At 70.7% G+C, this 57,671-nt stretch carries 46 protein-coding genes and 2 riboswitches; of the genes, 21 read left to right on the top strand and 25 right to left on the bottom strand.

Translation table 11 applies throughout. From position 1 onward, the window contains the following. Positions 1 to 125: 125 nt before the first annotated feature. Positions 126 to 677, bottom strand: a complete 552-nt coding sequence (locus ABH941_RS30630) for a YceI family protein (RefSeq protein WP_370132828.1) — start codon at positions 675 to 677, stop codon at positions 126 to 128. Between the two features lie 110 nt (positions 678 to 787). On the opposite strand from ABH941_RS30630, the gene ABH941_RS30635 reads away from it, so the two are divergent. Beyond that, complete coding sequence (locus tag ABH941_RS30635) at positions 788 to 1,282, top strand: MarR family winged helix-turn-helix transcriptional regulator (protein WP_370132829.1); 495 nt, start codon at positions 788 to 790, stop codon at positions 1,280 to 1,282. A 75-nt stretch (positions 1,283 to 1,357) separates the two neighbouring features. Here ABH941_RS30635 and ABH941_RS30640 read toward each other — a convergent pair whose 3' ends face one another. Continuing rightward, on the bottom strand, positions 1,358 to 3,577 hold the full coding sequence (locus ABH941_RS30640; protein ID WP_370132830.1) for an NADP-dependent isocitrate dehydrogenase: 2,220 nt from the start codon (positions 3,575 to 3,577) through the stop codon (positions 1,358 to 1,360). 138 nt (positions 3,578 to 3,715) lie between these two features. Here ABH941_RS30640 and ABH941_RS30645 point away from each other — a divergent pair, with 138 nt between their 5' ends. From ABH941_RS30645 to ABH941_RS30660, 4 genes are all read left to right on the top strand, one after another. Then, positions 3,716 to 4,498 (top strand): IclR family transcriptional regulator, encoded by a 783-nt coding sequence (locus ABH941_RS30645; protein WP_370132831.1) that lies wholly within the window; start codon positions 3,716 to 3,718, stop codon positions 4,496 to 4,498. 163 nt (positions 4,499 to 4,661) lie between these two features. After that, entirely contained in the window at positions 4,662 to 6,710 is a 2,049-nt protein-coding gene (locus ABH941_RS30650; RefSeq protein ID WP_370132832.1) for an FAD-dependent oxidoreductase, read from the top strand. A gap of 37 nt (positions 6,711 to 6,747) precedes the next feature. Further along, the gene (locus tag ABH941_RS30655; protein ID WP_370132833.1) at positions 6,748 to 8,001 is read left to right on the top strand and encodes an SRPBCC family protein; all 1,254 of its coding nucleotides are present in this window, start codon (positions 6,748 to 6,750) and stop codon (positions 7,999 to 8,001) included. Then, positions 7,998 to 9,029 carry a 2Fe-2S iron-sulfur cluster-binding protein gene (locus tag ABH941_RS30660; RefSeq protein ID WP_370132834.1) on the top strand — a complete coding sequence of 344 codons (1,032 nt, stop codon included), beginning with the start codon at positions 7,998 to 8,000 and terminating at the stop codon, positions 9,027 to 9,029. Before ABH941_RS30655 ends, ABH941_RS30660 begins: the two co-directional genes overlap by 4 nt. An 8-nt stretch (positions 9,030 to 9,037) precedes the next feature. Here the strand turns inward: ABH941_RS30660 and ABH941_RS30665 are convergent, their stop codons facing one another. The 6 genes from ABH941_RS30665 to ABH941_RS30690 form a co-directional block, all read right to left on the bottom strand. Further along, positions 9,038 to 9,721 (bottom strand): TetR/AcrR family transcriptional regulator, encoded by a 684-nt coding sequence (locus ABH941_RS30665; RefSeq protein WP_370132835.1) that lies wholly within the window; start codon positions 9,719 to 9,721, stop codon positions 9,038 to 9,040. A gap of 69 nt (positions 9,722 to 9,790) precedes the next feature. After that, positions 9,791 to 11,851, bottom strand: coding sequence for a CocE/NonD family hydrolase (locus ABH941_RS30670; RefSeq protein WP_370132836.1), 2,061 nt, complete (start codon positions 11,849 to 11,851; stop codon positions 9,791 to 9,793). Then, positions 11,851 to 14,016 (bottom strand): dipeptide ABC transporter ATP-binding protein, encoded by a 2,166-nt coding sequence (locus ABH941_RS30675; protein ID WP_370132837.1) that lies wholly within the window; start codon positions 14,014 to 14,016, stop codon positions 11,851 to 11,853. Before ABH941_RS30675 ends, ABH941_RS30670 begins: the two co-directional genes overlap by 1 nt. After that, complete coding sequence (locus ABH941_RS30680; RefSeq protein ID WP_370132838.1) at positions 14,013 to 14,933, bottom strand: ABC transporter permease; 921 nt, start codon at positions 14,931 to 14,933, stop codon at positions 14,013 to 14,015. Before ABH941_RS30680 ends, ABH941_RS30675 begins: the two co-directional genes overlap by 4 nt. Further along, on the bottom strand, positions 14,930 to 15,874 hold the full coding sequence (locus ABH941_RS30685; RefSeq protein ID WP_370132839.1) for an ABC transporter permease: 945 nt from the start codon (positions 15,872 to 15,874) through the stop codon (positions 14,930 to 14,932). Before ABH941_RS30685 ends, ABH941_RS30680 begins: the two co-directional genes overlap by 4 nt. 13 nt (positions 15,875 to 15,887) lie before the next feature. Next, the gene (locus tag ABH941_RS30690; protein WP_370132840.1) at positions 15,888 to 17,447 is read right to left on the bottom strand and encodes an ABC transporter substrate-binding protein; all 1,560 of its coding nucleotides are present in this window, start codon (positions 17,445 to 17,447) and stop codon (positions 15,888 to 15,890) included. Positions 17,448 to 18,480: 1,033 nt separating this feature from the next. Between ABH941_RS30690 and ABH941_RS30695 the strand changes: the two genes are divergently transcribed. The 3 genes from ABH941_RS30695 (at position 18,481) to ABH941_RS30705 (ending at position 19,595) form a co-directional block, all read left to right on the top strand. Further along, positions 18,481 to 18,930, top strand: coding sequence for an N-acetyltransferase family protein (locus ABH941_RS30695; RefSeq protein WP_370132985.1), 450 nt, complete (start codon positions 18,481 to 18,483; stop codon positions 18,928 to 18,930). Between the two features lie 166 nt (positions 18,931 to 19,096). Next, on the top strand, positions 19,097 to 19,333 hold the full coding sequence (locus tag ABH941_RS30700) for a hypothetical protein (protein ID WP_370132841.1): 237 nt from the start codon (positions 19,097 to 19,099) through the stop codon (positions 19,331 to 19,333). A gap of 76 nt (positions 19,334 to 19,409) precedes the next feature. Beyond that, complete coding sequence (locus tag ABH941_RS30705; RefSeq protein ID WP_370132842.1) at positions 19,410 to 19,595, top strand: hypothetical protein; 186 nt, start codon at positions 19,410 to 19,412, stop codon at positions 19,593 to 19,595. A 64-nt stretch (positions 19,596 to 19,659) separates the two neighbouring features. On the opposite strand, the gene ABH941_RS30710 is transcribed toward ABH941_RS30705, so the two are convergent. The 5 genes from ABH941_RS30710 to ABH941_RS30730 form a co-directional block, all read right to left on the bottom strand. Further along, the gene (locus ABH941_RS30710; protein ID WP_370132843.1) at positions 19,660 to 22,209 is read right to left on the bottom strand and encodes a CBM35 domain-containing protein; all 2,550 of its coding nucleotides are present in this window, start codon (positions 22,207 to 22,209) and stop codon (positions 19,660 to 19,662) included. 230 nt (positions 22,210 to 22,439) lie between these two features. After that, entirely contained in the window at positions 22,440 to 23,495 is a 1,056-nt protein-coding gene (locus ABH941_RS30715) for a LacI family DNA-binding transcriptional regulator (protein ID WP_370132844.1), read from the bottom strand. A gap of 93 nt (positions 23,496 to 23,588) precedes the next feature. Continuing rightward, positions 23,589 to 24,944, bottom strand: a complete 1,356-nt coding sequence (locus ABH941_RS30720; protein WP_370132845.1) for a sugar ABC transporter substrate-binding protein — start codon at positions 24,942 to 24,944, stop codon at positions 23,589 to 23,591. Between the two features lie 97 nt (positions 24,945 to 25,041). After that, positions 25,042 to 25,866, bottom strand: a complete 825-nt coding sequence (locus ABH941_RS30725; RefSeq protein ID WP_370132846.1) for a carbohydrate ABC transporter permease — start codon at positions 25,864 to 25,866, stop codon at positions 25,042 to 25,044. Between the two features lie 12 nt (positions 25,867 to 25,878). Further along, the gene (locus ABH941_RS30730; protein WP_243875993.1) at positions 25,879 to 26,850 is read right to left on the bottom strand and encodes a carbohydrate ABC transporter permease; all 972 of its coding nucleotides are present in this window, start codon (positions 26,848 to 26,850) and stop codon (positions 25,879 to 25,881) included. Positions 26,851 to 27,230: 380 nt separating this feature from the next. Here ABH941_RS30730 and ABH941_RS30735 point away from each other — a divergent pair, with 380 nt between their 5' ends. Both ABH941_RS30735 and ABH941_RS30740 read left to right on the top strand, forming a co-directional pair. Beyond that, positions 27,231 to 29,399: an alpha-galactosidase gene (locus ABH941_RS30735; protein WP_370132847.1), complete on the top strand. Its 2,169-nt coding sequence runs from the start codon at positions 27,231 to 27,233 to the stop codon at positions 29,397 to 29,399. Between the two features lie 112 nt (positions 29,400 to 29,511). Next, complete coding sequence (locus ABH941_RS30740; RefSeq protein WP_370132848.1) at positions 29,512 to 31,425, top strand: protein kinase; 1,914 nt, start codon at positions 29,512 to 29,514, stop codon at positions 31,423 to 31,425. A gap of 14 nt (positions 31,426 to 31,439) precedes the next feature. Here the strand turns inward: ABH941_RS30740 and ABH941_RS30745 are convergent, their stop codons facing one another. The 3 genes from ABH941_RS30745 to nirB form a co-directional block, all read right to left on the bottom strand. Then, entirely contained in the window at positions 31,440 to 32,789 is a 1,350-nt protein-coding gene (locus ABH941_RS30745; RefSeq protein ID WP_370132849.1) for a nitrate/nitrite transporter, read from the bottom strand. A 94-nt stretch (positions 32,790 to 32,883) separates the two neighbouring features. Next, on the bottom strand, positions 32,884 to 33,324 hold the full coding sequence (nirD, locus tag ABH941_RS30750) for a nitrite reductase small subunit NirD (RefSeq protein ID WP_370132850.1): 441 nt from the start codon (positions 33,322 to 33,324) through the stop codon (positions 32,884 to 32,886). After that, on the bottom strand, positions 33,321 to 35,834 hold the full coding sequence (gene nirB, locus ABH941_RS30755; RefSeq protein ID WP_370132986.1) for a nitrite reductase large subunit NirB: 2,514 nt from the start codon (positions 35,832 to 35,834) through the stop codon (positions 33,321 to 33,323). Before nirB ends, nirD begins: the two co-directional genes overlap by 4 nt. Positions 35,835 to 36,088: 254 nt before the next feature. Here nirB and ABH941_RS30760 point away from each other — a divergent pair, with 254 nt between their 5' ends. After that, positions 36,089 to 37,318 carry a uroporphyrinogen-III synthase gene (locus ABH941_RS30760; RefSeq protein WP_370132851.1) on the top strand — a complete coding sequence of 410 codons (1,230 nt, stop codon included), beginning with the start codon at positions 36,089 to 36,091 and terminating at the stop codon, positions 37,316 to 37,318. A gap of 18 nt (positions 37,319 to 37,336) precedes the next feature. Here the strand turns inward: ABH941_RS30760 and ABH941_RS30765 are convergent, their stop codons facing one another. Then, complete coding sequence (locus ABH941_RS30765) at positions 37,337 to 41,440, bottom strand: molybdopterin-dependent oxidoreductase (protein WP_370132852.1); 4,104 nt, start codon at positions 41,438 to 41,440, stop codon at positions 37,337 to 37,339. Between the two features lie 245 nt (positions 41,441 to 41,685). On the opposite strand from ABH941_RS30765, the gene ABH941_RS30770 reads away from it, so the two are divergent. Further along, complete coding sequence (locus ABH941_RS30770) at positions 41,686 to 41,901, top strand: type II toxin-antitoxin system VapB family antitoxin (protein WP_133997192.1); 216 nt, start codon at positions 41,686 to 41,688, stop codon at positions 41,899 to 41,901. After that, positions 41,898 to 42,326 carry a PIN domain nuclease gene (locus tag ABH941_RS30775; RefSeq protein ID WP_370132853.1) on the top strand — a complete coding sequence of 143 codons (429 nt, stop codon included), beginning with the start codon at positions 41,898 to 41,900 and terminating at the stop codon, positions 42,324 to 42,326. The genes ABH941_RS30770 and ABH941_RS30775 overlap by 4 nt, the downstream gene beginning before the upstream one ends. A 39-nt stretch (positions 42,327 to 42,365) precedes the next feature. Here ABH941_RS30775 and ABH941_RS30780 read toward each other — a convergent pair whose 3' ends face one another. Together ABH941_RS30780 and ABH941_RS30785 are read right to left on the bottom strand one after the other, a co-directional pair. Next, a complete protein-coding gene (locus ABH941_RS30780; RefSeq protein WP_370132854.1) occupies positions 42,366 to 42,548 on the bottom strand; it encodes an NUDIX domain-containing protein in 183 nt (60 codons plus the stop codon). A gap of 25 nt (positions 42,549 to 42,573) precedes the next feature. Next, positions 42,574 to 43,104, bottom strand: coding sequence for a GNAT family N-acetyltransferase (locus tag ABH941_RS30785; protein WP_370132855.1), 531 nt, complete (start codon positions 43,102 to 43,104; stop codon positions 42,574 to 42,576). Positions 43,105 to 43,893: 789 nt separating this feature from the next. Here ABH941_RS30785 and ABH941_RS30790 point away from each other — a divergent pair. Further along, a complete protein-coding gene (locus tag ABH941_RS30790) occupies positions 43,894 to 44,847 on the top strand; it encodes a MerR family transcriptional regulator (RefSeq protein WP_370132856.1) in 954 nt (317 codons plus the stop codon). Between the two features lie 154 nt (positions 44,848 to 45,001). Here the strand turns inward: ABH941_RS30790 and ABH941_RS30795 are convergent, their stop codons facing one another. From ABH941_RS30795 to ABH941_RS30820, 6 genes are all read right to left on the bottom strand, one after another. Continuing rightward, on the bottom strand, positions 45,002 to 45,508 hold the full coding sequence (locus ABH941_RS30795; protein WP_243875990.1) for a flavin reductase family protein: 507 nt from the start codon (positions 45,506 to 45,508) through the stop codon (positions 45,002 to 45,004). Between the two features lie 38 nt (positions 45,509 to 45,546). Next, complete coding sequence (locus ABH941_RS30800; RefSeq protein ID WP_370132857.1) at positions 45,547 to 46,680, bottom strand: LLM class flavin-dependent oxidoreductase; 1,134 nt, start codon at positions 46,678 to 46,680, stop codon at positions 45,547 to 45,549. A gap of 2 nt (positions 46,681 to 46,682) precedes the next feature. Next, positions 46,683 to 47,783: an LLM class flavin-dependent oxidoreductase gene (locus ABH941_RS30805; RefSeq protein ID WP_370132858.1), complete on the bottom strand. Its 1,101-nt coding sequence runs from the start codon at positions 47,781 to 47,783 to the stop codon at positions 46,683 to 46,685. Next, complete coding sequence (locus ABH941_RS30810) at positions 47,780 to 49,165, bottom strand: NtaA/DmoA family FMN-dependent monooxygenase (RefSeq protein WP_370132859.1); 1,386 nt, start codon at positions 49,163 to 49,165, stop codon at positions 47,780 to 47,782. Before ABH941_RS30810 ends, ABH941_RS30805 begins: the two co-directional genes overlap by 4 nt. Before the next feature lie 38 nt (positions 49,166 to 49,203). Further along, the gene (locus ABH941_RS30815) at positions 49,204 to 50,463 is read right to left on the bottom strand and encodes an LLM class flavin-dependent oxidoreductase (protein WP_370132860.1); all 1,260 of its coding nucleotides are present in this window, start codon (positions 50,461 to 50,463) and stop codon (positions 49,204 to 49,206) included. Positions 50,464 to 50,632: 169 nt separating this feature from the next. Beyond that, positions 50,633 to 50,713 (bottom strand): putative leader peptide, encoded by an 81-nt coding sequence (locus ABH941_RS30820; protein ID WP_370132987.1) that lies wholly within the window; start codon positions 50,711 to 50,713, stop codon positions 50,633 to 50,635. Between the two features lie 20 nt (positions 50,714 to 50,733). After that, positions 50,734 to 50,844, bottom strand: a riboswitch (SAM riboswitch). 144 nt (positions 50,845 to 50,988) lie between these two features. Beyond that, positions 50,989 to 51,099, top strand: a riboswitch (SAM riboswitch). A gap of 20 nt (positions 51,100 to 51,119) precedes the next feature. Here ABH941_RS30820 and ABH941_RS30825 point away from each other — a divergent pair. The 7 genes from ABH941_RS30825 to ABH941_RS30855 all read left to right on the top strand — a co-directional run bounded on the left by ABH941_RS30825 (position 51,120) and on the right by ABH941_RS30855 (position 57,177). Continuing rightward, complete coding sequence (locus ABH941_RS30825) at positions 51,120 to 51,218, top strand: putative leader peptide (RefSeq protein ID WP_370132861.1); 99 nt, start codon at positions 51,120 to 51,122, stop codon at positions 51,216 to 51,218. A 109-nt stretch (positions 51,219 to 51,327) separates the two neighbouring features. Then, the gene (locus ABH941_RS30830; RefSeq protein ID WP_370132862.1) at positions 51,328 to 52,380 is read left to right on the top strand and encodes an amino acid ABC transporter permease; all 1,053 of its coding nucleotides are present in this window, start codon (positions 51,328 to 51,330) and stop codon (positions 52,378 to 52,380) included. A gap of 44 nt (positions 52,381 to 52,424) precedes the next feature. Continuing rightward, entirely contained in the window at positions 52,425 to 53,177 is a 753-nt protein-coding gene (locus tag ABH941_RS30835; RefSeq protein WP_370132988.1) for an amino acid ABC transporter ATP-binding protein, read from the top strand. Between the two features lie 95 nt (positions 53,178 to 53,272). Continuing rightward, positions 53,273 to 54,244: a transporter substrate-binding domain-containing protein gene (locus ABH941_RS30840; protein ID WP_370132989.1), complete on the top strand. Its 972-nt coding sequence runs from the start codon at positions 53,273 to 53,275 to the stop codon at positions 54,242 to 54,244. Positions 54,245 to 54,262: 18 nt separating this feature from the next. After that, positions 54,263 to 55,273: an amino acid ABC transporter permease gene (locus ABH941_RS30845; RefSeq protein WP_370132863.1), complete on the top strand. Its 1,011-nt coding sequence runs from the start codon at positions 54,263 to 54,265 to the stop codon at positions 55,271 to 55,273. Continuing rightward, on the top strand, positions 55,270 to 56,070 hold the full coding sequence (locus ABH941_RS30850; protein ID WP_370132864.1) for an amino acid ABC transporter ATP-binding protein: 801 nt from the start codon (positions 55,270 to 55,272) through the stop codon (positions 56,068 to 56,070). Before ABH941_RS30845 ends, ABH941_RS30850 begins: the two co-directional genes overlap by 4 nt. A gap of 69 nt (positions 56,071 to 56,139) precedes the next feature. Next, positions 56,140 to 57,177 carry a transporter substrate-binding domain-containing protein gene (locus tag ABH941_RS30855; protein ID WP_370132865.1) on the top strand — a complete coding sequence of 346 codons (1,038 nt, stop codon included), beginning with the start codon at positions 56,140 to 56,142 and terminating at the stop codon, positions 57,175 to 57,177. Positions 57,178 to 57,671 lie beyond the last annotated feature (494 nt).

Genomic DNA, 57,671 nt, shown 5'->3' on the forward strand with positions numbered 1-57,671 from the left:
GCGCGCGCCGCGGGGCCGGCGGCCGCCGCGGGTCGGGCTCCCGGCGGGCGGCCCCCCGGGGGGGGGGGGGGGGGCCCCCCCGGGGGCCCCCCCCCCACCCGTCTGCTTCTGCTGCTGTCGAAGCGTCAGGCCTGGTGGACGAAGGTCGCGTTGACGGTGACGCCGGTCAGGCCCTTGATCATGCCGAGCTTGTTCCAGCCCAGGCCGTGGGCGTCGCGGTCGACGGTCAGCTCCGCGGTGAGGGAGACCGAGTCGGCGCCGACGGCGGTCGGCCGGGCGGTGAACTCCAGCGGCTGGGTGGTGCCGCGGACGGTGAGGCTGCCGCTGACCTTGACCGCGCCGTCCGCGGCCACCTCGGCCCGGGCGGCGGTGAAGGCCAGGGTGGGGTGCTGGTCGGTGTCGAAGAAGTCTCCGGAGCGGAGGTGGGCGTCACGCTTGGCGTGGGCGGTGTCCAGCGAGGCGGCGTCCACGGTCAGCGTTCCGTGCGCGGGGGAGCCGTCGGCGGGGATCTCGCCCTCGCCGGAGAAGTCGGAGAAACTGCCCTTGACGGTGGCCAGGCCCCACATGGTCTTGTGCTGGATCCGGACCTCGGAACGGGTCCGGTCCAGGACGTAGCGGCCGGTCGGCAGGGTGCTGAGCGCAGTAGTGGTCGAGGCTGCGGGGGTGGGTGATGACATGGCTGGTACGCCCTCCGGTTTAGGAAACTAGATAATAAGTAGCTAGTTAGACAATAACTGGCTTTGATACCCTGGGCAAGGTCGCAGGGGGAGACGAAGGAGTGCACACGGTGGAGGAGTCCACGCGCGCGGAGGCCGCGCGCCGCTGTCCGGACGCGGCCGATCTGGCCCTGCTGGAGCAGTGGAACGCCCTGCAGTCGGGCTTCCGCCGGCTCACCGAGCAGATGCTGGCGGATGTGGACGAGAAGGTCGGGATCGCGCCGTCGTCCTTCCAGGTGCTCTGGTTCCTGCTCACCTCGCCGTCGCAGTCGGCGCCGATGAACCGGCTGGCCGCCACCCTCGGCTTCACCACCGCCGGCACCACCAAGGTGGCCGACCGGCTCAGCGAGGCCGGCCTGATCGAACGCCGTCCCTCGCCGACCGACCGCAGGGTGGTCTTCGCCGCCCTCACCGAACAGGGCGTGGAGGTGGCCATGAAGGCGGCCCTCAGCCTGGCCGCCTCGCTGCGGGAGCGCGTGATCGCGCCGCTGGGCGCGGAGCAGTTCGCCGCCCTGAGCGAGAAGTTCGGCGTACTGGACCCGGACGGCGGCTCCGGCTGCTGCTGAGCGCGGAGAACGGCGGAGGTCCCCGGGTCGTTGCCGACCCGGGGACCTCCTGGTAGCCACTTATTTGACGCGGCGTCAGCCGAGGATGCCGAGCGCCTCGTTGAGGGTGGCGGACGGGCGCATCACGGCCGAGGCCTTCGCGGCGTCCGGCTGGTAGTAGCCGCCGATCTCCACCGGCGAGCCCTGGACCGCGATCAGCTCGGCGACGATGGCCTGCTCCTGCTCGGCCAGCGTCTTGGCGAGCGCGGCGAAGGCCTCGGCCAGCTCCGCGTCCTCGGTCTGCGCGGCCAGCTCCTGGGCCCAGTACAGGGCCAGGTAGAAGTGGCTGCCGCGGTTGTCGATGCCGCCCAGGCGGCGGCTCGGCGACTTGTCCTGCTCCAGGAAGGTGCCGGTGGCCCGGTCCAGGGTGTCGGCGAGGATCTGGGCCCGCGCGTTGTCCGTGCTCACGGCCAGGTGCTCGAAGCTGGCCGCCAGCGCGAAGAACTCGCCCAGGCTGTCCCAGCGCAGGTAGTTCTCCTTGAGCAGCTGCTGGACGTGCTTGGGGGCGGAGCCGCCCGCGCCGGTCTCGAACAGGCCGCCGCCGTTGATCAGCGGGACCACCGAGAGCATCTTGGCGCTGGTGCCCAGCTCCAGGATGGGGAACAGGTCGGTCAGGTAGTCGCGCAGCACATTGCCGGTGACCGAGATGGTGTCCTCGCCGCGGCGGATCCGCTCCAGCGAGAACGCGGTGGCCTGCTCCGGGGTGAGGATCTCGATCTGCAGCCCGGTGGTGTCGTGCTCCGGCAGGTAGGCCTTGACCTTGGCGATCAGGTTGGCGTCGTGGGCGCGGCCCTCGTCCAGCCAGAACACCGCGGGCGAGCCGGTGGCGCGGGCGCGGGTGACGGCCAGCTTGACCCAGTCGCGGATCGGCACGTCCTTGGTCTGGCACATCCGGAAGATGTCACCGGCGCCGACCGGCTGCTCCAGCACGGTGCGGCCGGCGGCGTCGACCACCCGGACGGTGCCCTCGGCGGGGATCTCGAAGGTCTTGTCGTGGCTGCCGTACTCCTCGGCCGCCTGCGCCATCAGGCCCACGTTGGGCACCGAGCCCATGGTCGACGGGTCGTAGGCGCCGTGGGCCCGGCAGTCGTCGATGACGACCTGGTAGACGCCCGCGTAGCTGCTGTCGGGGATGACGGCGAGGGTGTCGGCCTCCTTGCCGTCCGGGCCCCACATGTGGCCTGAGGTGCGGATCATCGCGGGCATGGAGGCGTCCACGATGACGTCGCTGGGGACGTGCAGGTTGGTGATGCCCTTGTCGGAGTCGACCATCGCCAGGGCCGGGCCCTCGGCGAGCTCGGCGTCGAAGGATGCCTTGATGGCGGAGCCCTCGGGCAGCGCGTCCAGGCCCTTGAGGATGCCGCCGAGGCCGTCGTTGGGGCTCAGGCCGGCCGCCGCGAGGACCGAGCCGTACTGGGCGAAGGTCTTCGGGAAGAAGGCGCGCACCACATGGCCGAAGATGATCGGGTCGGAGACCTTCATCATGGTCGCCTTGAGGTGCACCGAGAACAGCACGCCCTCGGCCTTGGCCCGGGCTACCTGGGCGGTGAAGAAGGTGCGCAGCGCGGCCACGTGCATGACGGACGCGTCCACGACCTCGCCGGCCAGCACCGGCACCGACTCGCGCAGCACCTTGGTGCTGCCGTCGGCGCCGACCAGCTCAATGCGCAGGGTGCCGTCCTCGGCGATCACCGCGGACTTCTCGGTGGAGCGGAAGTCGTCAGCGACCATGTGCGCGACATTGGTCTTGGACTCGGAGCTCCAGGCGCCCATGCGGTGCGGGTGGGCCTTGGCGTAGTTCTTCACCGAGGCGGGGGCGCGGCGGTCCGAGTTGCCCTCGCGCAGCACCGGGTTGACGGCGCTGCCCTTGACCTTGTCGTAGCGGGCGCGGACGTCGCGCTCCTCGTCCGTCTGCGGGTCGTCCGGGTAGTCCGGCAGGGCGTAGCTCTGGCTCTGCAGCTCGGCGACGGCCGCCTTGAGCTGCGGCACGGAGGCCGAGATGTTCGGCAGCTTGATGATGTTGGCGCCGGGGGTCTTGGCGAGCAGGCCCAGCTCGGCGAGGGCGTCGGAGATCCGCTGCCCCTCCTCCAGACGCTCGGGGAAGCTGGCGATGATGCGCCCGGCCAGGGAGATGTCGCGCGTCTCCACCTTGACGCCCGCCGTCGAGGCGTACGCCTGGACCACCGGCAGGAACGAGTACGTCGCCAGGGCCGGGGCCTCGTCAGTGTGCGTATAGATGATGGTCGAGTCAGTCACCGCTACTCCGATTCACGTCTCCAACGTTTCTCGATATCAAGATATCTCGTTCGCGGGCCTCCGCGACACCACCCCCGCTGTGGCGTTCGACGGTGCGCACCGGGCGGGGTGTCCGGAACGCTCGGTTATTCTGGCGCCATGACCAGCAGCGGCCGGGCGCGTGACACTTCGGTACAGTCCGTGGACCGCGCGGTGTCGATCCTTCAAGTGCTGGCCGGGCAGGGGCCTTCCGGGGTCACCGAGATCGCCGAGGGACTGGGTATCCACAAGGCGACGGTCTTCCGGCTGCTCGCCACGCTGGAGTCGCGGGGGCTGGTGGAGCAGGACTCCGAGCGTGGGCGTTACCGGATCGGTTACTCCGTGGTGGAGCTCGCCGCCGGGGCGACCAGGAGGAGTGATCTGTCGCTGCTGAGCCGTCCGGTGTGCCAGGAACTGGCGACGGCTGCGGGTGAGACGGTCAATGTGGCGATCCACGACGGCCCGGAAGTGATCAGCATCGATCAGGTGATCGGCGGCGCGGCCATCACCAGCATCGACTGGGTCGGCAAGCGCACTCCGATGCACGCCACCGCTGCCGGCAAGGTCTTCCTGGCGTACATGCCCAAGGAGCAGGCCGACGGGATCCTGGCCCAGGGGCTCCGGAGGTACACCCCCCACACGATCGTGGACCCGGCGCGTCTTGAGGAACAGCTGGAGTTCGTCCGCAAGCGCGAGTACGCCACCACCAGCGAGGAGCACGAGATCGGACTGGCCGCCATCGCCGCCCCGATCCGCTCCCTGGAGGGTCAGGTGATCGCTGCGGTGACGCTCTCCGGGCCGACGTTCCGGGTCAACGACCGCACTGTCGCGGAGCTCGCCGAGCAGGTCGTCGAGGCGGGCGCCAAGATCTCCTGGCGCAAGGGCTACGTCAAGCGGGGCTGAGCACGGGACAGGCCGCAGCACGGGTGGGTCTTGACGGGCAGGGCCTGTCGGCACCACCATTTGTCTCGCATGGCGTATCTGTTTCGCATTGCGAGACACCTTCTTGAGTGTGCGGCCCAATGAAGCAGCCGTCGTCAGCCCCAGAGCTTTCCGAGGAGCGGTTGTGCCCTCACACGTCCTGGATCCCCTGCTCCAGCCCTTCCAGTTGAAGCACCTCACCCTCCGCAACCGGGTGGTCAGCACCTCCCACGAACCGGCTTTCGGGGAGGACGGGCTGCCCAAGGACCGCTACCGGGCCTACCACCTGGAGAAGGCCCGCGGCGGCGTCGGCCTGACCATGATCGGCGGCTCCGCCGTCGTCTCCCCGGACAGCCCGCCGTCGTTCGGCAACCTGCTGCTGTACCGGGACGACATCGTGCCCTGGCTGCGCCGGCTCGCCGACGAGGTGCACGACGCCGGGGCCGCGGTGATGTGCCAGGTCACCCATCTCGGCCGCCGCACCAGCAACTACAGTGGCGACTGGCTGCCGGTGCTCTCCGCCTCGCCGCTGCGCGAGCCGGCGCACCGCGCGTTCCCCAAGGCCGCCGAGGCGTGGGACCTCGACCGCGTGGTGGCCGACTACGCCTCCGCCGCGCTCCGCTGCCGGGCCGGCGGCCTCGACGGGATCGAACTCCAGGCGTACGGCCACTTCCTGGACAGTTTCCTGTCCCCGTCGACCAACCACCGCGACGACGAACTCGGCGGCAGCCTGGAGCACCGGATGGCGTTCCCGAGCCGGGTGATCCGCGCCGTCCGGGAGGCGGTCGGCCCGGAGTTCATCGTCGGCATCCGGATGATGCTGGACGAGAACCGCCCCGGCGGGCTGACCTTCGACGACGCCCTGGTGGCGGCGGAGCGCTTCACCGACGACGGCATCGACTTCGTGAGCACCATCCGGGGCTCCATCGAGAGCGACGCCTCCCTGGCGCGGGCGATCCCGTCCATCGGCAGCCCGCTGGGGCCGTTCCTGGAGTTCACCGGCGAGATCCGGCGCCGGCTGCGCATCCCGGTGATGCACGCGGCCCGGATCGCCGACCCCGCCACCGCGCGGTACGCGCTGCGTGAGGGCCTGCTCGACCTGGTCGGCATGACCCGGGCCCAGATCGCCGATCCGCATCTGGTGGCCAAGATCGCCGCCGGTCAGGAGGACCGCATCCGCCCCTGCGTCGGGGCGAGTTACTGCCTGGACGCGATCTACGACTCCGGTGACACCAAGTGCGTGCACAACCCGGCCACCGGCCGGGAGCTCCACGTGCCGCACACGCTCACCCGCACGATCGGCCGGCGCAGGAAGGCCGTGGTCGTCGGCGCCGGTCCGGCCGGTCTGGAGGCCGCCCGGGTGCTGGGCGAACGCGGCCACGAGGTGGTGCTGTTCGAGGCGAGCGACGTCCCCGGCGGCCAGATCCGGCTCGCCGCGTCCAACCCCCGCCGCCGTGACCTGCTGGGCATCGTCGACTGGCGGGTCTCCGAGTGCAAGCACCACGGCGTCGACCTCCGCTTCGGGACCTACGCCGAGGCTCGCGAGGTGCTCGCCGAACATCCCGACCTCGTCGTCGTCGCCACCGGCGGAGTGCCCAACACGTCCTTCCTCGAAGCGGGTTCGGATCTGGTCGCGGACACCTGGGACGTGCTGACCGGCTCGCTGCGCCCCCGCGGCGAGGTCCTGGTCTTCGACGACCACGGCGGCTACCCGGCGCTGGACGCCGTGGAGGTCCTGGCCCCGACCGGGACCCGCGTCCACTATGTGACCCCGGAACGCACTCTGGCACCCGACGTCGGCAGCATGAACGCGCCGGCCTATCTGAAGGCCTTCACCGAACACGGCGTGACCACCACCCTCGCCCAGCGGCTGCGCTCCGTGCGCCGCACCGGGGACGGGCGGCTCGCCGCGACGCTGTACAGCGAGTACGCGCAGACCGGGAGCGAACGGGTCGTCGACCATGTCGTCGTCGAACACGGGACCCTGCCCAACGACGAGCTGTACACCGAACTGCTCCCCGGATCGCGCAACCTGGGCGAGGTCGACCACCGCGCCCTGCTGGCGCACCAGCAGCAGACCGTGGTCCGCAACGAGGCCGGCCGCTACCAGCTGTTCCGCATCGGCGACGCGGTGACCAGCCGCAACATCCACGCCGCCGTCTACGACGCGCTGCGGCTGTGCCTGCCGGTATGAGCCTGTGCCCCTTCTGGAGCCCCATGGGAGAGATGACGTGAACGCCCGTACCCCCGCGGCCGACCTGGGCGGCCTGCTGGCCCGCCGCCCAGTCGGACAGAGCCTGGAAGCCCCGTTCTACGTCGGCGAGGAGTTCTTCGGCCTGGACGTCGAGGCGGTCTTCGCCCGGCACTGGCTCTTCGTCGCCGCCGAGGCCGAACTCCCCGAACCCGGCGACTACGTCACGGTCAACGTCGGCCCGTACTCGGTCATCGTGGTCCGCGACGACGACGAGGCCGTGCAGGCCTTCCACAACGTCTGCCGCCATCGCGGCGCACGCATCCTCAACGAGGAGCGCGGCTCGGTCGGCAACATCGTCTGCGGCTACCACCGCTGGACCTACGGCCTGGACGGCAAGCTGCTGCATGCCGAGTCGCAGGCGCCAGGCTTTGACCCGTCCTGCTTCGGGCTGAGGTCGGTGCATGTGCGCAGCGTCGCCGGTCTGGTCTTCATCTGCCTCGCAGAGGAGCCGCCCGCCGACTTCGACGAGGTCGCCGAGCGGATCGCGCCGTACATCGAGCCGCACAACCTGCGGCAGGCGAAGGTCGCGACCCAGATCGACCTGGTCGAGAACGGCAACTGGAAGCTCACCATGGAGAACAACCGGGAGTGCTACCACTGCGGCGGCCATCCCGAACTCCAGTGCTCGCTGTTCCCCATCTACGGCTACGCGGAGGAGGACATCCCGCCGGTACTGCGACCGGCCTACGAGCGCTACCTGAAGGCCGACGCCGAGGCCCGCGGGACGTACGAGTCGCTCGGTCTGCCGTACGAGGCCATCGAGGAGCTGGACACCCGGACAACGGGCTTCCGTATCCAGCGCGAACCCCTCGACCTCGCCGGGGAGTCCTTCACCGAGGACGGCACGGCCGCCTGCAGGCGGCTGCTGGCGGACTTCCCGACCGGTCGCCTGGGCCGGCTCTCGCTGCACATGCAACCCAACGCCTGGTTCCACTTCATGGCCGACCACGCGATCACCTTCTCGGTGATCCCGCTCGCCGAGGACCGGACGCTGGTGCGCACCACCTGGCTGGTGCATCCCGACGCCGTCGAAGGGGTCGACTACGACCTCGACACGCTGACCCGGGTGTGGACGGCCACCAACGACCAGGACGCCGTCTTCGTGGCCCGCGCCCAGCAGGGCGTCACCAGCCCCGCCTATCTGCCCGGCCCCTACAGCCCGACCGAGTACCAGGTCGAGGCGTTCGTCAACTGGTACGTCACCCGGCTGAAAGCACACCTGGAACAATGATCACCGAAAACTCCGCCCCTGCCTGGAGCGACGGTCCGCTGGTGTGCCGGCAGGTCCACGACCTCACCCCGGACGTCCGCACCTTCCTCTTCGCTCCCACCGAACCCCGACTGTTCCGGCACGACCCCGGCCAGTTCCTGACCCTCAGCCTCGACATCGACGGCAGCCCCGTCGAGCGCTGCTACACCATCTCCTCCCCGCCCACCCGCCCCCACCTCGCCGCCATCACCGTGAAACGGACCCCGGGCGGACTGGTCTCCAACTGGCTCCACGACCGGCTGACCCCCGGCACGACGGTGCGGGCCCGGGGTCCGCTGGGCCTGTTCTCGCTGGCCCGGCATCCGGCGCAGAAGTACCTGCTGCTCTCGGCGGGCAGCGGCGTGACGCCGATGATGTCGATGACCCGGACCCTGTACGACCTGGCGCACCCCGCCGACGTGGTGTTCGTCCACAGCGCCCGCTCGCCCGACGACATCATCTTCCGCCGGGAACTCGACCTCATCGCCGCCACCGCCCCCGGCATCCGGGTCGCCCACGTCGGCGGGGAGGGTGGCCGGCTGAACCGGGCGACGCTCCGTCAGCTCGTTCCCGACCTCCACCAACGCGAGGTCTTCAGCTGCGGGCCTGCGGGCTTCATGGAGGCGGTGCGGGCCATGCTCACCGCCGAGGGCTTCGACCTGGCACGGCTCCACGAGGAGAGCTTCAGCTTCGACCAGCCCGCTGTCGAGACGGCCGGGGTCGAGGGCGTTGGGGCCGCGGCAGGCGGCGCGTTCAAGGTCGAGTTCACCCGCAGCAGGCGAACCGTCGAGTGCGACGCCGACACCCCCGTCCTCGCCGCCGCCTCCCGGGCCGGACTCAGCCTGCCCGCCTCCTGCGCCCAGGGCATGTGCGGCACCTGCAAGACCACCCTGCTCGCCGGGTCGGTCGAGATGCGGCACAACGGGGGCATCCGACCGCGCGAGATCGAGCGGAACAAGATCCTGCTCTGCTGCGCCAAGCCGCTGGAGGATTTGGTGATCGACGCATGATCTCCGGGTCAGGCGCGGCCGATGCGCTCGTCGACGTACGCCGACAGCCGGCGCCGGGCCTCGGCGGGGGTCAGGTGCGCGCCGGTGAAGAACGTCTGCATCACCAGGCCGTCCAGCAGCGCGGTGAACTCCACCGCGGCCCCCGCGGCGTCGCGCGGGGCGAACTCGCCGCTGTCGATGCCGCGGCCGATGACACGCTCGACGACGTCCCGCCAGAGCGTGTACTGCTCGGTGTGCCAGCCGGTGAACCGGGTGTCGTGCACGGCGGCCGCCCAGTAGTCCAGCCAGAGCTTCCAGTGCGTCAGCGTCTCCGGGTCCGAGGAGAGGTACTTGTCGATGAGCACCGCCAGGCCCTCCCGGGCGGTCGGGGCAGCGAGGCTCAGCTCGGCGACCGGTTCGTAGAAGAGCTCGGCCTCCAGCTTCAGCACGTCCGTGAAGATCTCGTCGATGCCGCGGAAGTGGTAACTGATGGTGCCGCTGGACACTCCGCTCGCGGCGGCGATGTCCCGGATGCCCGTCGCGGCCAGGCCCTTGACGGCCAGTACCCTCCGAGCCGCCTCGACCACCAGTCTGCGGCGCACCTCGGTGGGGTGGCGGGACCGCTCCCACGGCTGCCGTGCCTTGGGGGCGCGGCCGGTGGGACCGTCCCCGCCGTCCGTCTCGACGCTTTCGTTGGTGCCTGACGCCGCCACTGCTGTGTGTCCTCCCGTGTTCCTCGCCTGCTGACCCGGCTGCCCGGTCCTGCCCCGGCCCTCGCCGGACTATGCCGACGTCCGCGGGATCTCGGCATGCCAGGAGCGGGAGAACGCCTCCGTGCCGCCCTCCCGCGCGATGACCTCGTTGTCGGTCACGAAGTGCGTGGCCGAAGCGGTGACGACACTACGAGTGGAGATCTCCACGCGCCAATCCCCTCTGCTCAGCGCGACGTCCCAGGTCGACTCCGCCCGCGCCGACAGCGGGTCGTCCTCGCTGATCAGGTAGGTCTCGCGGACGCGTTCCTCGTACACCAGCCCGTCGGGATAGCTGCGGGTGCCGCCGTAGTTGGGGTCCACCACGAGCTCCCAGACGCCGGTCTGCGGGTCGTAGCGGACCTGGCGTTCGGGCCCGCTCACCGGCCCCGGCACGAACGGCAGCGGCGCTGCCTGCTCCGGTTCGTCGAAGTCGACCAGGGCGGGTTCGGGGGAGGCGGGTTCGCGGACCGGCAGCAGCAGCGCGCTGCTGGGGTCGCCGGCGTCGCCGGTGTGCAGCGACAGGGTCACCCGTTCGGGCGCGGGCCAGACCCACGGCCAGTACGCCGAGGACACGGCCAGCCTGATCCGGTGGCCCGGCTCGAACGCGTGCGCGATCGCGGTCATCCGCACGCGGACCCGCTCCGGTGTGCCGGGGGACCAGGCGCGCGGTGCGTCGTCGCCGTCCCGGTGGACCAGGTTGAGGTTGCCCCGGGTGACCAGGGTCGACGAACCGTCAGGCGCGACGTCGCACAGCCTGACGACGACCTGGCCGGCCGCGCGGTCGCAGTCCAGCAGCAGGTCGGCCTCGGGCAGACCGAGGATCTCCACCCGCTCGGTCAGCGGGGCCGAGTCGAAGCACACCGACCGGCCGTCCTCGGCCCGCTGGTCGGGCGGCAGGTCGGCGGGGTTGCCGAAGGGGAAGAACCGCCCGGCGTCCACCCCGGTGTGATGCGGGCTGGAGACGAGGACGCTGCTGCCCAGGACTGTCCTGGCCTGCACGTTGGGCCGCCCGGCCGGGCGCAGCCGGCCGTCGTCCAGCGTCCACGGCCGCGCCGTGACGTTCGGGGACGGCCAGGAAGGCTCGGCGATCCAGCGACCGGGCCGGGTGTCGTACGAGGTCCGCGGGGGCACCGGCTCCTGCATCCAGGTCCGCAGCGGCGGTTCGTCCATCACACCGGTGTCCACGCCCTTGAGCCAGTGGTCCCACCAGCGCAGGGTCTCCTGGAGGAAGCCGATGGCCGGCCCCGGTGGCAGTCCGCGGTCGGGGTACTGGTGCGACCACGGGCCGATCAGGCCCTTCGCCGGGCAGCTCAGACCCTCGACCAGCCGGAGGACCGTGTTGCGGTACGGGTCGGCCCAGCCGCCCACCGCGTAGACGGCGGCCTCGATCGCGGAGTAGTCCTCGCACACCGAGCCCTGCCGCCAGTAGTCGTCCCGCTCCTGGTGGGCCATCCAGATCTCGGCGAACGGGTGCAGGTTCTCCAGCCGCTCCAGCCACATCTTCCGCCACGCGTCGCCGACCCGCGCCGGGTCCGGCGGCCTGGCCTGGTGGGCGAGCATGGTCGCGGCCCAGGCCGGCATGTCGATGCCGAGCACGCTGCCGCCCCAGTAGTGCACGTCGTCGGCGTACCGGTCGTCGGTGGAGCAGACGGTCACCACGGCCCTCAGCGCGGGCGGGCGGAGCGCGGCCACCTGGAGGCTGTTGAACCCGCCCCAGGAGATGCCGAACATGCCCACCGAACCCGTGCACCACGGCTGTTCGGCGATCCAGGCGATGGCGTCGACGGCGTCCTGCTGCTCCTGCGGCAGGTACTCGTCGTGCATCAGGCCCTCGGAGTCTCCGCAGCCGCGCATGTCGATCCTGATCGACGCGTAGCCGTGCCCCGCGTACCAGGGATGGCGCTGCGCGTCCCGGACCGAGGTCCAGTCGCCCTTGCGGTAGGGGAGGTACTCGACCAGGGCCGGCACCGGGGCCGCTTCGGCGTCGTCCGGCAGCCAGATCCGGGCCGACAGCAGCGTGCCGTCGCGCATCGGGACGAGCACATGGTCGCGCACCGTGACCCGGCGCGGGAACTCGTGACGGATCCTCATCAGGGGTTCGGCTCCTTCAGCGGTTCCAGCAGCGGTTCCACCAGCGGCTCCACGGCGGGGACGGGGACGAGGACGGTGGGAAGGCCGTCCAGGTCCAGGTGGCAGCGGATCCGGTGGCCGTCCCCGGAGTCCCGCCAGGGGGGCGTGACGGTGTCGCAGGTGCCGGGGATCCGGTGCGGGCAGCGCCGCTGGAAGGGGCAGCCCGCCGCGGGCGGCGCCGACTCGGGCTCCTCCACCGGGCGCCGCTCTCCCGGGTCCGGGCGGGCTCCGGGCTCCAGGACCGCGTCCAGCAGCATCCGGGTGTACGGATGGGTGGGGCCGGAGAACACCGCCTCGACGTCGCCGACCTCGCACAGCCGTCCCAGATACAGCACCGCGACCCGGTCGGCGATGCTGCGCACCACCGCCAGGTCGTGCGAGATGAACAGGTAGGTGATGCCGCGTTCGGTGCGCAGCCGGTCGAGCAGCCGCAGCACCGACGCCTGGACCGACACGTCCAGCGCCGAGACCACTTCGTCGGCCAGCACCAGGTCCGGGCCGGCGGCCAGGGCGCGGGCGATGCCCACCCGTTGCCGCTGCCCGCCGGACAGCTGCCCGGGCAGCCGACCGCCGAGTTGGCGATCCAGGCCCACGTCGTCCAGCAGCGCGTCCACCCGACCGCTGAGCGCGGCGGCGCTGTCCGGGGCGAACAGGCGCAGCGGACGGCGCAGCGCGTCCGACACCAGGCGGCGCGGATTGAGCGAGGAGTCGGCGTTCTGGAAGACCAGTTGGAGCCGTCGGCGCAGGCCCGGCGGGCGGCTCCCGGCGGGGCGGGCCAGATCGTGGGTGACGTGCGCCGCTGCTGCTCCGGTTGCGGCTCCGGGCGCTGCTTCGGGTTCGCCCTGGAGCTGCAGGGTGCCGGCGGAGGGCGTGCGCAGTCCGGCGATGGTCCAGGCGAGGGTGGACTTGCCGCTGCCGCTCTCGCCGACCAGGGCCAGGGTCTCGCCGCGGCGGATGTCCAGGTCGATGCCGGCGACAGTGGGGGCGCCCTGCGTGCGGGCGCGGCGGTGCCGGTAGTCGATCTCGACGCCGCGCAGGGAGACCAGGACCGGCGCCTCCTCGCCGACGCGGTCGGCGCGCTGGTGCATGTCGCGTTCCTCGGGCGGCAGTTGCCGGACCTCGTCGGCACGCAGGCAGGCCGAGTGGTGGTCCGTCACCTGTGGCGGTGCATCCGCGTGCGGCAGCAGCTGCAGCGCGGGGGCGCCGCCGGTGGTACAGCGGGCCTCGGCGAGTGCGCAGCGCGCGACGAAGGAGCAGCCCGGCAGGTCGGTCCCCGGCTGGGGCGGGGTGCCGGGCATGGCGGCCGGCAGCCCGGGTTCGGCGAGGCTGGGCACGGAGGCGATCAGTCCGCGGGTGTAGGGGTGCGCGGGGCGGCGGTAGGTCTGTTCGGTGTCGCCGGACTCGACCAGGCGCCCGGCGTACATCACCGCGACCCGGTCGCAGGTCGCCGAGACCACGCCCAGGTCATGGCTGACCAGCACCATCGCGACGCCGAGTTCGCGGCGCAGGCCGGCCAGCAGGTCGAGCACCCCCGCCTGGGTGACCACGTCGAGACCGGTGGTGGGTTCGTCCAGGACCAGCAGCCGGGGGTTGCCGGCCAGCGCCATGGCGATGGCGACCCGCTGCTGCTGCCCGCCGGACAGTTCGTGCGGGTAGCGGCGCAGCAGTTGCTGCGGCTGGGGCAGGCGTACCTGGGCGAACAGGGCCGCCGCCTCGGCGTCGGCCGCCTCGCCGGTGACGCCGCGGTGGGTGCGCAGGACCTCGCGGACCTGGTGGCCCACCCTCATGGTGGGGGTGAGCGCCTGTCCCGCGTTCTGCGGTACCAGCGCGACGGTCCCGCCGCGCAGCGCGCGCAGCCGGGAGGGCGGGGCGGTGAAAAGCGACTGGCCCGCGACGCGCACCTCGCCGGAGGTGACCTTGGCCCCGGCCCGCAGGTGGCCGAGCAGTGCCGCCGCCAGGGTGGACTTGCCGCAGCCGGACTCGCCGACCAGGCCCAGTGTCCCTGCGGCGTCGAGCGACAGGGAGACGGTGGAGACGATCTCCTTGAGCCCGCCGCGCGAGCGGTAGGCGACGGACAGGTCCCGTACCTCCAGCAGCGGCCCGGCCGTGGACTGAGCATCCGTCATGCCGCACCTCCGTGTGCCCGGTCGACACCGAGCGCCTTGGCCAGACCGTCGGCGGCCATGTTGAGCCCGATCACCAGGGTGCTCAGGGCGATGATCGGGGCGATGCTCGTCCACGGGGCGACCGTCAGCATGGAGCGGTTCTCGGCGACCATCAGACCCCAGTCCGGCGTCGGCGGGTTGGCGCCGAAGCCGAGGAAGGACAGCGAGCTGATCAGCAGCACCACCCAGGACGCGCGCATGGCGAACTCCACCAGGACCACGTCCAGCACATTGGGCCCGATGTCGCGCAGCAGGACCGAGAAGGTGCCCTCGCCGCGGGCCCGCGCCGCCGTGACGTAGTCGCGCGGGACGACGTCGAGCGCGGCGGCCCTGACGACCCGCACCACGCCGGGGCCGTACACCACGGTGACGGCGAGCACGATGACGACCGGGTCGGTGCCGAGCACGGTCACGATGACCAGCAGGGCGAGGACCGGGGGTACCGACAGCACGGCGTCGACCACGCGCATCACCACGTCGTCGAGCCACCCGCGGCGGTACGCGACCAGGCAGCCCACGGCGGCGCCCAGGCCCACGGCGAGCACGGTCGCGCTGAGCGACACCGACAGCGCGAGCCGGCCGCCGTACAGGGTGCGGGACAGGATGTCGCGGCCGTACTGGTCGGTGCCGGCGAGGTGGGCGGCGCTCGGCGCCTGGAGGGCGTCCAGCGCGTTGTCGGCCACCGGGGAGGCAGGAGCGAGCAGCGGGGCCGCCAGCGCCACCGCCAGATGCAGCGCGACCAGGACGACACCGGTCATCGCGGAGGGTGAGCCGCGCAGCGAGCGCCAGGTCTGGCGCAGGCGTCCCTCGGTCCCGGCCCCGGTTTCGGTGGTCCCGCGGACGGCCTCGTGCCCGGCCTCGGCGACAGTCTCGGTCACGCGGTCCTCCGGTTCGTCCGCAGCCTGGGGTTGAGTGCCATGGCGGCGAGGTCGGCGGCGAGGTTGCACAGCACGTAGGTGGCGGCGCCGAGTACGGCGATGGTCTGGATGACGGGCAGGTCGCGGTTGTGCACCGCGTCGATGGTGAGCAGACCGATGCCCGGGTAGTTGAAGACGCTCTCGACCACGACCACACCGCCCACCAGCCAGGCGATGTTCATGGCGATGACGTTGAGGGTGGGCAGCAGGGCGCTGGGCAGGGCGTGCCGCAGCACGACGCGGGCCGGTGAGATGCCCTTCAGGCGCGCGGTCGTGACGAACTCGCTCGCCATGACGTCGATCATGCTGGTGCGCAGCATCCGGATGATGTAGGCGGCCATCACCACCGTCAGCGCGATCGACGGCAGCCAGATCGCCGGCAGCAGGTCGCCGATCCCGGCGTCCGGTCCGGCGGTCACCACCGCGGGGAAGACCGGGATGTAGATGGAGAACAGCAGGACCAGCACGGTCGCGATCACGAACTCCGGCATGCTCATCCCGATCAGGCTGAGCGAGGAGATGACCAGGTCGGGCCAGCGGTCCCGGGTGAGCCCGGCGACCACGCCCAGCACCAGGGCGACGGTGATGCCGAGCACCACGGTGATCCCGGCCAGCAGCAGGGTGTTCCGCAGCCGGACGCCGACCTCCGCGCCGACCGAGGCGTGGTTGACCAGCGAGGTGCCGAAGTCGCCGTGCAGCATGCCGGACATCCAGTCCAGGTAGCGGCGCCACGGGGGCCGGTCGAGCCCGAGCTCGGCGCGCAGCACGGCGACATTGGCGGGGGTGGCGTTCTGACCCAGGATCTGGGTGGTCACGTCGCCGGGGAGGGCCTGTACGGCCAGGAACACCCCGAGCGACGCCAGCCAGATCGTGACCAGGGCGAGGAGGAGGCGGCGAGCCATGTAGCGACCCATGTCAGGCGCTGAGCCCGATCCTGAGGTAGTCGAACTCGAAGCCGCTCTCGTGGTAGTTGACGACCTTCTTCGATATGCCGACCATGCGGCTGGCGAAGAACGGCATGATCGTGCCGTCCTGATCCACCATCAGCTTCTGGGCGTCCTGGTAGAGCTGCTTGCGCTTGGCGTCGTCGGTCTCCTTGCGGGCCGAGGCGACCAGGCCGTCGAAGGTCGGGTTGGACCACTTGGACTCGTTGTACGCGGAGCCGGAGTGGAAGATCTCGCTGAGCAGCTGGTCGATCGGGCGGCCGACGTACCAGTACGAGGTCATCAGCGGCTTCTGCATCCAGATCTTGGTGTAGTACGAGTCGGACGGTGAGTTCTGGATGTCCAGGGTGATGCCCGCGTGGGCGACCGTGTCCTTCATGGCCAGGGCGAGCGGGGTGAGCACGCTGTCGTAGTCCGAGGTGTACAGCGGCAGGGTGAGCCCGTCGTGGCCGGCCGCCTTCAGCAGCGCCTTGGCCTTGTCCGGGTCCGGCGCCACCGTGTAGTCCAGGCGGTAGGGATCGTCCGGCGGCACGGGGTTGTCGTGCGCGATCGTGCCGTGGCCCTGCACGGCGAGCTTGATGACCTGGGCGGGGTCGTACGCGAGTTTGAAGGCCTGCCGGACCTTGGGGTCGGTGAAGGGCGCCGCGGTGCACAGCATGGGCAGCGTGTACCACTGGGCGTTCTTGACCTCCACGACGGTGGCGGTGGAAGAGGCCTGAACGGTCTTGACCCCGGCGGAGTCCAGGTTGGTCTGCGAGATCAGGTCGACCTGCTGGGAGAGCAGGGCGTTGATCCGGCTCTGGGTCTCGGCGATGGAGGAGAAGGCGATGGTGTCGAGGGCGGGCCGTCCGCCGTAGTAGTCCGTGTTGGCGACGACCTTGCCGGGGCCTGCGGGGGTGAAGGACGCCAGCTTGAACGGGCCGGTCCCGATGCCCTTGGTCGGGGTGGTCGCGGCGGAGTCCTTGGGAATGACGTAACAGTTGTAGTGCATGAGGAGCGTCGGGAACTCGGCGTGCGCCGCCTTGAGCTTGACCACCAGGGTGTTCTGGTCGGGGGTGCTGATCCCGGACGTGCTGACGAAGGTGCTGAGCACGCCGGCCTGCGGGGACTTGGTGGCAGGGTCGAGGATGTGGGCCAGCGTGTAGGCGGCGTCGGCGGAGGTGAACGACTGGCCGTTGTGGAAGGTGACGCCCTTGCGCAGGGTGAACGTCCAGGTCCTGGCCTGGTCCGACATCTCCCAGGCGGTCGCCAGGTCGGCGGCGGGCTTGCCGTCACTGCCGCGCCGCACCAGCCGGCTGTAGAGGGCGCCCAGGTACTCGTAGGCGGACAGTGAACTGGCCGGGTCCAGCGTCTCCGCGCTGGACGCCGGCGGCCGCGCGATCCGCAGCGTCCCGCCCGACTGGGCCTTCCCGGAGGCCGCAGCTGTGGAGAGCGCCGTACCGCCGCTCGACCCCGCAGCACTGCACGCCGTCAACAGCAAGCCGCCGGCCGCCGCCCCCGCACCCGCGGCCAGCAGCCCGCGTCTCGACACTGACCATGCCTTCTCCCCGTCACCTTCACCGTCACCGTAACCGGGCTCAACTCCACCTGACAGCACCACGATCGCTCCGCCCTTCGACTTCGCCTGAGGTCTCGGCCGCCCCGCTGGATCGCTTATCGTCCAAGCGAGCGATTGCACCGTTCGATAGAGCGATATGATTCACGCTCCGTGCGATCCGGGCAATGGCGCCGTGAAACGTTTCTGTTAACGCGTCCGGCCGGTGCGCGGGGGGGCTGGTCCGCCGGGCCGGCTGGCGAGCAGGCGCAGGTCGTGGCTGGAGGAGCGAGCGGTCGCGCGCAGCGTCAAGCAGTTGACCCGCGATCGGCGTCCGGTTCGGCAGCATGTGCGGGCGGTGCTGGGGGCGGCAGCTGTGGGTGGCTTACATGGCGCCGCCGTTGCCGCCCTCCGCCGTCCGTGGCTTGTTGCTGTTGCTCGCTTCGCTCGCGGCGACAAGGCCGGGGGAGGGTGCGGGCGGCGCGCCGTTGCCGGGCGGCGGGGCGGTCGGTGGTGCCTGCAGAAACGATTCGCCAGGTAGGTGTCCTATGCATTTGGGGTCACTCGACCTACTTTGGGGTCACTCGTCCGACAAATCCTGCCGTGTATGTCCGTTATGTCGTCAAGGCAGTGACCCCAAAGTGGGTCGAGTGACCCCAAAACGGACCTCGCCGACCGCCGCGCGCCCCCTCGCCAGCCCGCACGCCCCCCGCACGGGCCTACGGCGCCCAGCCGGGTCGCCCCCTCCCGTAGTCGGCCCGCGAGCGGAGCGAGCAGCAGCAACAAGCCACGGACGGCGGAGGGCGGCAACGGTGGCGCCATGTAAGCCACCTGCAGCTGCCGCCAACAACCAGCTACGCCGCCCCTCGCCCCTCGGGTCCGCAAAGCCGCGCCCCGCCGCAGTGCTTCGCCAGCGCCGTGGCGGGACTTGTCTCCAAACCCGGGACACATGTGTTGGCGACCCTGCGGGCGTTTCCTGCATCCTGTCCGCATGCTGGTCAGGGAAGCCAACACCGGGGACTAGCCCGCCATCTGGCCCTGCTATCGCACGATCGTCGCCGCGGGCGAGACGTTCACCTATCCGACCGATCTCAGCGAGGAGCCGGGCCGCGACTGGTGGCTCCTGTCCGCGCCGAACCGCACGGTCGTTGCTGTCGACGAAGCCGGAAGGGTGCTGGGCACGGCGAAGATGAACACCAACCACATGGGCAACGGCTCGCACATCGCCAGCGCCAGCTACATGGTCGACCCGGCGCACTCCGGGCGCGGCGTGGGCCGGACCCTGTGCGAGTACACGGTGGAGTGGGCACGCGCGGCCGGCTTCCGGGCGATGCAGTTCAACGCAGTCGTCGAGACGAACACGGCCGCGGTGCAACTCTATCGATCCCTCGGATTCGACGTGCTGGGCACACTGCCGGAAGGGTTCCGGCATCCGACGAACGGCTATGTCGGGCTGCACATCATGCACCGCGCTCTCTGACTGCGGTCTGGCACCGCCGCATTGGGTGCCGGCGGGCCTGCACTGGGAGCCGTCGCGGTGGCGGGGTGTTCTCATCAGGCTCAGAGAGAAGCCAAAGAGGATCTCCAGATCGGTGGTCGAGAGTCAGGAGTGTCGAGCAAGCGGGCCACTGGGCGAGGAGGGGCAGATGACGGGCAGTGAGGTCAAGGGTGTTGGGCTGCGGGGCTGGTTCACCAGCAGGCCGTGGGTGGTGGCCGGGGTGGCGGCTGCTGTCGTCCTCGGCCCGGCGGCGACCACCGCCTCGGCGCTGGAGCAGGCCAACGCGGCGCCGGTGCACAAGATGAGGCACCGCAGCGCGAGCGCCCCGGCCACCGCCCTGGTGGTGACCAGGGAGGACCGCTACACCCTGGAGCGGACGCGCTAGTTCGTCGGGTGGTTGAATCCGCTGAGACGTAGGAGTGGCGGAGCCAGCAGGAAGAGGGCGGCCGTGAGGGCGCCTTGTGCCCGACGACATCGCGGTGACCGGGTGGGACGACGGCGCTGTGGCCGCCGAACTCGGGCTCACCACGGTCGCACAGTCGCTGCGCGACCAGGGAACCGCGTGCGCGCACCTCGCGCTCGGGGACAATCTGGCCGCGTCGCCCGCGTCGTGGTCCGTCGTCCGCAGAGGAAGCACGCGTCGTTGACCGAGGCCCGGGGCGCAGCGCGCCCCAGGCCTCGGTTTGGATGTGACGATTAGTCAGTCGAGCGTTACTGCGCGGCGATTCGGATGGAGTCGATGTTGGGGACGTACGCGGACGCGTTGGAGAAGGTGATGGTGTTGCTGCCGGCGGCCAGGGTCACCGGGATGTCGACCGTGTTGAACTGGTCCCAGCTGAAGGTGTTGGCGAAGACCTCCGTGGTTGCCGTCCCGCCGTTGACGGAGATGGACGCGGTGCGGGACTCGATGTTGGAGTTGTAGTTGCCCGAGCCCGAGGTGTCGTCGTTGGAGTACTGGATGGCGAGCATGTAGGTGCCGGCGTGTGCGGCGCTGACGTCGTTGAAGGTGAGGGTGTTGGCGGATCCGTTGCCGATGTAGCCGACGTAACTGCCGCCGGAGGCCCAGGTGTTGGCGGTGACTACGGCCGTGCCGCCGAGGGTGTTGGCGGAGCTCTCGGCCTGGTAGGTGGTGACCCCGCTGGTGCTGCCGGTCGCGGCGACGGTGACGTTCTCCACCGAGGCGGCGCCGTTGGCGCTCACCGTCACCGGGTTGATCCCGGCCTGCAGGTAGAGGCTGACCGTCGCGGTGGACATGGCGCCCGAGGTGGAGGCCAGGGTGCCGCCGGTGACGGTGTTCCCGTTGGCGGTCAGCGTGAGCGAACCGCTTGTCGCGTAGCGGACGGTGGTGGTGTAGAAGCCGTCGCTGGGTGCGTAGACGTCCGCGGTCGAGGATGCTCCGGAGGCGAGCACGGCCCGGCCCTCACCGGTGCCGTCGGAGACGGTGTAGTTGTAGCTGACGGTGCCGCTGGTGCGGCTCAGCGCCGACTCGTAGACCGTCGCGGCCGAGGAGACCGCGGTCAGGTCGATCTTGTCCAGGGTCACCTCACCGATCGCGGTGCCCAGGGTCGCGTTGTACTTGGCCAGGGTGATGGTGTGGGTGCCCGCCGAGAGTGCGAGGGTCACGTCCTTGCGGCTGCGCCAGAGCCAGTTGAGCGTGGCGGGGTAGTTCACCAGCTGCGAGGCGGTGCCGTCCACGCTCAGCGCCTGCTGCGCGTAGGTGCCGCCCTGGTTGCCGTAGTAGATGCCGAGGTCGTAGGAGCCGGTCGTCGGGGCGGTGACGGTGAAGGTGACGGCGCTGGTGGAGGTGTTCAGGGAGCCGACGTCCTGGGTCCCGGAGGTGGCATAGCCGTTGGCGTTGCTGACGGTGCCCTGGGTGTAGACGGTGCCGCTGGTGATGGCCGCGCTCTCGGCCTCGTAGGAGGCGCTGTACGGGGCGTTGGCCGCGGTCGGGGTGGTGACGTTGGAGGGGGTGAGCACGATCCGGTAGGCCGACATGGCCTTCATGCCGGTCAGCGGCACGGTGATGCTGCCGGAGGAGGTCGAGTACACCGCCCGGGAGATCACCTGCGGCGCCGCGCCGGCGCCCGCGTAGCCGGACCAGTCCGTCTCCTCGACGGTCGCGGCGACATTGGCGCCGAAGACGCTGGACGAGACCCCGTTCACGACCACATTGGCCGCCCCGGAGGAGCCGCCGAGGATGACCTGGGCCTGGTCCTTGCCGGTGTCGTAGGAGGCCACGCCCTGGAGGGTGTCCGTGGTGTTCGGGGACGGCGGGGTCACCGAGACCGTGTTCCCGGACATCCGCGCGTACCAGTCGTAGAGCCAGTAGGCACCGGTGGGCGTGTTCTGACCGGTCGTCAGGTCGTCGAAGTTGCCGGCGATGTCCCAGTAGGCCATGTCGCCGTAGACCTTGGCGTTCTCGAACGCCGAGATCCACTGCACCAGCTGGCCCGGCACCGACAGGTCGCGGCGGTCGCCGTACTCGGTGATGTCGATGGGCAGGGCGCTGACCCCGGCGGCGGTCTCCTCGGCGCGGTAGGTGCTGTAGTGGGAGGCGAAGTTGGCGGTGGAGCTGGAGGACAGCTCGTGCCAGCTCATCATGGAGGGCAGGGTGCCGGCGCTCTTGGCGTGCGCCAGGAAGTCGGGGAGGAAGCGGGTGTCGAAGTTGGCCTCGTTGGGGCCGACGATCTTCGCGGTCGGGTCGTCCTTCTTGATCTCCGCGTAGATCGCGTCCCACCAGGTGAAGAAGGTGTCCCGGTTGGTGTCGTAGGTGGAGGTCGAGCTGACGCCCAGGCCGAACCAGATCCCGTCCGGCTCGTTCACCGGGACGTACTCGAAGGAGGAGTGCTGCGGGCTGGCCACCACCGTGGCGGCGATGGTGTCGACCACCGAGAGGTACGAGGACAGCGTGGTGGTCGCGTAGGGCCAGTCCGGGTAGTAGTCCTGCATGTAGATCAGGATCTTGCCGTTGCTGGAGTCCTTGACGAAGGTGCCGGACACCTTGGCCGCGTCGCCGTTGGGGTGCTGGGTGCCGCCCGGCGCCTTCTGGGCGATGGTGGTCACGGCCAGCGGCGTGAGCAGGTTGTCGCTGGGGACGCCGGCGTCGGACAGCCCGTACAGCGCGCCGTTGGCGCCGTGCAGGACCGAACCGGTGCTGCTGCCCAGGTTCACGGTCATGGTGGAGGTCGCCGCCGAGGCGGACTGGACGGATACGGCACTTGCCCCCGAGGCGGCCGCGAGCAGAAGCATCGCGGTCGTCAAGCGCGTGACTGCGCCTGCGAATCTCATGGTGGGATCGCTCCAACTGGGTGAGGTGGATCCAGGAACGGTGGGTGGACGGGTGGGACGGGGTGGTGCTCGGTTCTCCCGGCGCGACCGCGCCGGGAAGCTTGGTTCGATCTTGAACATGACAAGTTTGTGGCGGGAGGCAAGCCGCAGCGGCGGCCCCATGTGTGGCCGGTGGTGGGGGGTGACGGGCAGGGCGGGCAGCCCTAGCGCGGCGCGGGTCCGCTGCTCTCGCGGAGGACCAGCTCCGGCTCGGCCCACAGCCCGGGGGCCGGTGCCGAGTCCGGGTCGAGCAGGGCGTGCAGCAGGCCGAAGGCGGACCGCCCCAGGCCTTCGAAGTCGAGCCGGACCGTGGTCAGTGAGGGGGTGAGGTAGGCGGACTGCGGTGCGTCGTCGAAGCCGATGACGCTGAGGTCTCCCGGGACGTCCCGGCCGGCCTCGCGGGCGGCGCGGAGCACGCCGAGGGCGACGTCGTCGTTGCCGCACAGGATGGCGGTGACGCCCGGGTCGGCCAGCAGCGTGCTGGCGGCCAGGTAGCCGGAGCGCGGGGTCCAGCCCGCGTCGAGCAGGGTGGGCACCGGTCGTCCGGCCGAGCGCAGCGCGTCCTGCCAGCCGTGGGTGCGCTGGGTCAGCTGGTCGCTGGAGGAGGGGATGGACAGGTGGTGCACGGTGCGGTGGCCCAGGCTGAGCAGGTAGCGGGTGGCGTGGGCGGCCGCGCCCCGGTCGTCGATCCACACCTGCGGCCGTCCCGACTGCTGCTGGCCGCTGTCCGGCCGCTCCATCAGGCCCACCACCGGGTGGTCCGCGGGCAGCGCGTTCAGCACCCGGGCGCCGACGGTCTCGAACGCGATGACGACGGCCGGCGCCCCGGGGCCGCCGAGCCGCTCCATGACGTCCTGGGTGCCGGTGGCGGCGTCCGGTTCCAGCACGCTGATGCCGACGGTGAAGCCCGCGGCGCGGGCCTCCTCCTCGATGCCCCGCAGCGCGGCGGCGTAGCCGTAGAGGGCGGGGTCGACGGTGAGGACGGTGACGGAACGGGCCCGGCCGCCGGCCAGGGCCTGGGCGCTGCGGTTGGGGGTGAAGCCGAGCTCCTCGATGGTCCGCAGCACCAGGGCCCTGGTGGAGTCCTTGACGTGCGGCTTGCCGTTGATGACCCGGGAGACGGTCTGGTGCGAGACCCCGGCGACCCGGGCCACCTCCCAGATGCTGGTGGCCTGGGCGCCTGCCGCTGGTCCCGGTGCGGCGGAGGTGTCCCTGCTCATGCTGTTACCGCTCCCAGTCATTCGGTCATTCTCGGAAGCGCCGGCCTGCGGTGTCAATTCGCAGGCCGGTCGCCGGCGTCGCCGCGGTCGCGGTCAGTTGCCGCTGGTGATGGCCGCGTTGGACTTGGTGTTGACGTCGTCGGCTGCGGCCTGCGGCGTCATCTGCCCCAGCCACACCTGGTTGAAGTCCTGCAGCACCACGTTGTTGAAGGTGGTGTTGGAGGTGGTCAGCGGGTAGCCCATGGTGTTGCCCTCGGAGCCGGTCTGGAAGGCGGTCACATCGACCCCCTTCTGCTTCCAGGCCGTGGCGAATCCGCTGTTCAGGGTGGGTATGCCGGGCCAGACGGTGCCGCTGTCGGCGACCAGCTTCTCCGAGGCGGCGGAGGCGAGCCACTGCTCCAGCTCCCAGGCCTCGGCGGGGTGCTTGGTGTGGGAGTAGATCGCGTCGCTCAGCCCGTTGAAGACCGTGCCGGTGCCGGCCGGGCCGCTCGGCAGCGAGGAGACGCCCCAGCTCCCGGCGGGCATCGCGGCCTGGAAGGCGGTCAGGTCCCAGTCGCCGTCGAAGGTGGTCGCAGCGTCGCCCTTGGCCAGGATCGTCGGCAGATCGGCGGCGTTGGGGGTGTTGGTCAGCGAGCCCGGCGCGGCGACGTGCCACTTGTCGCGCAGGTCCTGCTCGAACTGGATGGCCTGCACGCAGGCGGGGGTGTTCACGGTCCACTTGCCGTAGGCCTTGTCCTGCAGCTGGCAGCCGTTCTGCAGGCCGAAGTTCCACCAGTCCTGCTGGCCGTTGGGGGCCTCCAGGGCGATGCCGTAGGTCTTGACGTGCTTGGAGTCGAAGCCGGCCTGGTTCGGGTGCTTGCCGTTGACGTCGACGGTGAGCTTCTGCAGCGCCGCGACGAAGCTGCCGCCGGTGGTGGCGTCCCAGGTCAGGTGGTTCATCTGGTCGGCGGTGAGACCGGCCTTGGCCAGCATGGACTTGTTGTAGATGGTGGCGATGGTGTCCCAGTCCTTGGGCAGGCCGTAGGTCACACTGCCGGACTGCCACTGGGACAGCAGCTTGGGACTGTAGACGCTGGTGTCCAGGTTGGCGGCCTTGATCTTGCTGCTGATGTCGGTGATGATCCCTTCCTTGGACAGCTGCGGCAGGTAGGCCAGGTGGTCCCAGAACACGTCGGGCATGTTGCGGGAGGCGGCGCCGGTCTGCAGCTTGGTCCAGTACTGCGCCCAGGCGACGAGCTCCAGGTTCACCTTGATGTTGGGGTGCGCCTTCTCGAACGCGTCCAGCGAGGCCTGGTAGGCGGCCTTCTCGGAGTCCTGCCAGATCATGTAGGTGAGGGTGACGGTGCCGCCGGCCTTCGCGGAGCTGCTTCCACCGCAGGCGGCGGTCAGGCCGACGAGGGCGGCGCAGGCGGCCGTGGCCGCGAATCTCCTGGTGGTGAGCTTGAGCATGGGGTGTCCACTTCTCTGTGGTGGGATGCTGCGCGGTGGGGTGAGGGGACAGCTCGGGGGACCGTCCGAGGGGACGGCCGGGGGTGCGGGCGGGGGCCTACTTCAGTCCGGTGAGGGCGATCGACCGGACGATGTGGCGCTGGAACAGCAGGAAGACGGCGATCAGCGGCAGCAGGGCGACGGCCGCCGCGGTCAGCACGATGTTGAGCTGGGAGGCGTACTGCCCCTGGAGCGCGGAGATGCCGACGGTGACCACCGTGGTCCGCTCGCTGCTGGTCACCATCAGCGGCCAGAGCAGGTTGTTCCAGCTGTTGACGAAGGTGACGGTGGCCAGGGTCGCCAGGATGGGGCGGCTCAGCGGCAGGATGATCCGCCACAGGATGGTCCAGGTGCCGGCGCCGTCGATGCGCGCGGCGGCCTCCAGGTCCGGCGGGATGGTGCGGAAGTACTGCCGCACCAGGAAGATGCCGTAGGGGGTGCCGAAGACGTAGGGCAGGATCAGCGCCCGGTAGGTGTCCGCCAGCTGTAGGTGGCTCATGATGAAGAACAGCGGTACCAGGGTCACGATCTGAGGGGCCATCATGGTGGCCACGAAGCCCCAGAACAGCAGGTCCCGGCCGGGGAACTCCATCCGGGCGAAGGCGTAGGCGCTGAGCGAGCAGAACACCACCTGGCCGATGGTGATGGCGACCGACACGATCAGGGTGTGCACCATGAAGCCCGACATGTCGTACTTGGACCACAGCGAGCTGAAGTTGGAGAAGGTGGCCGGATGGGCCGGGGTCCAGGCCTGGGTGGAGAACATCCCCTGGGTGGTCTTGAAGGAGGCGTTCAGGGTCATCAGGTAGGGCGCGACCGAGACCAGCGCTCCGGCCAGAAGGGCCAGGTAGAGCAGTGTCCTACGCACAGCGGTGCTTGACATGGTGATCGTCCCTCAGCTGAAGTCGTAGACGGTGCGCTTGCGGAAGTACAGGAACTGACCGGCCGTCACCAGGAGGATCATGAGGAAGAGCACGATCGCGAGGGTCGCCGCGTAGCCTGCGTGGAAGAGCTGGAACGCCTGCTGGTAGATGTAGTAGTTCAGGGTGGTGGTCGAGGTCCCCGGGCCGCCCTGGGTCATCACGAAGACCGTGTCGAAGAGCTGGAACGAGCCGATGACATTGGTGATCAGGACGAAGAACATCGACGGACGCAGCAGCGGCAGGGTGATCTTGAAGAAGCGCTGCACCGCGTTGACCCCGTCCACCGCGGCGGCCTCGTAGATCTGCTCCGGGATCGCCTGCAGCCCGGCCAGCAGGAACAGCATGGTGTAGCCGGTGTACTGCCAGATGTTGACCGAGGCGATGACCGGCATCGCCCAGGTGGTGGAGGTCAGCCAGTTCGGGCCGACGATCCCGACCAGCGACAGCAGGTGGTTGACCGATCCGTGGCGCGGGTCGAACGCCCAGGTCCAGATGATGCCCAGGGCCACCGGCATCGCCATCCAGGGGAGGACGAACAGGACCCGGAACGTCTTGGCGCCGCGCATCTTCCGGTTCAGGGCTATGGCCAGCGCCAGCGCCAGCACGGTCTGCGCCGGGATGTTGAGCGCCACGTAGTAGATGGTGTTGCCGACGGCCGTCCAGGCCGCTCCGTCGCCGGCCAGGCGGCGGTAGTTGGCGAGCCCGATGAACTGCGGGGTGCCGACCAGGTCCCAGCTGAACAGGCTGAGGACGAAGACCCCGATGATGGGGACCAGCAGGAACAGCAGGAATCCCGCCAGGCTGGGAGCGATGAGCAGGTAGGCCTCCACGGTCGTGCGGATCCGCCTCGGCCGTCGGGCGGGGGCCGCCACCGCGGGGGTGGGGGCGTCCTGCTTCGACAGTGTCGGTCCCGCGGTGGCGAGACCTGGGCTGTTGGTGGTCACAATTACTACTCCCTGCGGCCTGGCGACAGAGCATGGTGGCGTGGGCGTGGCTGAGTACGAGACGCGTTTCCCCTGGTCGCCCGGGCCTTGGGGGAATTGATGTGTGCGTTAACATCGCCGTGACGTAGGCACATAGTTATCGGTAACAGAAGAAGACCGTCAAGAGCCCGGACACGATTAGTTTTGCCGCCGGATCCGGGCCGGAGCGGGGGCCGACACCGTCATCTCTGCCCTGAGCTGCTGGATTGTCACATCGCCTGGGATTCCTGGTGACGGCGGCCGTCTGTACCGTCACCCCGCCGTGACCACCGGGCGATCGGCGCCGAGGTTACGGCTCTTGTGTGAGCGGCTGTCGGCAAGCCAAGATTGTTAGCGGTCACATGACGAGGCGCGGACGCCTCAAGGGCCGTCCTGGACGCACGCAAGGAGAACACGCGTTGACAACTGTTGCTCGCACGGGGGAGAGGTCCGTGCTCTGGTCGCACGAGACGCTCGGCGTTCAGGTGCTGCTGTCCGAGGGGGGAGGCGTCCGGTTCGGCGCGCCCGGGGCGGAGTGGGACGCACTCGTCCCGCTGGTGGAGGTCGTCGCCACCGGGCACGGACGCCAGTGGTCGGGGGAGCGGTCCGTCGACAGTGCCATCGGCGCGCGGATGCGGCACCAGGGCCATCTGCTGGACCGTCTGGACGGCTGGGACCGGCTGCGGGTCCGGCTGGACGACCCGGTGAGCGGGCTGTCGGCGGAGGTGGAGCTGAGCACCAGGGCCGAACTGCCGGTGCTGCGCTCACGGGTGCTGCTGCGCAACGACAGCGCGACCACGCTGCGGATCGAGTCGGTGAGCACGCTCACCCTCGGCGGCCTTGGCGCCCCCGCCGATCTCGACCTGCACTGGGCCGACAACGACTGGCTGGCCGAACTCCGCTGGCGGCAGGCGCCGTTGCGCGAGTACCTGGTCGACCTGGACCGCTCGGCCGGCGGCCACGACGGCCGCGGCTGCTTCGAGCGCTCCTCCCGGGGCAGCTGGTCCACGGCCGGCAGTCTGCCGCTGGGCGTACTGACGGAGCGTCAAACCGGCCGCGCCTGGGCCTGGCAGGTCGAGTCCAGCGTCGGCTGGCGCTATGAGCTCGGCGAACGCCGGCGCAGCGCCTACCTGGTGCTGGCCGGACCCGACGACGCCCGGCACCAGTGGAGCTGCGCGCTGGCGCCGGGGGAGGAGTTCAGCTCCGTCCCCGCCGCGCTCGCGGTGGTGGAGTCCGGCGGTCCCGAGGCCGCCTTCGGCGCCCTGACCGAATACCGCAGACTGCTGCGCCGTCCGCACCCGGACCTGGACGCGCTGCCGGTGATCTACAACGACTACATGAACACCCTGATGGGCGACCCCAGCAGCGAGCGGCTGCTGCCGCTGATCGAGGCGGCCGGGCGGGCCGGCGCCGAGTACTTCGTCATCGACGCCGGCTGGTACGACGACGACGCGCTGGGCTGGTGGGACTCGGTCGGAGCCTGGGAGGCGGCCGAGCGCCGCTTCCCGGGCGGACTGCAACTGGTGCTGGACGCCATCCGCTCGCACGGCATGGTGCCGGGGCTGTGGCTGGAGCCGGAGGTCGTCGGGGTCCGCAGCCCGATCGCCCGGACCCTGCCCGACGAGGCGTTCTTCCAACGCGGCGGCGTGCGGGTCACCGAGCACGGACGCCACCACCTGGACCTGCGCCATCCGGCCGCCCGGGCCCACCTGGACGCGGTCGTGGACCGCATCGTCGGCGACTGGGGTGTCGGCTACTTCAAGTTCGACTACAACATCAACGCCGGTCCGGGCACCGACGCGGACGGTCAGTCCCCGGGCGCCGGCCTGCTCGGCCACCACCGCGCCCATCTGGCCTGGCTGGAGTCCCTGCTGGACCGCCACCCCGGCCTGGTCCTGGAGAACTGCGGCTCCGGCGGCCTGCGGATGGACTACGCCCAACTCGCGGTCATGCAACTGCAGTCCACCAGCGACCAGGAGAACTTCCTGTGCTACCCGCCGATAGCGGCGGCCGCCCCCACCGCGGTCACCCCTGAGCAGAGCGCGGTCTGGGCCTACCCGCAACCGGAGTTCAGCGACGACGAGAACGCCTTCATCCTCGCCGGGGCCATGCTCGGACGGATCCACCTCTCCGGCTTCCTGGACCGTATGACGGAACGTCAGCATGCCCTGGTGGCCGAGGGCGTCGCCGCCTACAAGGCCGTCCGCGCCGACCTTCCCGGCACCCTGCCCTTCTGGCCGCTGGGCCTGCCCGGCTGGGAGGACGACTGGCTCGCCCTCGGCCTGCGCGGCGCCGGCGCCAGCTATCTGACGGTCTGGCGCCGCCCGGCGCCCGACGGCGCGCAGGAGTCCGCACCGGCCCGGCAGCGCATCCTCAGCCTCCCGCACCTGCGCGGGCAGGGCGTCCGCGTCCAGGTCGTCCACCCCGCCGCCGCGCCCGGCGCGGTGCGCTGGGACGACGAGAACGGCGAACTCACCGTCGAGCTCCCGCAGGCACCGCAGGCGGTAGTGGTGCGACTGGCGGTCGACTGAACCGGCGCGGGCCGGGAACGGTAATCTCCTCCTTGCACCGTGGGTATCTCAGGCATCCTGAGCACCTCGGTCACGACGGTCATGTCCGCAACGGGGAAGTCGAGCCCGCACCATGTCGCAGCAGCATGATGAGCTGTCCGATCCACGCCTGTTCGCCGCCACGGGGCTGGACCGGCTCGGGGCGACCCCGCTGCGGGCCGCCGACCCGCGCAGGGTGGGCCCGTACGCGGTGCTCGCCGCGCTGGGCGGCGGCGGGATGGGGCGGATCTACCTGGGCCGACCGCTGGACGGCAGCGCCGGGCTGGCTGCCGTCAAGGTGATCCGCCCGGAGTACGCCGAGGATGACGGCTTCCGGCGCCGCTTCGAGCGGGAGTCGGAGGCGCTGGGACGGGTCCACGGCGAGCAGGCGGCGGTGCTGCTCGGGACCGGGCTCGACGGCGACCTGCTGTGGATGGCCACCGACTACATCCCCGGGCTCAACCTCTCCGAGGCGGTGGCCGCCCATGGCGTGCTCAGCGCGGAGGCGGCCTGGTGGCTGGCCGGGGACCTGGCCCAGGCCCTGGCCGCGATGGAACGGGTCGGCGTGGTGCACCGGGACGTCAAGCCGTCCAATGTGGTGCTGGGGACCGACGGTTGCCGGGTCATCGACTTCGGCATCTCGCAGGCCGCCGACCGGAGCTCGATCACCACCACCGGGCAGCAGGTCGGCACCCCGGCCTACATGTCGCCCGAGCAGGTGCGCGGTCAGAGCGTGGCCACGGCCTCGGACGTGTTCGCGCTGGGGTCGGTGCTGGCCTACTCGGTCACCGGGAACGGTCCCTTCGGCGACGGCACCAGTGTCGACGTCCTGCACCGGGTGGCCTTCGAGCCGCCGAAGGAGGATGTGCTGGCACGGGTCGAGCTGGCGGACCCCGGGCTGGCCGTGCTCGTCCGGGCCTGCCTGGACAAGGACCCTGCGGCGAGGCCGGAGCCGGAGGAGATCGCCGCCCAGGCGGCGAGCCGGCGGGTGCTCGCGCCCTGGTCGGCCGCGCTGAGCGCGGAGATCGTCCGCCGGGTGGAGATAGCCCTGGCTGCACAGCAGTTGACGCTTCCTCAGGCTGTGCAGCCGCAGGTTGATCGACCGCAGTCGACCGTGCAGCTGTTCTCGGGGGCCGGGGCAGTGCCCACTCCCGCCCCGACTCCCGACCCGACTCCCGCCGCCGCGCCCTGGCAGGCGTACGGGGCGGCCACGCCGGTCGGTCCGCCCCGGACCCCGCCGACGCTTCCGGTGCTGCAGCAGCCCGCCTATGTGATGGCCGCGCCGCCGCCCCGTACCGTGCCGCCGGGGCCGACCGCGCCGTCCTCCTCCCGGCGACGCACTGTGCTGGTCGTCGCGGGTTCCGCCGTCGCGGTCGGGGCGATCGCGGTGGCAGGGGTGCTGCTGGGGACCGGCAGTTCCGGCGCCCATGGAGCGAACGCTGCGGCCTCCGGCGGGGCTTCGGCCTCGGCCCTTCCCGGGGTGACTTCGGCTGCTACCGCTACCTCGACCGGGACAGTGAGCGCGTCGGTCTCCCTGAGCGCCAAGGCGAGTGGGACCACGGCCGCCGCCACCCCGTCCAGCGGTGCGACCACGCCGGCCGCCGGTGCAGCCGCGGGCACCAGCACCGCGGCGAGGGCCGCGACCACCGCTGCGGGAGCCACCACGGCTGCCGCGGCCGCGACCACGGCCGCCGCGGTGACCACCACCAAGGCGTCCACCCCGACCACCGCACCTGCGGCCTCGCCGACCAGCCCGGCCTGGATCAGGAACTGCACCTACTACTACGGCACCACCCAGACCCAGTACGGGGACACCGGCGCCCGGGTCCGCCAGGTGCAGTGCATGCTGGTCAACCGCGGCTACGGAGTCGGCTCCTCCGGTGTCGACGGTCAGTTCGGCACCGGGACCCAGGCCGGGGTGAAGGCCTTCCAGACCGCCAAGGGCCTTCAGGTCGACGGCCAGGTCGGCCCGCTCACCTGGGCCGCCCTGCGCTCGACCAGCAACTGACCCCGGCCGCCTGCTCAGACCCGGTTGGTGTAGAAGACCCGGGTCAGCACCAGGCACAGCGCGTAGTAGCCGATGAAGGCCAGGTAGGCGGCATTGCCGTTGTGGGAGCTCAGGAACGACTGCCGGAAGGCGATGTTGACCAGGACCCCGCCGAAGGCGCCGATCGCGCCGGCGATGCCGATCAGCGCGGAGGCGCTGCGCCGCGAGGACTGCTCGGCCTGGACCGGATCGGCGCCCTCGGTGACCGCGACCTGGGCCCTGGTGCGGAAGATCGCCGGGATCATCTTGTAGGTCGAGCCGTTGCCGATCCCGCTGAGCGTGAAGAGCAGGATGAAGCCGCCGAGGAACAGCGCCAGCGACTTCTGCTCCGAGGCGACCAGGACCACGATGGTGGCCGCGGCCATCGCGGCGAAGGTCCACAGGGTGATCCTGGCGCCGCCGAGGCGGTCGGCGAGGAGGCCGCCGAGCGGGCGGGAAAGGGATCCCAGCAGCGGGCCGAGGAAGGTCAGGTAGGCGGCCTTGAGCGGGGTGTCGAACTGCGTGTGGAACTGGACCTGGAGCACCTGGCCGAAGGCGAAGCCGAAGCCGATGAAGGAGCCGAAGGTGCCGATGTAGAGCGCGGACACCACCCAGGTGTGGTAGTCCTTCGTGGCGTCACGCATGGCCCTGCGGTCGTTGCGGAGCATGGTGAGGTTGTCCATGCGCAGGGCCGCGCCCAGCGCCGCCAGAACGATCAGCGGGATGTAGACCAGGACCAGCAGCCGCGGGTACGCGGCCCCGGCGGTGGCCAGCACCAGCAGCGCGACCAACTGCACGGCCGGCACGCCCAGGTTGCCGCCGCCGGCGTTCAGGCCAAGGGCCCAGCCCTTGAGCCGCTGCGGGTAGAAGGCGTTGATGTTGGCCATCGAGGACGCGAAGTTGCCGCCGCCGACCCCGGCGACCGCAGCAGCGACCAGCAGCGTGGAGTAGCTCACGCCGGGGTGCAGCACCACCGCGGCGAACACGGTGGGGACCAGCAGCAGCAGGGCGCTGAAGACGGTCCAGTTGCGGCCGCCGAAGCGGGCGACGGCGAAGGTGTAAGGCAGGCGCAGCACCGCACCGCAAGCGGTGGGGACGGCGGTGAGCACGAACTTGCCGGCCGGGTCGATGTGGTACTTCGGCCCGAGGAAGAGCACCAGCACCGACCACAGGCTCCAGACCGAGAAGCCGATGTGCTCGGACAGGATCGAGAAGACGAGATTGCGCCGGGCGGTCACTGCCCCGGTCTGCTCCCAGAATGCCTCGTCCTCCGGACGCCAGTCCGAAATGGACCGGGACCGGGGTGGTGCGACCGCTTCGACGGTGCTGTCTACTGTTGCGCTCATGGGTGAACCAGCCTCACGTAGAGGGACGTTGTTGACTGGTTCCCATGCTGGTGGGCGGAGGTTTCATGCCCTGCGCACTGTCGGTTCCGGCGCGCTACGGTTCCCGCACGCCGTCCGGAGCAGCCTGTGAGGGACGGCTGCGCACCGGCCAGCGGCGCAGGGTCGCGCTGCTGCCGTCCGGCGCGGTGTCCTCGTCCAGGCAGTGGCCGGTGTCGAGGTCGAATGCCTGCTTCAGCATCGGGGAGATCAGCACCTGGACCGGGCCGCGGTTGCCCAGCAGGCCACGGGAGAGGACGTAGGCGCCGCTGAACGGGTCGCGGTTGTCCAGCGCGTGCAGGCCGTCGGCCGGGTCGCGGAACAGGGCGACCTGGTCTGCGCCGAGCAGCACGGCGACTCCCCGTCCCGGTAGCAGATCGTCCAACTCGCATACCTGGACCCAGTGTTGGCCGTCGTGGATCTCGACGGTACAGACCGTACCGGCGGCACTGACATCGACGGCATTGACGTCGGCTTCGACGGCGAGCATCTCGGTCATCGGGTGCGTACCTCCAGGCTGGTGCCGCCGATCAGGACGTGGCCGTCCTCGTCGGAGCGGGCGGGGCGGATCTGGTCGCGTTCGGGGACGAAGCGGACCGTGGGGTCGGGGGTGCCGGGCGCGTTCACGAAGGAGACGAAGCGGCGCAGCCGCTGCGGATCGGCCAGCACGGCCGCCCATTCGTCCTGGTAGGTCTCGACATGACGGGCCATCATCTGGTCCAGATCGTCGGCGATGCCCAGCGAGTCAGCCATGACGACCGCGCGCAGATGGTCCAGGCCGCCCTCCAGCCGGTCCAGCCAGGGCGCGGTGCGCTCCAGCCGGTCGGCGGTGCGGATGTAGAACATCAGGAACCGGTCGATGGTGCGGATCAGCGTGTCCCGGTCCAGGTCCTTGGCCAGCAGGTCGGCATGACGGGGCGTCATGCCGCCGTTGCCGCCGACGTAGAGGTTCCAGCCCTCGGCGGTGGCGATCACGCCGAAGTCCTTGCTCTGCGCCTCGGCGCACTCGCGGGCGCAGCCGGAGACCGCCGACTTGAGCTTGTGCGGGGCCCGCAGCCCCCGGTAGCGCAGCTCCAGCTCGATCGCCAGGCCCACCGAATCCTGCACGCCGAAGCGGCACCAGGTCTCGCCGACACAGGACTTGACGGTGCGCAGCGCCTTTCCGTAGGCGTGGCCCGACTCGAACCCGGCGTCGACCAGCCGGGCCCAGACGGCCGGCAGCTGGTCGACCCGGGCGCCGAACAGGTCGATCCGCTGGCCTCCGGTGATCTTGGTGTAGAGCCCGAAGTCGCGGGCGATCTCGCCGATGGTGATCAGCCCTTGGGGCGTGATCTCGCCACCGGGGACCCGGGGGACCACCGAGTAGGAGCCGTTGCGCTGGAGGTTGGCCAGGTGGTGGTCGTTGGTGTCCTGCAGCGAGCCCTGCTCGCCGTCGAGGATGTGGCCGTTGCCCAGGCTCGCCAGGATGGAGGCCACGGCCGGCTTGCAGATCTCGCAGCCCAGGCCGGTACCGTGCTCGTCCCGCAGCCGGGCGAAGCTGGTGATGCCCTTGACCCGGACGATCTCGTAGAGCTCGGAGCGGGTGTGGGCGAAGTGCTCGCACAGGCCCTTGGCGACCTCGACGCCGGCCGCCTCCAGCTCCGCGCCGACGATGCCGCCCATCAGCTTGAGGCAGCTGCCGCAGCCGGTGCCGGCCTTGGTGCACTTCTTGACCTCGGGCAGGCTCGTACAGCCCTGCTCGGCGACGGCCGCGCGGATCGCGCCCTTGGTGACGTTGTGGCAGGAGCAGACCACGGCGTCGTCGGGCAGCTCCAGCCTGCTCGCCGCGCCGCCCTCGGAGGCGGGGAGGATGAGCTGCTCGGCGGAGACCGGCAGCGGTGCGCCGCCGATGGCCAGCGGGCGCAGGGTGGCGAAGGACTCGGCGTCGCCGACCAGCACGCCGCCCAGCAGCCGCCCGTCCGGGTGCACCACCAGCTTCTTGTAGACGCCGGAGCGGCTGTCGGAGTACAGCACGTCCAGGGAGCCCGGCGTGGCGCCGTGGGCGTCGCCGAAGCTGGCCACGTCCACGCCCAGCAGCTTGAGCTTGGTGGAGGTGTCGGCGCCGGTGAACGATCCGGTGGCGCCGGTCAGTTCCGCGGCCGCGACCTCGGCCATCGCATAGCCGGGGGCGACCAGGCCGTAGACCCGGCCGTCGGCGGCCAGCGCGCACTCGCCGATGGCGGAGATCCGCGGGTCGGAGGTGCGGCACTGCTCGTCCACCACGATGCCGCCGCGCTCGCCCACGGTCAGTCCGCAGTCCCGGGCGAGCTGGTCGCGGGGGCGGACCCCGGCGGAGAACACCACCAGGTCGGCGTCGAGGGAGCTGCCGTCGGACAGGGTCATGCCCCGGACCGCGCCGTCCTCGTGGGTCTCGATGCTCTGGGTGCCGGCGCCGGTGTGCACCACCACGCCCAGCTCCTCGATGGCACGGCGCAGCACCTTGCCGCCGCCGTCGTCCACCTGAATGGCCATCAGTCGCGGTGCGAACTCCACCACATGGGTCTCCAGGCCCATTGCGCGCAGCGCTCCGGCGGCCTCCAGGCCCAGCAGCCCGCCGCCGACCACCGCGCCGACCCTGGCCCGCTCGGCGCCGTCCCTGATCGCCTCCAGGTCCTCGATGGTGCGGTAGACATGGCAGCCCCGGGCGTCATGGCCGGGGACCGGCGGCACGAACGGGTACGAGCCGGTGGCCAGCACCAGCGCGTCGTAGCCGAGCACGGCGCCGCTGCGGGTGGCGACGGTGCGGGCGGCCCGGTCGACCGACACGGCGGGGTCGCCGAGACGCAGGTCGATGCCGTTCTCCTCGGCGAACGACGGCGGGCACAGCGACAGCTCCTCGGCCGTCGTGCCGGAGAACCACGAGGTCAGATGGACCCGGTCGTAGGCAGGTCGGGGCTCCTCGGCGAGCACGGTGACGCGCCAGTCGTGCGGCTGTTCGAACAGGGCCTCCAGGAAACGCTGACCGACCATGCCATGGCCGACCAGGACCAGGTCTTTCAGCGTCACGGGTTCTCTCCTCGCAGGGTGTTCATGGCATCGAGCGTGGTCGGGGGCGGTTTCCGGGATGGGTCGCCGGTGTTGCCGCAGCGGTACGTGTCCCTCACGCGGGCACCCCGACCTGGTGACCGCCGCGTCATCTGCTGTATGCCGCGCTGTCGTTTCGCTCATCGCCCCGTGACGGCGGCGCAACAGCACCGAAACACCGCTGATGGAGCCTGCGGAGCATGGCAACAGTTCCCACTCCCGACTCCGCGTCCGCAGGCCCCGCCGGGAGCGCGGACTCGATCAAGGGCGCCGGTGGCCCGGAGCCGACCGAGGCTGCCGGTTCCGGCGAGGGCGCGGCCAACTCCGGGCCGCTGACCGGCTTCACGGTCGGGGTCACTGCCGCCCGTCGCCGCGACGAGCTGGTCGCGCTGCTGAAGCGGCGCGGGGCCAGAGTCGTCGAGGCTCCCACGGTGCGGATCGTCCCGCTGGAGGACGACAACGCCCTGCGCCAGGCGACCGAGCTGTGCCTGGCGGCGCCGCTCGACTACGTCGTCGCCACCACCGGCGTGGGCTGGCGCGGCTGGATGAGCGCCGCCGACGGCTGGGGACTCGGCCGGCGCCTCAGCGACGCCTGCCGCAACGCCGTGGTGATCAGCCGCGGCCCCAAGGCCACCGGCGCCGTCCGCGCCAGCGGCCTGGGCGAGGCGTACGCGCCGCCGAACGAGGCCAATGACGGGCTGCTCACCTGGCTGCTCGCCCGCGACCTGCGCGGGCGGCGGGTCGCCCTGCAGGAGCACGGCGCGCCCCTGGACGCCTTCGCCGCGGCGCTGCGCGAGCGGGGGGCCGAGGTGATCACCGTCCCCGTCTACCGCTGGGCCCCGCCGTCGGACCCGGAAGCGGTACGCCGTCTGGTGGAGCAGACGATCCGTCGGGAGATCCAGGCGATCGCCTTCACCAGCGCGCCGGCCATCACCGGCTTCCTGGACTGCGCGCACGCCCAGGGACTGCACGCTGAGGTGCTGGCGGCGCTGCGGGACGGGGTGCTGCCGGTGTGCGTGGGACCGGTCTGCGCCCGCCCGTTGGAGGAGCACGGCGTGCGTCCGGTCTACCCCGACCGGGGCCGGCTCGGCTCGCTGGTGCGCACCATCGTCGAGGCCCTCCCGGTCGGCAACCGCGAACTGCAGCTGGGCAGCGCCCGGTTGGTCCTGCAGGGCAGCGCGGTGATCACCCCCAACGGCACGCTGTGGCTGTCGCCCACCCAGGCGGCCCTGCTGCGCGCACTGGCCGAGCAGCCGGGACGGGTGCTCAGCCGGGCCGAACTGCTGCGCCGGGTCTGGGTCGGCGTCAGCGCCGACGAGCACGCCGTCGAGGCGGCGGTGGCCCGGCTGCGCACCGCGCTCGGGCCGCATGCGGCCCTGGTCCGTACCGTGCCCAAGCGCGGCTACCGGCTCGCGGTCACCGGCGGCTGACGGTGTCCTGACGCAGCATCAGTACACGTCCCTGAGATAACGCCGGTCCGCCGCGAGCTGCTCGACGTACGCTGCGGCCTGCGCAGGACCGAGCCCGCCGTGGGCGGCGGCGATGTCGATCAGCGTCCGCTGGACGTCCTTGGCCATCTGGGTGGCATCGCCGCAGACATACAGCTGCGCTCCGTCCTGGAGCCAGGACCACACCTGCGCGCCATGCTCGCGCATCCGGTCCTGCACATAGACCTTGGCCCGCTGGTCGCGGGAGAACGCCAGGTCCAGCCGGGTGAGCACGCCCCGGCGGTGGAACTCCTCCAGCTCCTCGCGGTAGTAGAAGTCGGTGCCACGGCGCTGCTCGCCGAAGAAGAGCCAGTTGCGGCCGGAGTGGCCGCGGGCCCGGCGCTCCTCCAGGAAGCCCAGGAACGGCGCCACCCCGGTGCCGGGACCGACCATGATCATCGGCGTGGCCGGGTCGGCCGGCGGCCGGAAGTGCGGTGACCGCCGGACGAAGACCGACACCTCGCCGCCGGGGGAGCGGTCGGCCAGATAGGTCGAGGCCACGCCCTTGCGCCGCTGTCCGCGCAGACCGTCGTAGCGCAGCACCGACACGGTGATCCTGGGCTCGTTCGGGTGGGCCAGCGGGCTGGAGGAGATGGAGTACAGCCGCGGCTGCAGGCTCTTGAGCAGCTCGGCCCACTCCTGCGCGGTGATCCCGAGCGAGAACCCGCCGACCAGGTCGACCGCCTGCCTGCCCCAACTCCACTTCGCCAGCTCGTCCTTGTTGTCGGGACGCAGCAGCCGGCGCAACTCACGGTCCCCGGTGTGCTCGGACGCGAAGCGGAGCAGGGCCGGGGTGATCCGGGTGATGTCCAGGTGGCGCAGCAGCGCCTCGCGCAGCGGGACGGCGCCCCGGTCGGCGAGCGCCACCTCGGCGCCCGGGTCCAGCCCCGTGGCCTCCAGCCATTCGGCGACCAGGTCAGGGCAGTTGAGCGGACGGATGCCCAGGGCGTCGCCGGCCTCGTAGGCGAGGGCGCCGCCGGTGTCGAAGGCGAACGAGCGGACCTCCTTGGCGGCGCCCGGAAGACTGAGCAGCCGGTTGCCGGTCAGCCGGGCGGTGAACGGAGCCTGGCCGGTACGGGCGGGGGCGGGCGTCGGAGCGGGGGCCGTGGTCGTTGCCGAGGTCGGCCCTGCGGGCGTGCCTGCGGGCGTGTCTTGGAGCAGGCCGACGATCTGCTCCAACCACCGTTCGGCTTCCTGCTGGTAGCTGTCGGGCTCGCAGTCGACGCGCGGCAGCAACCGCTGCGCGCCGAGCTCGTCCAGGCGCTCGTCCAGCCGCCGGCCGTGGCCGCAGTAGTCGTCATAGCTGGAGTCGCCGAGGGCCAGGACGCTGTAGCGGACATCGGCCAGCTTCGGCGCGTTCGCGTCGGTGATCCACTTCCAGAAGCCGGCGCCGTTGTCGGGGGCATCGCCGTCGCCGAAGGTGCTGGTGACGACGAGCAGGTCCGCGCCGTCGACCAGGGTCTGCGGAGCGGCGTCGGCCATGTCCCGCAGCTCCACCGTCCGTCCGGCCAGGGCCAGTCGGTCCCGGACCGCGGTGGCGACCTCCTCAGCGTTCCCGGTCTGCGAGGCCCAGAGCACCACGACTTCCCGGGTGCGCTGGGTCGGTTCGTTCGCCGTCACCGGGGAGCGCGAGAACAACCCGGCGAGCATGCCGTCCACCCACTCGGCGTGGGCGCGCTGCAACGGCGCGCCGGACGGCAGGACCGGTACCGCGCCGTCGGTGAGCGGCCTGGCTGTCAGCCCGGCGAGGAACCCGGAGAGATAGCGGCGCGCGCTGTCGTCGAGGGCGGGGGGCGTCGTCTCAATTCCCAGCGCGTGGGCCAGCGCCGGTACGAGTTCCGGCAGCGTGGCACGGGCCGGCTCCGGCAGCGGCTCGGCGGTGGTCGCCGTCGCGCTGGAGACCTTCGCCAGCGCCACCGCGCACACCTTGAACTCCGGCTGGAAGGAGATCGGGTCGACCGCGTCGCTGGTCACCGCGTTGACGCTGAGGTACTCGCCGAACAGGTCGTTCCAGTGGAACGGCGCGAAGCAGTCCCCGCGCCTGACTCGGTCGCTGATCCGCGCCGGGAGCACCGCCCGCCCGCGCCGCGAGGCCACCTCCACCCCGTCGCCGTCGACCACCCCGAGCGCGGCGGCGTCCTCGGGGTGCAGCTCGACGAAGGGGCCGGGATCGAGCTTGTTGAGCCTGGCGACCTTGCCGGTCTTGGTCAGGGTGTGCCACTGGTGCTGCAGCCGACCGGTGTTGAGGACGAACGGGTAGTCGTCGTCGGGCAGTTCGGCGGGCGGCAGGTGCGGTCGGGCGAAGAAGGCCGCACGGCCACTAGGGGTGGGGAAGGCCAGCCGGGGCCTGGTCCCGTCCGGGCGGACCAGCAGGGTCTGGCTGACGCCGTCGTTGAGGTAGCGGACCGGGTTGCGGTCGGGGCCGGCCGGATCGGCGCTGGGCCACTGCACCGGGGTGTCCCGCAGCCGGTCGTAGTCCACTCCGCGCAGGTCCCAGCCGGTCTTCGGGTTCCAGGCGCGCTTGAGCTCCTCGAAGACCTCCTCGGCGCAGCTGTGCGCGAAGCCCTCGGTGAAGCCCATGGCCCGCGCCACCCGGGCGATCAGCTGCCAGTCCGGCAGCGCCTCGCCGGGCGGGTCGACGACCCTGCGGCTCAGCGTCAGATTGCGCTCCGAGTTGACCATCACGCCCTCGGACTCGGCCCAGAGCGCGGCGGGCAGGGCGATGTCGGCGTAGGCATTGGTCTCGGTGTCGGCGAACACGTCCTGGGTGATCACCAGCTCGGCCGCCTCCAGGCCCTCGATCACCGTCCTGCGGTTGGCGACCGAGGCCACCGGGTTGGTGCAGATGATCCAGCAGGCCTTGATCTCCCCGGCCGCCATCCGCTCGAACATCTCCACCGTGCCCTGACCGGCCTCGGCGCGCAGGGTGCCGGCGGGCAGGGCCCACAGTTCCTCGGTGAACGCGCGGTCGCCGGGGTCGAGCGCCGACCGCTGGCCGGGCAGTCCGGGGCCCATGTAGCCCATCTCCCGGCCGCCCATGGCATTGGGCTGGCCGGTCAGCGAGAACGGGCCGCTGCCGGGGCGGCAGATCGCCCCGGTGGCGAGGTGCAGGTTGACCAGGGCGTTGGTGTTCCAGGTGCCGTGCGTGGACTGGTTGAGCCCCATCGTCCAGCAGCTCATCCACTCGCCGGCCGCTCCGATCCACTCGGCGGCCCGGCGGATGTCCGCCTCGGGTATGCCGGTCACCTCGGCGACCTGCGCCGGCGGGTAGTCGGACAGGAGGGCCGGCATGGCCTCCCAGCCCTCGGTGTGCTCGGCGACGAACTCCTCGTCGACGTCGCCGTTCTGCACCAGCAGGTACAGCAGTCCGTTCAGCAGGGCCAGGTCGGTACCCGGCTTGATCTGCAGAAACAGGTCGGCCTTGTCGGCGGTGGCACTGCGGCGCGGGTCCACCACGATCAGCTTCGCCCCGGCCGCCTTGCGGCGCTCCAGCAGCCGCAGGAAGAGGATCGGGTGGCAGTCGGCCATATTGGACCCGATGACCAGGAACGCGTCCGCGTGGTCGAAGTCCTGGTAGGAGCCGGGCGGCCCGTCCGCGCCCAGCGACAGCTTGTAGCCGCTGCCCGCGCTGGCCATGCACAGCCGGGAGTTCGACTCGATCCTGCTGGTCCGGACGTAGCCCTTGGCCAGCTTGTTCGCCAGGTACTGCGCCTCCAGCGACATCTGCCCCGAGACGTAGAGGGCGACGGCGTCCGGCCCGTGCTCGTCCAGCACCGCCCGCAACCGGCGCCCGGCCTCCGCGATCGCCCCGTCCAGCTCCATCGGCCCCGGCTCGGCACCGCGCTCCACGCGTACCAGCGCCTGCGTCAGCCGTCCGGGCGCCGCCAGCATCTCGGCGCTGGTCGCGCCCTTGGTGCAGAGTCGTCCGCCGTTCGCCGGATGCGCCTTGTCCCCGGAGGCACGCACCACACTGCGCCGCCCCTCGGCGTCCCGCCCCACGTCCAGCACGATCCCGCAGCCCACCCCGCAGTACGAGCACACCGTACGCACCTGCTCGGTAGCCACACCCAGCTCCGGCACCCACGGCCCCTCTCGTCCACGCCGACGAGACTGTCCCGCCACCAGGAACGCTAGAAACCCGCTGTTGCGCGACGGTGACGCCAACGGCAGCCACGCGGTTACAACCCCCGCACACGGGAGCGGCAGGCCGGTGAGATCACCGTCCAGGAAGGCATCGACATGGCCCACCTGCTATGTATATGTGAGCGTGTATATTGGTATACGGGTAGCGATATATCGAGGAGGCCGACGTGAGCCGCACTGTCATCGACCTGGACGACGAGGCGCTGGATGCCGCCGCCATAGAGCTGGGTACCACCACCAAGCGCGACACCGTCAACACCGCTCTGCGTGAGGTCGCCGACCGCAATCGGCGGGCCCGAGCCTGGGCTGAATTGCAGCAGCTCACTGCGGACGGTGGTTTGGACCTCGACCTGCTCGCCGACAAGAAGCGCTATCGACCGTGACCGCAGCAACTCATCTGATCGACACGTCGGCCTTCAACCGACTCGTCCGGTGCCCCGCGCCCGACCTGTACGGATGGCGCGAGGCGCGGGATGCCGGACTCCTCGCCATCTGTGATATCACCGAGTTGGAGATCGGCCGGGCTGCAGGCAGCGACTCTCAGCGCGCTGTCGTCATAGGGCTTCTCGGCGAGATGTTCAGCTGGTGCCCAACCCCGGACGGCGTGATGCGCCGCGCCCGCCAGGTCCAGGACGAACTCGCCACTACCGCCCAGCACCAAGGGCCTGGCGCTATCGACCTCCTGGTCGCGGCAACCGCCGAGCTCTCCGGCCTGACCTTGTTGCACTACGACAAGGACTTCCAGACCATCGCCCGCAGTACCGACCAACCGCATGCCTTCGTCAGCCCCCTCGGTGCCGTCGACTGACGTGCTCACGGCTGGTAGTCCCGGCACTCCGGCCGTTGATCATGATGTTGAATCAGCCTCGTCGATCTCGCGTGCCAAGGTCTCGGCATCGGATTCACCCGGCTCCCTCTTCCCACCGGGGAAGTAGAAGACGTCGACGCTGTGGTTGCGCGTCACCAGCACCCGCCCATCACGCGCCAGAACCCAGGCCGCCTTCTCCGGAACCACCTCGACCTCGCGCATGCCCGGACCTTACCCATCTACCGTTTCAGAGTTGCGGATCGGCCCCGCGGGCGTCAGCGCGACTACGGGTGAGCAGGCAGGTCGTAGTGCCGTCGTCCTCCTTGATGTCCCTGATGTGCTGGAACCCGATCTTGCCCAGCAAGGCCAGTGAGGCGTGGTTCGGTTCCGCGACCGTCGCGTGCACGTGGGCCAGCCCCAAGGTCTCGAAGCCGTAGCTGACGATCGTGTCCGCCAGTTCGGTGCCGAGGCCTTGGCCCCATGACTCCACGGCAAGTGCGTAGATGATCTCGTAGCCCTCGACGACTGTCGCGGGCTTGATCTCGGCGTGGCCCACCAGGCGGCCGTCGCGCCGAACGGCCCAGACGTGGAACCGGTTCTCGGCGTACACCTTCGTGAAGATCCGACCGAAGAGTGCGCGGTCCTCAGCCTCGGGCTCGGGGCCGTCTCCCATCCATCTGGATACTCTCGCGTCCTGGAAGAGCGCCACGAAGTCGTCTTCGTCAGCAGGGGTGTACGGCTTGAGCAGCAGGCGTTCGGTGCGCAGAATCGGGGTCACGCCGGGCGACAGTACCTACGCCATGTCCCTTCAGCAACACCTTTCCTGTAGGCCGACCCGCTGGTCAGGAGGGTGTCCGGCTATGCCGTGAGAACTGGTTGGTCGGTGTAGGTGTGGCCGGTGGGGGCGGTCCAGGTGACGTGGCCGGTGCGGTTGTTGTAGCCGATGTGCCAGCCGGCGTGGTGCTTGGTGAGGTGGTGGCGGCAGAGGGGGATGAGGTTGTCGGGGGTGGTCGGGCCTCCGGTGTGGGGGTTTGCGTGGTTGAAGGGGGTGACGTGGTCGAGGTCGCAGTGGCGGGAGGGGCGGGTGCAGCCGGGGAAGCGGCAGTGCGGGTCGCGGGTGGTGACGTGGCGGGTGACTTCGGCGGTGGGGCGGTAGCGGCTGCTCCTTGAGCCCGGCCAGCATGGCGATCTGCACCGCCTCCAGCCGGCACCGCGCTCGCTGCACCGCCACCAGCGCGTCGATCCGCCCGGCCGCCGACAGCTGCGCGCCCTCCAGGTCGGCGATCCCGGCCACACTCCCCGCCCCCGGCACCACCCGCGCCAGCTCCGCCGCCAGCCCATCGGCCGCCTCGAACCGATCCATTCCGACCACCCCCTCCAGGTGCTCCGTGTACTCCTGATTCTATCGTGAGCCACCGTCAGAAAGGGCCTCTGAGCTGCACAAACGGTTGCATTCCGAACCCCCGCACGCCCCCCGACCTGTCCCCGAAACCGAGACAGAATCACCGGACCTCCTGGAGGGAAGATGGCTTGAGTCTCCATCAGGGGGAGACGCCAGGGTGGGGGCATGGACAGCGACGGACTTTTCACGATCGGGGCTCTGGCCCGTAGGACCGGACTGACGGTCAAGACCATACGGTTCTACTCCGACACCGGGATCGTGCCGTCGACCGACCGCAGCCCGGCCGGCTACCGGCTCTACGACATCACCGCGCTCGCACGTCTGGATCTGGTACGCACTCTTCGCGACCTGGGCCTGGAACTCGCCGTCATCCGGCAGGTGCTGGACCGGGAGATCTCGCTGCCCGAGGTCGCGGCGGCGCACGCCGACGCACTGGACGTGCAGATCCGCACTCTTCGACTGCGACGCGCGGTGTTGCGGGCGGTGGCCAAACGGGGCTCTACTCCCAAGGAGATGGACCTCATGCACAAGCTCGCGAAACTCTCCGACGAAGAACGCCGACGCCTCGTCAACGACTTCATCGACGACACCTTCGGCGGTCTCGAAGCCAACCCCCACTTCATCGCCCTCATACGCTCGGCCATGCCCGAGCTGCCCGAGAACCCCGAACCCGAGCAGGTCGAGGCCTGGGTCGAGCTCGCCGAACTGACGCAGGACCCGGACTTCCGCGCCTCCGTGCGACGGATGGCCGAGCACCAGGCCAACGAGCGCGCGCAGGGCGACACCACCGGCCTGCACCAGGAGCTCACCGAAGCCGTCCGCGACCGGGTCGGCGTCGCCCTCGCCGCTGGCGTCGCCCCGACCGCCGCCGAGGCGGAACCCATCGTCCGTGACCTGACCGCCTGCTACGCCCAAGCCTTCAACCGTGCGGACGATGACGACCTACGCGAGTGGTTGCTGACGCGCCTCAAGACGGCCAACGACCCTCGCGCGGAGCGCTACTGGCACCTCCTCGCTGTGATCAACGCCTGGCCCGTCCAGCCGAGCCTGGCACCCGTCTTCGCCTGGTTCATCGCGGCACTTCGCGCCGGGACCAGCGGCAGCCCTACCACCGTGTGACCCTCGCTGGGGCGGCAGTTGGACTCCAATCCGGTCCGGCTGGCGCCGGGTGCCGTGGTGGGGGAGCATGCCGAGAATGAGCTCGTGCGAGACTACGGCGGTGAACGGCGCCTCCCGCTCACCGCCGTGGTCTCGTCCACAGGGCCTGGAGGTCTCAGGCGGCCTCGAGGCGGCGGAAGCCGCTGGCGTGGAAGACCAGCGGGGGCACGGACGGGTCGGCGTCCAGTTCGTGTACCCGGAGCAGCACGATGTCGTGGTCCCCGGCGCGGATCAGCTGTTCGACGCTGCAGTCCAGCCAGGCGGACGCCTGCTCGACGAGGACGGCGCCGTCGTCCGTGGCCCGCCACTGCAGCGAGGCGAAGCGGTCCCCGTCGCGTGCGGCGAGTTGACGGCAGGCCAGTTCCTGTTCGGCGCTGAGCACGCTGACGCCCAGCCGGGCGCTGCCGCTGAGCAGCGGCCAGGTGGTCGAGCTGTGCGCGACGCAGACCGAGACCAGCGGCGGGTCCAGCGAGACCGAGGTGAACGAGCTGGCGGCGAGGCCGACCGGGCTTCCGTCGACCAGTGCGGCGATCGCGGTGACGCCGGTCGGGAAGGCGCCGAAGACACGGCGCAGTTCGGCGGGGTGCAGGGCCACGTCGGTCTGGGCCTGGGCCTGTTCCACGGTTCTCCTCCGAAGCATGGTGTCTGTCGCTGTAACCGTCATGACCGGCGCGCCCATTCCTCGGCGAGCAGCCGGTAGGAGGCGACCCGGTCCGCGTGGCCGTGGGTGATGGTGGTGATCACGAGCTCGTCGGCGCCGGTGGCGTCGCGGAGGATCTCCAGCTGGTCGGCGACCTGGTGCGGCGAGCCGGCGAACTGGGTCTCCACCCGGTCCTGGACCAGCGCCCGGTCCTGCTCGCTCCAGACGTGCGCGCGGGCCTCGTCGGGGGTGGGGAACTGGATCGCGCCCTCGCCGCTGCGGATGCTGCGCACCCACAGCCCGTAGCCGGTGGCCAGCTCCCGCGCGGTGGCCTCGTCCTCGGCGACCACGACGTCGGCGGAGACGCTGACGTAGGGGCGGTCGAGCACGGCGGAGGGACGGAACGCGGCCCGGTAGCCCTCGGCGGCCTCGACCACGGTGGCCGGGCTGACGTGGTAGTTGGCCGCGAAGCGCAGGCCGTTGGCGCCGGCGACCTCCGCGCTGGTGCCGCCGCTGCTGCCGAGGATCCAGACCTGGAGGTCCGCGCCCTCGCCGGGCACCACATGGGCCTCCACGCCGTCGGCGGTGCTGTAGCTGCCTTCGATCAGCGCGAGGATGTCGTCGACCTGCTCGGCGTAGTCCTGCGCCTCCGCGTTCGGCTGCTGGAGCAGCTTCTTGTGCAGGGCGAAGCGGGGGGAGCCCAGCAGCTGCCGGAAGTCGAACTTCGCCGGGATGCGCAGCCCGTTGGAGGTGTAGCCGTCGACCACCGCGGTGCCCCCGACCAGCGCGGGTTCGCGGACCGGCGGGGTCGGCCGGCCGCCGGAGCGGCCCAGGCCGAGGTCGAACCGGCCCGGGTGCAGCGCGTCGAGCAGGCCGAACTCCTCGACGGTCGCCAGCGCGGTGCGGTGGCCCAGCTGGACCGCGCCGGCGCCGAGCCGGATCCGGGAGGTCGCGGCGGCGGTCAGCGCCAGCACGACGGCGGGCGAGGTCCCGGCGACGCCGGGGTTGAGATGGTGTTCGGCGAACCAGTAGCGGCTGTAGCCGAAGCGTTCGGTCTGCCGGGCCAGGTCGATGCTGTTGTGCAGGGCCTGCCTGGCGGTGGAACCGGAGCTGATCGGGACCAGGTCCAGGACGGCGAGCGGAGTGGGGGACACGGTCAGACTCCTTCAGGGGCCGCGATGGGGGCCGCGATGGGGACCGGGGCGGTGACGGGGGCCCAGGCCCAGGGCGGGTCAGGGATGGACCGGCGCAGCACCGGTGCGATGTCGGACTGGAACAGCTCCAGCGAGTCACGGTGCTGAGCATCCGTCAGCCCGCCTGCCTCGGCGTGCAGATGCAGCACGCTGTGGCCGAACTGCTCGTGGTAGCGGTGCACCTTGTCGACGATCTGCTGCGGGCTGCCGATCAGGGCGGAGCTGCGCTCGACGAAGTCCTCCAGGGTGGGGAACACCGGCTCCACGCCGAGCCGCTTCTGGAAGCCCAGGTAGCCCTCGAAGACGGGGCGGTAGTCGGCGAGCGCCTGCTGCGAGGTCGGCGCGGCGTAGAAGCCGGCCGTGCCGGCACCGACGGCGGCTTGGGCCGGGTCGTGGCCGTAGTGCTCCCAGCGCTCGCGGTAGTAGCGGACCAGCTCGGCGTAGGGCTCGATGGGGTTGGTGACATTGGCGGAGAACAGCGGGTCGCCGTAGCGGGCGGCGAGGTCGACGGACTCCCGGCTGGTGGCGCTGCCGTGCCAGACCCGGACCGGATGCTGGAACGGCCGCGGCCAGACCTCCGCGTCCAGGAGTTCCGGGCGGAACTTCGGGGAGGCGGTGACCTTGTCGTTGCGCCAGATCTGCCGGAACAGCTCGTAGGACTCGGCGTTGCGGTCCCACTGGTCCTCGGGGGTGACCTGGAACAGCTCGCGCTGGGCGGCTCCGTTGCCCTTGCCGATGATCAGCTCCAGCCGGCCGCCGGACAGGTGGTCCAGGGTGGCGTAGTCCTCGTAGGCGCGCACCGGGTCGAGCAGGCTGAGCGTGGTCACCGCGGTGAACAGCCGGATCCGCTTGGTCAGCGCGGCGACATGGCTGAGTACGACCGGCGGGGAGGAGGAGATGAAGGGACGCTCGTGCCGCTCGCCGACGCCGAAGCCGTCGAAGCCGAGCTCCTCGGCGAGCAGCGCGCTGTCGAGCACCTGGCGGAAGCGCTCCTGGGTCGACGGTTGCAGGCCGGTGACCGGGTCGGGGGAGTGGACGATCAGGGTGATGGTGATGAACTTCACGACGCGGCCCTCTCCTCGGCCCGGTTCTCGCTCTGGTTCCGCGGTGCGGCCAGGCCGAGGTGGTCGCGCAGGGTGGTGCCCTCGTACTCGCTGCGGAACACCCCGCGCTCCTGGAGCAGCGGGACGACGGTGTCGGCGAACTCGTCGATGCCGCCGGGGGTCAGGTGCGGGGCGAGGATGAAGCCGTCGCCGGCGTCGGTCTGCACGAACTCGTTGAGCGCCTCGGCGACCTTCGCCGGGGTGCCGATGAAGGACTGACGCCCCGTCACCTCGATGATCACCTCGCGGGTGGAGAGGTTCTTCGCCGCGGCGAGCTCCCGCCACTGCCGGGCGACATCCAGCGGGTCACGGTTCATCCGGACGCTGGCCCGGCCCTTGGCGATGGTGTTCTCGCCCACCAGCGGGTCGATCTCGGGCAGCGGGCCGTCCGGGTCGTGGTCGCTGAGGTCGCGGTTCCAGAGCTGCTCCAGGAACTTGATCGCGGTCTGGCCGCTGACCTGCTGGCGGCGGATCAGCGCGGCCTTCTCCTGGGCGTCGGCGTCGGTGTCGCCGAGGACGAAGGTAGCCGCGGGCAGGATCAGCAGCTCGTCGCGGCTGCGCCCGTAGCGGGCCAGCCGGTCCTTGACGTCGGTGTAGAAGGCGCGTCCCGCCTCCAGCGTGCCGTAGCGGCTGAAGATGGCGTCGGCGGAGGAGGCGGCGAACTCGCGGCCTTCCTCGGAGTCGCCGGCTTGGAAGATCACCGGCCGTCCCTGCGGGCTGCGCGGGACGTTGAACTGTCCGGCGATGTCGAACTGGCTGACCCGGTGCTGGAACCGGCCGACGTCCGGGCCGGCCAGGAAGGCGCCGGACTCCTTGTCGGCGAGGATCTCGTCGCCGCGCCAGGAGTCGAAGAGGACCTGAGCGGCCGTCAGGAACTGCTTGGCGCGCTCGTAGCGGTCCTTCTCGGCCAGGAAGCCGCCGCGGCGGAAGTTCTGCCCGGTGAACTCGTCCCAGGAGGTGACCACGTTCCAGGCGGCGCGGCCCGCGGACAGGTGGTCCAGCGAGGCGAACTGCCGGGCCACCTCGTAGGGCTCGTTGAAGGTGGAGTTGATGGTGCCGGCCAGCCCGAGCCGGTCGGTGACCGCGGCCAGCGCGGCCAGGACGGTGAAGGTGTCCGGGCGGCCCACGACGTCCAGGTCGTAGATCTGGCCGCCCTGTTCGCGCAGCCGCAGGCCCTCGGCGAGGAAGAGGAAGTCGAACTTGGCGCGCTCCGCCGTGCGGGCCAGATGGACGAAGGAGCTGAAGTCGATCTGGCTTCCGGCGGCCGGATCGCTCCACACCGTGGTGTTGTTCACGCCGGGGAAGTGTGCGGCGAGGTGGATCTGCTTGAGAGGCTTGCTCATGCGACTGGCGTCCTTAGGTCTCGGTGGGGAACAAGCGCTCAGACAGAGGTGGCGGATGCGGAGTTGGAAGCAGCGGCGGCGTAACGGCTCTCGGGGCGGGGCAGGCCGAGCAGCCCGCGCAGGGTGTCCGCCTCGTAGCCGGTGCGGAACGCTCCCCGGCGCTGCAGCTCCGGGACCAGTCGGCGGGTGATCTGCTCCAGGTCGTACGGGAGGGTGGCGGGGCGCAGCCGGAAGCCGGTCAGCCCGGCCCGCTGCCACTCCAGCAGCAGGTCGGCAAGGTCGGCGGCGGTTCCGGCGAAGACCTCGGCGTCGCTGCTGAGGGCGGCCCCGGCCAGCTCGTCCAGCCGGTCCCGGCGGGCGGCGGCAGCGCCCGGGGCGTCGTCGAGGAAGACCAGCAGGTCGCCGAAGATGTGCACGGTCTCGTCGGAGCGCCCCGCGGCGGACTGCTCCGCGCGGATCTCGCCGACAATGGCGCGGGCGTCGTCCGCGTCGTGCGGGGTGATGAAACCGAGGTCGGTGGAGCGGGCGACCAGCCGGTAGGGGATGCTCTGGTGCGCCAGCGCGGTCACCAGCGGCTGGCCCTGGGGCGGGCGCGGGGTGATCGAGGGCCCCTTCACGCTGAAGGCCGTGCCCTCGAAATCAATGTAGTGCAGCTTCTCGCGGTCGATGAAGCGTCCGGTGGCGACGGAGCGGATCTCGGCGTCGTCCTCCCAGCTGTCCCAGAGCCGCCGCAGTACCTCGACATACTCGGCCGCCTCGTCGAACAGTTCGGCGACCTGGGCCTGGACCTCCGGCCGCTGGAGGTCGGCGAGTGTGAGCCGCGGCAGGGTCCGGCGGCCGAAGAGCTCCGCCTCGTGCGGACGTCCCGACACCTGTACGCGGACCCCGCCGCGTCCGCTGCTGACAAAGTCCAGGGTGGCGATCGCCTTGGAGATGTGGAACGGCTCGGTGTGGGTGACCGTCGCCGTCGGCACCAGCCCGATGTGCCGGCTGAGCGGGGCGATCCGGGCGGCGGTCAGCACCGCGTCCAGTCGGCCTCGGACCTGGTCGGTGCGCCGGTCCGGCTCGAAGGCGGCCGACGACTGCAGGCCGAGGGAGTCCTCGATGGTGACGAAGTCCAGCAGTCCGCGCTCGGCCTCGGCGACCAGGTCCGCCCAGTACGCCGCGGTGAAGAGACCCTCGGGACGGGCGTCGGGCAGCCGCCAGGCCGCGGGGTGCCAGCCGGTGCCGTCGAGGGCTACCGCCAGGCGGAGGGCAGATTCCGGGTGAGACTCCGGGTGAGACGGCGGGTGAGACATGGGGGGTCGCTTCCTGCTCGGATGGGTGCCCGGTGGTGGGTGCGGCGGGCATGCCGAAGGGAAACCGCGCCGGGCGGGCCCAGGGCGGAGTCGGCGGGAGGGAGGTGCTTCAGCGGGAGGGATGCTTAGGCGGGAGGGATGCTTCGGCGCGAAGGACGACGCTTCGGGCTCAGACGGCCGGACAGAGGGCGCTGGCGATGCGCTGAAGATCGATATGGCGACGCGAGTACGTACCCACTGGTCGACGCACTGCTCACACCTCCGGTTCAGCTTGCGCGCTTACAGGACTGCGCCGTCCTGTCGGGTCGTCACCTGGAGCACCCCGCCGCGTCGGAGGGTTGCTGGTCAGCCAGCCAGGGCTTGTTGCTGACGCTCGTAACCTGCTCACACGCTAACTCCGGATGGGTGCCGAACACAATCCCCACTGATCGACTGGGGATCGTGCAGGCCGTTCGGGGCCCTGCCGAATCTCTATCGAACAGATAGGCATTGTCTAAAACAGCTGGACGGGTTACGGTGTTCCCTGGTTATGAGCGTCAGCGTCAAGCCCTGGCTTGCTGACCGGCAACCCTCCGACGCGGCGGGGTGCTCCAGGTGACGACCCGACGGGACGCCCCAGTCCTGTAAGCGCGAGATCGAAAGCGGAGGTGAGAGCAGTGCGTCGGCCAGCCGGTACGTACTCGCGTCGCCACGTCGATCTGCTGCGGGTGAGCAGTGCCCTGTGTCCGTGTCCGGGGACGTCCGCGGTCTGCTGACCGCACACTTCTCGCTTCCCCCCTCGGCACCTGTCGCCCCCCTTCACGCCGTCTCGCCGTGCTCACACGGCGCGATGCCGCGTCCTCACGGGACGGAATCCACACCCCCATGAGCAGTCCGGACACCTCCGCGCGCACCGCTGTCGCGCCAGAGCCTCCGCCTCCAGTCACCGCCGACCAGCCCGCCGCCGACCGCCCTGCCGCCAACCGCCCACTGCACGAGCGCCCCGAGGACGGGCAGCTGCTCGCCGCGAAGCTCGTCCCGCTGCGCCGCCCCGGCCAGTGGGTCTCCGCGCTCGCCCTCCTCGTCCTGCTGGCGATGCTCGTGCACACCCTGCTGACCAACAAGCGGTTCCAGTGGGACGTGGTCGGCAGCTACTTCCTCAACGGGTCGATCGTGAACGGCCTGGTCCTGACGCTGTGGCTGACCGCGGCGGTCATGTCGACCGGCTATCTGCTCGCCATCGGGGTCGCCGCCATGCGGCTGTCCGGCAATCCGGTGCTGCGCTCGCTGAGCTTCGGCTTCGTCTGGCTGGTGCGCTCGGTGCCACCGCTGGTCCAGCTGCTCTTCTGGTACGAACTCGCCTCGCTGTACCCGCAGTTGTCGCTGGGAATCCCGTTCGGGCACGAGTTCGTCACGGTGCGGACCGCGCACCTGTTCAGCGGGATTCTCGCCGCCTACGTCGGGCTCACCCTGGATGTGGCGGCCTTCGCCTCCGAGATCGTCAGGGGCGGCATCCTGTCCGTGGAGCACGGCCAGACCGAGGCCGCCGAGGCGCTGGGCCTGGGCCGGGCCAGGATCTTCCGCAGGATCGTGCTGCCCCAGGCGATGCCGGCGATCATCCCGGCCTCGGGCAACCTGCTGATCGGCATGCTGAAGGCGACCTCCATCGTCAGCGTGATCGCGGTGCAGGACCTGCTCTACTCGTCCGAACTCATCTACAACCAGAACTACCTGATCATCCCGCTGCTGCTGGTCGCGACCCTCTGGTACATCATCCTCACCACACTGCTCTCGATCGGGCAGTTCTTCGTCGAGCGCCGCTACGCCCGCGGCAGCAACCGCCGCAGCGGCACCGGCTTCTGGCAGCTGTTCCGCGGCAACGTGCCGCTGTTCGGCGCGAACGGCCGGAGCGGACGCGAACTGGCGGGCCTGTCATGAGTACGGACGAGCACCAGGCCGACGAGCGGCAGACCCTGGCGCCCCTGGTACGGATCCGCGGACTGCGCAAGAGCTTCGGTGCGAACCTGGTCCTGGACGGCATCGACCTGGACGTGCGGGAGGGAGAGGTGACCGTGCTGCTGGGGCCCTCGGGCTCGGGCAAGTCCACCCTGCTGCGCAGCATCAACCACCTGGAGAAGCCCGACGCCGGTTTCGTCGAGGTGGGCGGCGAGATCGTCGGATACCGCCACCACGGCAGCAGGCTGCACGAGTTGGGCCATCGGACGGTCACCCGGCAGCTGGCCGCGGTCGGCATGGTGTTCCAGCAGTTCAACCTGTTCCCCCATCTGACGGTGCTGGACAACATCACCGAGGCGCCGGTCGCCGTCCGGGGCCTCTCCAGGAAGTCGGCCGCGCTGCAGGCCAGGGAACTGCTGGAGCGGGTGGGACTGGGAGGGCGCGAGAGCGCCTACCCTCGGCAGCTGTCCGGCGGCCAGCAGCAGCGGGTGGCGATCGCCAGGGCCCTGGCCATGGAGCCGAAGCTGCTGCTGTTCGACGAGCCGACCAGCGCGCTGGACCCCGAACTCGTCGGCGAGGTACTGGCGGTGATGAAGGACCTCGCTCTGAGCGGAATGACCATGATCGTGGTCACCCATGAGATCGGCTTCGCCAGGGAGGTCGCCGACTCCGTCGTCTTCCTCGACAGCGGACGGATCATCGAGTCCGGCGCCCCGGCCGACGTCCTCGCCAACCCCAGCCACGGCCGGGCCCGTGCCTTCCTCGCCGCGGTCCTGTAGCGGCGCGCCGCTCCAGCAGCACCAACGCCCCTACTACGGCACCTCCTTACCTTCTTCCCGGCCGCTTCGACCTCCCGAAAGGAACCACCGTGACGATGCGTCATCTCCCACGCAACGCCGTCGCCGCCATCACGGCCTCTGCCGCCCTCGCTCTGCTCACCGCCTGCGGATCGAGCTCCGGCACGACGGTGACCCCTGCCGCGGGCGCATCGTCGAGCGGCTCCGTCCAGGGGTCGTCGACGGCGATACCCACCCAGGACGTGGTCTCCTCGATCCAGGCCGACCCCGCGCTGAGGGCGGAACTCCCGGCCGCGGTCCGCAGCAGCGGCTCCCTCGCGCTGGGCAGCGTCAAGGTGGTGGGAACCTCGGGCCTTCCGCACGGCGGCCAGACCCCGGACGGCAAGGTCGTCGGTCTGGACGTCGACCTGCGCGACGCGGTCGCCAAGGTGCTGGGAATCAGTTGGAACGTGCAGTACGGCACCTTCCCCACCATCATCCCCGGTGTACAGAACGGGAAGTACGACGTCGGCATGTCCAACTTCGGTGCCACCAAGGCCCGGGAGAAGGTCGTCGACTTCACCACCTACCTGAAGGACGGTCAGTCCTTCCTCGGCGCCGCCGGACTGAAGATCGACAGCGCCAGCACCATCACCGACCTGTGCGGGTACAACGTCGCGACGAGCCCGGGGACGACCTTCCAGCAGCTCCTCACCGACGGCGCGTCCAAGTGCGCCGCGGCCGGCAAGAGCCCCTACAAGGTGCAGTACTTCGCCGACACCGCGCCGATCTTCCTCGGCCTGGCCAACGGGAAGATCGACATCGAGTTCGGGCCCACCCTGGCGCTGAAGTACGACGCGGCGCACATCCCCGGCACCAAGTACCTCGGCCAGGTCGGCACCACTCCGGTCGGCTTCGTCACCGCCAAGGGCTCGCCGCTGGCCAAGGTGCTCAGCGACGCGGTCAACAAGCTCATCGCCACCGGCGACTACGCCAAGATCTTCGCCAAGTGGGGGGTGCCGGACACCGGCGTCACCAGCTCGGTCGTCAACCCGCCCACCACCTTCTGAATCGGGAGGAACCCTCCGATGACCGAACAGTCCCTCCCCGCCCCGTCGCTCACGGTCGCTGACAGACCGCCGGGCGAGGCCCCGGCGGCCGACGCGCCGGCCGCCACACCCCTCTCCCGGCAGCGGATCATCCCGCTGCGGCATCCGGGACGCTGGATAGCCACCGCCATCGTCCTGGTCCTGGTCGCCCAGTTCGCCCACGGCCTGATCACCAACCCGTTCTACCAGTGGGACCGGTTCCAGTACTGGTTCGCGCGGCCGGTGATCCTGCAGGGCCTGCTGATCACGCTGGAGGTCGCCGCGCTGAGCGCGGTGCTCGGCCTGGTCGGCGGCATCGTGCTGGCGCTGGCGAGGCAGTCGAAGAACCCGATCCTGCGGGCCGTCAGCTGGACCTACATCTGGCTGTTCCGCTCGGTCCCGCTGATCGTCGTGCTGCTGGTGCTCTACAACTTCAGCGCCCTGTACAAGACGCTCAGTCTCGGGGTGCCCTTCGGCCCCGGCTTCGTCCACTTCAACGAGTCGGCGCTGGCCACCGACCTGGTGGTGGCGACGGTCGGCCTCAGCCTCAACGAGGCCGCCTACGCCGCCGAGGTGGTCCGGGCCGGCATCCTCTCCGTCGACCAGGGACAGCACGAGGCCGCGGCCGCGCTCGGGCTGCCGAAGGTCTACCAGTTCCGGCGCATCGTCCTGCCGCAGGCGCTGCGGGCCATCGTCCCGGCCTACGTCAACCAGCTCATCGGGTTGATCAAGGGCACCTCGCTGGTGTTCTACGTCTCGCTGCTCGACCTGTTCGGCGAGGTCCAGAACATGGGCAGCACCTACCCCGGCGACGTGGTCCCGCTGCTGCTGGTGGCCACCGTCTGGTACGTGATCCTGACCAGCGTCGTCTCCGTCGTGCAGTTCTACGTGGAGCGCCACTACTCGCGCGGCGCGCTCCGCACCGTCCCGCCGACGCCCCTGCAGAAGCTCCGAGCGAGCCTGCGACAGCTGCGCGAACGCGCCGACTTCGGAAGAACGGTGAACTCATGAGCGGCACGACCACCTTGGCGACCCCCCTGGCCACCACAGCCGCCGCCGTCGAGGTCCACGGCGCGCACAAGTGGTACGGGACCAACCGGGTGCTGGACGGAGTGGACCTCACCGTCCAGCCCGGACAGGTCGCGGTGATCCTGGGCCCGTCCGGCTCGGGGAAGTCCACACTGCTGCGGGCGATCAACCACCTGGAGCAGCTCGACATCGGGCACGTCAGCGTCAACGGCGAACTGATCGGCGTCCGTCGGCACGGCGATCGGCTCAAGGAGCTGGGCGAACGGGCGATCCTCGCCCAGCGCGCCGGGATCGGCTTCGTGTTCCAGGGCTTCAACCTCTTTCCGCACCTGACCGCGCTGGAGAACGTCGCCGCCGCCCCGGTGGCGACCGGCCGGGCCACCAAGGAGGAGGCGCGCTCGACCGCGCTCGACCTGCTCGCCCGGGTCGGTCTCGGCGACAAGGCGGACGCCTACCCGCGCCAGCTGTCCGGCGGTCAGCAGCAGCGCGTCGCCATCGCCCGGGCGCTCGCGCAGAAGCCCGGCCTGATCCTGTTCGACGAGCCGACCTCGGCGCTCGACCCGGAGCTCGTCGGCGAGGTGCTGGCCGTCATCAAGGACCTGGCCGGCAGCGGCACCACCCTGATCGTGGTCACCCATGAGATCGGCTTCGCCCGCGAGGTCGCCGACCTGGTCGTCTTCCTCGACGGCGGCCATGTCCTCGAACAGGGGACCCCGGCGGAGGTGCTGGACAACCCGCAGCACCCGCGCACCCGGGAGTTCCTCAGCAAGGTCCTCTGACCACCCCCTGTCCCACCCCTTCTCACCCTCTCATCCGCAAGCACAGCACCAAGATTCCCCAGGAGAACCATGTCCAGCGCCGTGTCCAGACGAGTCCGCCTCATCCCCGCCACCGCCGCTCTGAGCGCCCTCGCCATCGGGCTGACCGCCTGCGGGAGCAGCACCACCGCCAAGACGGTGACTGCGGCCGCGGGCGCTTCCGCGCCGGTCGGCAGCACCGTCGTCGCCGTCGGCGCGCTGTCGAACGGGGCCGCGACCGAGGTCGACCTCACCGTCCCCCAGGTCGACTCGATCCGGGCCGAGCTGCCCGCCTCGGTACGCGACAGCGGCGAGCTCACCATCGGTCTCGGCCTGCTTCCCACGGGATCCGCGCCGCTCGGCTACACCGGCTCCGACCAGAAGACCCTCACCGGCTCCGAGCCCGACATCGGCCGGCTGGTCGCGGCGGTCCTCGGCCTCAAGCCGGTGCTGTCCAACGCGACTTGGGACAACCTCTTCGTCGGCATCGACAGCGGCAAGAACGACGTGGGCTTCTCCAACATCACCGACACCGAGCAGCGCAAGACCAAGTACGACTTCGCCAGCTACCGGCAGGACAACCTGGGCTTCGAGGTCCTCAAGAGCAGCACCTGGAACTTCGACGGCACGGCGGAGAGCCTGGCCGGGAAGACCGTCGCCGTCGGCGCGGGCACCAACCAGGAGAAGATCCTGGAGAAGTGGCAGTCCACGCTCAAGGCCGAGGGCAAGACCCTCACCATCAAGTACTACCCCGACGGCAACAGCACGTACCTCGCCCTGGACTCGGGCAAGATCGACGCCTACTTCGAGCCCAACCCGGAACTCGCCTACCACATCACCCAGACCGCGAAGACGCCCAACGCGACCCGCAGCGCCGGCAAGTTCTCCGGCGCCGGCGCCAGCCTCCAGGGGCTGATCGCCGCCACCACCAAGAAGGGCGACGGCCTGGCCAAGCCCCTCGCCGACGCCATCAACTACCTCATCAAGACCGGCGACTACGCCAAGTGGCTGGCCGCCTGGAACCTCTCCAACGAGGCCGTCCCCACCTCCCTGGTCAACCCGCCCGGCCTCCCGCTCACCAACTCCTGACCACCCGTCAGGCCCGCCGCCCCTCCGTCTTGGACTACGGATGGGGCGGCGGACCCACTCCCGGAATCACGCCCACGGGCGCATCAGGAGGGGAGCGAACATGTCCACGATTCGTGGACAACAGTGGAGACGGGATCCGGCGGGTGGCGCATCCGGACACTTGGCGATGCGGAGCGTCGCGCGAAGTGCGTGGGTGGTGACGCCCCACGGCTGCAACGGCAGCGTGTGGTGGGGCGTGTTGGGCGCCGTCTCCCGGGCTCCGCCCGGACAGAAGCGGCTCCGCCGCGCGACAGCGGCCGGGGGCGGCCCAGGTCCGGCGCGAAGCGCTCGCCGGGAGCGCGGGGCGGGGCAAGTGCGTCCCCCAATCGGGTTAGCTGGGGGGAGTTACAACCACGCTGGGGGGCGTAGCAACCATATATGGGTGTAATTCACCCCAGCGTGGTTGTAACTCCCCCCAGCACGGGCAATCCGGCATGGAGAAAGGTTTCTGCAGG

The organism is Streptacidiphilus sp. EB103A (assembly GCF_041261405.1).
Lineage (GTDB): Bacteria > Actinomycetota > Actinomycetes > Streptomycetales > Streptomycetaceae > Streptacidiphilus.

Coding starts and splice junctions, on each gene's coding strand:
- ABH941_RS30760 (WP_370132851.1), top strand. CDS start 36,089: ATGGCAACAGTTCCCACTCCCGACTCCGCGTCCGCAGGCCCCGCCGGG.
- nirB (WP_370132986.1), bottom strand. CDS start 35,834: ATGGTCGGTCAGCGTTTCCTGGAGGCCCTGTTCGAACAGCCGCACGAC.
- ABH941_RS30725 (WP_370132846.1), bottom strand. CDS start 25,866: ATGTCAAGCACCGCTGTGCGTAGGACACTGCTCTACCTGGCCCTTCTG.
- ABH941_RS30660 (WP_370132834.1), top strand. CDS start 7,998: ATGATCACCGAAAACTCCGCCCCTGCCTGGAGCGACGGTCCGCTGGTG.
- ABH941_RS30645 (WP_370132831.1), top strand. CDS start 3,716: ATGACCAGCAGCGGCCGGGCGCGTGACACTTCGGTACAGTCCGTGGAC.
- ABH941_RS30850 (WP_370132864.1), top strand. CDS start 55,270: ATGAGCGGCACGACCACCTTGGCGACCCCCCTGGCCACCACAGCCGCC.
- ABH941_RS30810 (WP_370132859.1), bottom strand. CDS start 49,165: ATGAGCAAGCCTCTCAAGCAGATCCACCTCGCCGCACACTTCCCCGGC.
- ABH941_RS30735 (WP_370132847.1), top strand. CDS start 27,231: ATGACGAGGCGCGGACGCCTCAAGGGCCGTCCTGGACGCACGCAAGGA.
- ABH941_RS30720 (WP_370132845.1), bottom strand. CDS start 24,944: ATGCTCAAGCTCACCACCAGGAGATTCGCGGCCACGGCCGCCTGCGCC.
- ABH941_RS30830 (WP_370132862.1), top strand. CDS start 51,328: ATGAGCAGTCCGGACACCTCCGCGCGCACCGCTGTCGCGCCAGAGCCT.
- ABH941_RS30790 (WP_370132856.1), top strand. CDS start 43,894: ATGGACAGCGACGGACTTTTCACGATCGGGGCTCTGGCCCGTAGGACC.
- ABH941_RS30815 (WP_370132860.1), bottom strand. CDS start 50,463: ATGTCTCACCCGCCGTCTCACCCGGAGTCTCACCCGGAATCTGCCCTC.
- ABH941_RS30685 (WP_370132839.1), bottom strand. CDS start 15,874: ATGGCTCGCCGCCTCCTCCTCGCCCTGGTCACGATCTGGCTGGCGTCG.
- ABH941_RS30745 (WP_370132849.1), bottom strand. CDS start 32,789: ATGAGCGCAACAGTAGACAGCACCGTCGAAGCGGTCGCACCACCCCGG.
- ABH941_RS30740 (WP_370132848.1), top strand. CDS start 29,512: ATGTCGCAGCAGCATGATGAGCTGTCCGATCCACGCCTGTTCGCCGCC.
- ABH941_RS30630 (WP_370132828.1), bottom strand. CDS start 677: ATGTCATCACCCACCCCCGCAGCCTCGACCACTACTGCGCTCAGCACC.
- ABH941_RS30845 (WP_370132863.1), top strand. CDS start 54,263: ATGACCGAACAGTCCCTCCCCGCCCCGTCGCTCACGGTCGCTGACAGA.
- ABH941_RS30670 (WP_370132836.1), bottom strand. CDS start 11,851: ATGAGGATCCGTCACGAGTTCCCGCGCCGGGTCACGGTGCGCGACCAT.
- nirD (WP_370132850.1), bottom strand. CDS start 33,324: ATGACCGAGATGCTCGCCGTCGAAGCCGACGTCAATGCCGTCGATGTC.
- ABH941_RS30840 (WP_370132989.1), top strand. CDS start 53,273: ATGCGTCATCTCCCACGCAACGCCGTCGCCGCCATCACGGCCTCTGCC.
- ABH941_RS30700 (WP_370132841.1), top strand. CDS start 19,097: ATGACGGGCAGTGAGGTCAAGGGTGTTGGGCTGCGGGGCTGGTTCACC.
- ABH941_RS30780 (WP_370132854.1), bottom strand. CDS start 42,548: ATGCGCGAGGTCGAGGTGGTTCCGGAGAAGGCGGCCTGGGTTCTGGCG.
- ABH941_RS30855 (WP_370132865.1), top strand. CDS start 56,140: ATGTCCAGCGCCGTGTCCAGACGAGTCCGCCTCATCCCCGCCACCGCC.
- ABH941_RS30675 (WP_370132837.1), bottom strand. CDS start 14,016: ATGACGGATGCTCAGTCCACGGCCGGGCCGCTGCTGGAGGTACGGGAC.
- ABH941_RS30715 (WP_370132844.1), bottom strand. CDS start 23,495: ATGAGCAGGGACACCTCCGCCGCACCGGGACCAGCGGCAGGCGCCCAG.